Consider the following 57,215-nt stretch of genomic DNA (forward strand, 5'->3'; position numbering starts at 1 on the left):
AAGTCCCCCTCCTTTGAGGAGGGGGTTGGGGGAGGGTGCTAAGATCGGGTTCGTCCAGCAAAAAAGTCCCCTCCTTTGAGGAGGGGCCAGGGGAGGGTGCTAAGATCGGGTTCGTCCAGCAAAAAAGCCCCCTCCTTTGAGGAGGGGGTTGGGGGAGGGTGCTAAAAAGGTCCCTTCCAGAGGAAGGGACCTTTTTGTAAAAGCGGCGGACCGGGATCGAACCGGCAACCATTAGCTTGGAAGGCTAAAGCTCTACCATTGAGCTACCGCCGCAATTTGTGCTCAATTATACAAAAAAACACCCGATTTTAAAGGGGTAAATAAAAAAGTATTGTAATTTTTCAAAAAAAATGTTAAATTTACGCCACTTAAACAATTTACCTGAGGTAGCTTAACTTGGCTTTACAACCCCCCCGTGGCCGTCAGATGCCCAACCGTCAGAGCGACGGCACCCGCATCAACGAAGACATCCGTATTTCCCCCATCCGTCTTGTGAAGGAAGAAGGCGAAGCCATCATCATCGAAACCCACAAGGCTTTGCAGATGGCTAAGGACGCCGGTCTGGACCTGGTGGAAGTGTCTCCCAATGCTAAGCCCCCCGTATGCAAGATCATCAACTACGGTAAGTACAAGTTCGAGCAGGTCAAGAAGGCTAAGGCCGCCAAGGCCAAGCAGCATGTGGTGAAGCTGAAAGAAATCAAGATGCACCCCAAGACCGCCGAAAACGACTACCAGTACCGCATCAAGCAGGCAGGTGAATTCCTTCAGGATGGCATGAAGGTGAAGCTTATCATGCAGTTCCGCGGTCGCGAAATGGCCCATATGGATTATGGCAAGCGTCTCATGGAACGTGCAAAAGAAGACTTGGCCGCCTTTGGCGACCTTGAAATGGACTCTAGAGTCGAAGGCAATACCATGCTTTCTATCTATGGTCCTAAGCGTGGTGCCGCTGCCGCCAAAAAGCAGCAGGATGCACCGAAGCCCGTAACCGAGCCCATGGCAGCAGGTGAGGCTTAACTTAATAACCTAACGAGGTAAAAATGCCTAAGATGAAAACTCACAGCGGTTCCAAGAAGCGCTTCCGCCTGACCGGCTCCGGCCACGTCAAGTTCAAGCGCGCTGGTATGCGACACATTCAAACCAAGATGACCACTAAGCGTAAGCGTAACCTGCGTAAGGGCGCTCTCATTAAGAAGGTCGACATGTATCACGTCAAGCGTCTGCTTGTAGTAGCATAAGGAGTGTAAGAATGCCTCGCGCAAAATCCAGAGTTCCTTCCCGCGAACGCCGCAAAAATATCCTCAAAGCCGCTAAGGGCTTCTACGGTCGTCGCAAGTCCAACATTCGCCTTGCTATCGACGCAGTTGCTCACGCCGGTCAGTATGCCTACGCACACCGCCGCGACAAGAAGGGTGACTTCCGCTCTCTGTGGATCACTCGTCTGAACGCTGCAGTTCGTGAATACGGCATCAGCTATAGCCAGTTCATTTACAAGCTCTCCAAGGCTAACATCAAGATGAACCGTAAGGTTCTCGCTGATATGGCAGTTGCAGATCCTGCATCCTTCGCCAAGGTCGTGGACGCTGTTAAGGCTGCATAATTTAGACGCAAGTCTAAATTCGCTCTAGCATCATCTAGCGAGAAATTTACCCCGCTCTCCGGAGTGGGGTATTTTTTTTGTGTAGTCTGCCCCGGCCGGGCCGTACTTTGTCTGGCGTACACGGCGGACGTACTTTGAATGAACGTACTTTGTCTGGCGCACACGGCGGACGTACTTTGAATGAACGTACTTTGTCTGAAGTACCTGGCAGACGTTCTTTCTTAATGTACTATCTCAGTCTGCGGTCATTTTCTGAGTGAACCGCATAATAGGCCTTCTTGTTTTCGTACATCTCTCGGTCGATGGTGTTGATGAACTCGTCCATCGTTCCCTTTTTCAGATCGAGCAGTCCCTTTCCGATGGAGGTGGAGAGTTTGAAGGGGGCCTTGGAATTGTTGTTGAACTTTTCGATGCGGTAATGGATTTCGCGGATGAGGCCGTCTGCCTTTTCTTGGTCCGCCGTGTTCAACAGCACGATAAATTCGTCGCCGGCATAGCGGATGGCGACCCCTTCGTCGTGGATGGTCCTCTGGAGGATGTCGGCCATGGCGATCAGGGCGCGGTCGCCAACGGAATGGCCGAAGTCGTCGTTGATCTTCTTGAAGGAGTTCAGGTCCAGCATCAGACCGGTCATGACGGTTCTACGTTTTCGTGAGAAGACGTTCATGTGGCGGTCCAGGTACACGCGGTTGTATAGGCCCGTCAGTCGGTCGCGGAAGATGAGTTCGTTCTGCAGGCTAGAGAAGATGCCGGCAATAGAAACGGCCAAGCCTGCCGAAATGGTGGAAATGCCGTAGAACAGGGTCTGGGCAAAAGTGCCAATCATCAGCGGGAAGAAATACACCCAGATGGGGAAGTACTTCAGGATACCGTTACGCCTGCGGCTCCAGAAGTAGACCACGATGCTGTCCATGGTGATGCCGTAGTCGATAACGGTGTAAATCCAATAGCCCCACATTCTGTGGTAGTGGTTGTTGCCATCGATGGAAAAAATGAACGGGCAGAAAAAGTTGATGAGTACGCCCAACGTTCCAAGCCCCACGACGGTTTTCAGAATCTTGGCGTGAATCCTTGATACGCCTCCACAAATGTGTTGCGAAAGGAAGACGAACCACAGGGTAGAGCAATACATGTTGGATCCGTAGAGCCAACCGTTGCCATAGATGTTGATGAATTTTGCGAGGGCTCCGGGGCGACCTTCCGATGTGAAAACAATGGGGTCGATAAGGCAATTCAGGAATCCGAGGATCAGCATGACCAGGAGAGACGTGTTCTCCAGATTCTTGCGGGGAAGCTTCCAGACGTTACCTGCGGCAACAACGGCCAGAAGTACTGCACCGAAGATGTTAACCACATATATGCACGACAGGGTTGAATCCATACATTTTTAATATAGATTCTTGTGGGGCGTTTTGAGGGCCTAGAAAAAATCTGTTGTGATTTCTGACTTCTTCTTGCTCTTGGGTTCGACCACGGCGGCGGAGTATTTGGCGTTTGCGAACAGGTCGTTTGTGAGGCCCGTCACATCTTCGGCGGTCAAATCCCGGACGATCTTTTCGGAGTGTTCCATGGTGTGGAATTCGCCCAGGTGCAGAATCTGTTCCGCCATGCGGATGGCTCGCTTTTCGGGATTGTCTGCACCCAAGTGCATGCCGCCCAAAATGTTGGCTTTTGTCCGTTCCAGTTCGTCTTTCATGAAGCCTTGCTTTAGGAATTTTTTCGTTTCCTTGACGCTCAATTCCAGGGCCAATTTCAACTGCTTTGGTTCTGTTGCCAGGGCCACTCCCCAGTCCACGCAGTCGCGGTAGATGTCGGCGGTGGAATAGACGGAATAGGCAAGGCCCTTGTCTTCGCGGATCTTCTGGAAAAGTCTGCTGGCCATGCCTGCGCCCATGGCCACATTAAAAATGGAAAGGGCGCAGCGGCCCTTTTCGTCCATGCGGCTCTTGTCGAAACTCATGCCCCAGAAAAGATTGGACTGGGTGATGTCCTGCTTCTGCACCACCTTTACGCTCTGGTTGGATTTGTAGATGTTGGCGGGTGCGATCCCGCCGGATTTCTTGCGGGCGAATTTCTGCAGGCAGAGTTCCACTAATGCGTCGTGGTTCACCTTGCCTGCGGCGCAGACGTAAATGGGCAATTCATTAATGACTTGGTCGCGATAAGCCAGCATCTGCTTGTGGGTCAGTTCCTTGACTTCCTTGACGGTGCCGGTAATGGAGTGGGCGATACCGCAACCCTTAAAATGGATGGCGTTAAAAACGTCGCCTACAAGTTCTTCGGGAATGTCATCGTAGCTGTGGACTTCCTCGATGATGACTTTCCGTTCCTTTTCCATTTCCTTCTTTTCGAAGCGTGGATTCATGAGCATGTCGGCGATGACGTCGATGGCGAGAGCCAAGTCGCCACTTTCTACGTTGGCGTAAAAGCCGGTTTCCTGGCGAGTGGTGTAGGCTTCCAGATTTCCGCCGCGGTCTTCGATGGCACGGGCGATTTCAAGGGCGGTACGATTTTCGGTACCCTTAAAAACCAGATGTTCATAAAAATGACTCAAACCAAATTCGCCCTTGGCTTCGTGTCGGCTGCCCCGGGGGAACCAGGCGCCAACGGTTACGGAATAGGCATGGGGCATGTAGTCGGTCATGACCACAACGCCGTTAGAAAGCTTTGTCTCTTTAATAATCTGCTTCATATAAATTAGCGGTGTTTTGACTGGATGTAGGCCCTGTGTTCTGCCCTGGTCTTTTCGTTTGCCATGGCGCAGGGTTTCAGTTTCCAGTATAGGCTTTCAAGCTGTTCTGTTTCGAGAATTGTCTTTTGGTTCTTTATGATGTTAGACAGCTTTTTTTGCAATTGAAAAATATGGAGGATGATCCAGTTTACGTCTAGTGAAGAACCGCTAACCTTTGGGGAGGTTGGGATTCCCTTGAGAACGCAGCGGTCGCTGAAGACGATGGCTGAAAAGACGGGAAGCTCGTCAACGTTCAGATCGCTTTTGGAAAAGTTCTCTTTCAGAAAATGTCGGAGGGCGCGGATGTGTCCGGCGTTTTGCTGGATGGGGTTGTGGAAGGTGTGGGTGGTGCGGGCGTTCATGCGCTGGTGCCAACGTTCCTCTTCCAGAGTGCCGGTAATTTCACCGGAGATGTTCTTGGTTTCTAGCACGTAGATGCCGGACTGGTGCAAGAGCAGGGCGTCGATTTCGGTGGTACCGCCGTGGCTTGGAATGTACAGGTTTTTCATCAGCACGAATTTGCGTCCGTCGTCGTTGCAAATGCTGGTCAGTGTCTTGAAAGTGGCCGCTTCGCCGTAGACTCCGTCGGGATCATTTTCCAACTGTTCCTTCTGGAAGTCCTTGAAAGTCTTGCGACGACCGTCGTTATGGAACTGCCCTGCCTTAGGCTTGGCGGCCTTTGTCTTGAAAAAGGCGAATGCCAGCAGCAGGATTATGGCGAGCAATGTAACGATGGTGGAAGTCATGGCGAAAGTATAAGAAAAATGTTCCGCTAAAATTTTTACAGAATGGTTTATGCAAACGAAAACGGCTCGCATTTAGCGAGCCGTTTAAAATCGCGTTGGTTGATTGCGAACTTGCCGTATTAATGCCTGCCGAAGCGGCGGGTCTTGCGGAAGGGCTTGTCGCCGAAGTCGCGTTCGTCATGGTCCTTGCGGAAAGGCTTTTCGCCGAACTTTTCACGACGGCGTTCTTCGCGGTTGCCTGCAAACTTGCGGTCTCCGCGTTCGCCGTGATCGACACCGAAACCGCGACCTTCACGTTCCTTGCGGAATCCGCCACGGCGTTCTTCACGATTGCCTCGGCCAAAACCGCCGCGGCCTTCACGGTGGAAGCTGCGTCCTTCGCGGGGGCGAGTTCCCGGAGCGGGGCCGGTAGGAGGTTCGTCTGTCATCAGACGGAAGCGGGCGTCGTTTCCGCGGATGGTGATGCCTGCCAGAATGTCAAGAACTTCCTGGCTAGTGTCTTCGGGCAGTTCAACGGTGCTGAACTTGTCGAAGAGCTTGATGCGGCCGATGATGGAGCTGCTGATGTTTGCTTCGCCGGCGATGGCGCCTACGATGTCGCGGGGGGTAACGTGGTCGATGCGGCCCACGCCCATGTAGTAACGCAGGTAACCTTCTTCAACGCCGTTATTGCCTTCCTTACGTTCCTTGCGCAGGCGCTGCTTTTCTTCGCCGTTCATGCCTACGCCAAAGTCGTCACGTTCGCGGCGGGCCTTTTCACGGCGTGCTTCGCGGGGAGCGTCCAGGGGCTGCAATTCCGGGAACAGGGGCTGCTTCTTCTGGTACATCTTGATGATGGCGGCGGCTACGTCTTCGGCGGTGATTTCGGTAACGGATCCATCTTCGTTTTCAACGCCGTTGGTCTTATTGCAGCCGGCTGCTACCATTTCCTGGACCAAAGTCTTGAACTTGTCCAGTTCGCCGTAGCTCAAGACGCTGTTCACCTTTTCCTTGAAGGCGGCCACGCGCTTCTGGCTGATGATTTCGCCGGTGGGCATTTCCATCACGTCGATGGGCTGGCGGGTGGCCCGTTCGATAATCTTCAGCATGCGCTTTTCGCGGGGAGTGATGAAGAGGATGGCGTCGCCGCTACGGCCTGCTCGACCTGTACGTCCAATGCGGTGTACGTAGGATTCCGTGTCGAAAGGAATGTCGTAGTTCACCACCAGGGAAATGCGGTCCACGTCGATACCGCGGGCGGCCACGTCGGTAGCCACCACGATATCCAGCTTGCCCATCTTTAAACGGTTGATGGTGCGTTCGCGCATGGACTGGGCCAAGTCGCCATTCAGCGGGGCGACGGTAAAGCCGCGGCTTTCCAGCTTTTCGGCCACTTCGGTGGTGTTCTGCTTGGTGCGCACAAAGATCAGCACGCCGTCAAATTCTTCGCCTTCCAGGACGCGGGCCAAGGCTTCGACCTTGTGCTCGTTCTTTACCATCAGGTAACGCTGGCGGATGTTTTCAACGGTGGTGGTCTTGCTTTCGATGCAAGCCTCATCGTATTCGCCCAGGTACTTGTCGATAATGGCCTTCACCTTCTTGGGCATGGTGGCGCTAAAGAGGGCGCGCTGTGCGCTTGCGGGAATTTCCTTCAGGATGGTTTCGACATCTTCTTCGAAACCCATGTCCAGCATTTCGTCAGCTTCGTCCAGGACGATAGCCTTCACGCCGCCCAGGGTGATGGTGCCGCGCTTGATATGGTCAATAAGACGACCCGGAGTGGCAACGATGATGTTGGCCTGGCGCTTGAGGGCGCGGATCTGCACGGCGATATCCTGACCACCGTAAACGGGAACCACATGGACCTTGGGCAGGTTTACGGAATACTGCTGGATGGCTTCGGCGACCTGGATGGCCAATTCGCGGGTAGGAGTCAGCACCAGCATAGAGGTTTCGTGACCGTTGAATTCCAGGCGGGAAAGCAGGGGCAGGGAGAAGGCGGCTGTCTTACCGGTACCTGTCTGTGCCGTACCCAGGAGGTTTCCGCCCTGAAGCAGTGCGGGAATAGCCTTCACCTGAATGGGGGAGGGGGTCACATAGTTCATGGCCTTGATGGCGTCCAGAACGGCGGGAGCCAAGTCCAGGTCCTCGAAAGTGACCAGTGCTTCGTCACCTTCGGTTTCGTCGCTCAGTTCTTCGTCTTCGTCCTCTGTGGAATCGTTTTCGTCTGCGGAATCATTTTCGTCTGCGGATTCTTCGACGGTTTCGATGTTTTCTTCTTGCTCTTGTTCAGTAGTTTGCTGTTCTTCGTCGACGAATTCAATAGATTCACCAACATTTGCCTTGGCTTCTGCGCCAGCCTTTACGATGTTGCAATCATCATCGATGACGATTCCATCGGGATTCAATGCCAAAAAAGCGGCTTCGTCAGCTTCGTCTTCGTCGGCCCCACCAGCAATGGATGCCAAAAAGGCATCGGCTTCGCGGGCAATCTTGGATTTGGAGTCAATAGTTTCTTCGGGGATGCGATCTTCCGCACCCTGCTTTTCAGGATTCTTCATAAATCACCTTCGGGGACCCGTAAACTTCATCTGCGGCCCATGCCGCGTCATCTCGTCGCTGTAAAGCGTTTAAAATAAGCCCCGAAGTGCACTCGCACTCAAAAAACCTGAAGTTCGTTAGGTCACCTAACTCAAATGTGGGCACAAAGGTAGAAATGTGTATTGGAAAATCAAAGGTTATAAAAAGCACATATTCCAATATGGAATATATTCGGGTCTTGCTTTCTGCCCCTTTGTGTAATATTAAAATAAGTTAGAAACAAAACGTAAAAGGAAAGAAGGGACCAATTAATGAAGCGAAATGGAATTTTAAACAGTGAAATTTCCCGAGTTTTAGGGTATTTGGGCCATACGGACTGCATTTGCATTGGCGACTGTGGCCTGCCCATTCCCGACGAAACAGAGCGTATCGACCTGGCTCTGGCTTTTGGCGTACCCACCTTTATGCAGACCTTGACCGAAGTGGTGAAGGATATGAAGGTGGAAAAGATTGTCTTGGCCGAAGAAATCAAGACCCAGAATCCCCAGGTTGAGGGGCAGGTGCTGCAACTGTTAAAGGGTGTTGAAGTGGAATATGTACCTCATACGGAACTGAAGGCACGCACCCAGACTTGCAAGGCTGTAATTAGAACTGGGGAAACTACTCCTTATGCCAACATAATTTTGCAATCCGGGTGCATTTTCGCCTGATAGGAGGATCGTAATACTCTATGCATGTTGAAATGAAAGGCATTAACAAGTCTTTTGGAAGCAACCAGGTATTGAAGGATGCCGGCTTCTTCCTGAAAGACGGTGAAATCCACGCCTTGATGGGTGAAAACGGGGCCGGAAAGTCGACCTTGATGAAGATCCTGACGGGCGTGTATACCCGCGATTCCGGTACCGTGATTGTGGATGGCAAGGAAGTGACCTACCACAGTCCCAAGGAAGCCGAAGAGGCGGGTATCGTTTTTATTTATCAGGAATTGAACGTTCTGTTTGACCTGACGGTTGAAGAAAACCTGTTCATGGGTCGCGAAATTACCAAGCGCTTTGGTGTCTGCGACAAGAAGGCCATGCGCGCTAAGGCCCAGGAAATCATGGACCGCATGGGTGTCCATATTCCCGTGGATGCGGTCATGAGCGACTTGTCTGTGGGCCAGCAGCAGATGGTGGAAATCTGTAAGGCCCTTATGGTGGACGCCAAGGTCCTGATTATGGATGAACCTACGGCTGCCCTTACCCAGAGCGAAACTGAAGTCCTGTTTGAGGTCATCAATTCCCTGCGCAAGAAGGGCGTCTCTATCGTCTACGTTTCTCACCGCATGGAAGAAATCTTTGAATTGTGCGACCGTATCACCATCCTCCGCGATGGTACCTATATCGATACCAAGTACATCAAGGATATCACCATGGATGACGTGGTGAAGATGATGATCGGCCGTGAAATCGGTGAACGTTTCCCCAAGCGCGATAACGCCATCGGCGGTGAAGTGCTCCGCGTGGAAGGCCTTACTCATGAAAAGCTGTTCCGCGACGTAAGCTTTAATGTCCGTGCCGGCGAAGTGCTTGGCGTGTCGGGCCTTATGGGTGCTGGCCGTACCGAGATTATGCATGCCGTTTTCGGCAATATGCCTACGGTAGCAGGCAAGGTCTTTATCAACGGTAAGGAAGTATTCATTCGCAATCCGCGTCAGGCTATTGAAGCGGGTATCGGCTTTATTACTGAAGACCGTAAGACCGAAGGCCTGCTGCTGGAAAAGAGCATTGCTGAAAACATCGAACTGACCAACTTGGGAATCGTTTCCAAGAAGGGTGTTCTGGATGCTGCAAAGCAGTCCAGCCTTGTGAAGCGCGGTATCGAGGAATTCCGCATCCGCTGTTTCGGCCCTCAGCATGAGTGCGGTAACTTGAGTGGTGGTAACCAGCAGAAGGTGGTTCTTGCCAAGTGGATTTATACGGATCCCAAGATTCTCATTCTGGATGAACCCACTCGCGGCGTGGATATCGGCGCCAAGAAGGAAATTTACAACGTAATCAATGATATGGCCGCCAAGGGCGTCGCCGTTATCATGGTGTCTTCTGAATTGCCCGAAGTTCTGGGCATGAGTGACCGCATTATGGTGGTTCACGAAGGACATGTGACTGGCATTATTAATGGTGCCGACGCTGATCAGGAAAAAATTATGACTCTTGCTACAGGAGGATCCCTCTAATGAAAAAGGAAAACAAAAATATTGGTGCATTTTTGTCAGAATATGGCGTGTTTATTGCGCTAGCAATTCTGGTAGTTATTATCAGTGCCATCAGCCCTGAATTCCGCCAACCGGGCAACTTCCTGAACTTGTTGCGTCAGGCTTCCTTTAACGGCTTGATTGCCTTCGGTATGACCTGTGTCATTCTCAGTGGCGGTATCGACCTTTCTGTGGGTTCTACCTTTGCCTTGAGCGCCATTGTCTGTGCCGAAATGATTGGCCATGGCGTACCTGTCATTGTTGCGGTTCCCGTAGCATTGCTGGTGGGTGTGGCTCTCGGCTTGATTAGTGGTCTTTTGGTGACCAAGGGTCGTTTGCAACCGTTCATTGCAACCCTTATTACCATGACGGCTTATCGTGGCCTCGCCATGATCCTTACCGATGGTAAGCCCATTTCCCGCCTGGCAGAAAGTTCTGGTGATAGCCTTTTGTTCAAGGCTCTGGGTAAGGGTAATGTGGTCTGCGATTTCTTGCCGGCTATTAAAATTCCTATTCCTATCTTGATCCTGTTGGCCTCCTTTGGAATCTTCTATTTCTTGCTGAAGCATACCACTTTCGGTCGCCGCCTTTATGCCACCGGTTCTAACGCCAAGTGCGCTGCACTGTCTGGTGTGAACATCGATCGCGTGAAGATGAGTGTCTATGGTATTTCCGGTTTCCTCAGTGCATTGGCCGGTCTGATCATGATTAGCCGTGTGGACTCCGCACAGCCCATTATGGGTAGCGGTTATGAACTGGATGCCATCGCTGCTGTTGCCCTTGGCGGTACCAGTATGAATGGCGGCCGCGGAAGAATTACCGGTACAATTGCAGGTGTTCTGATCATTGCTGTTTTGAACAACGGTTTGAACATCTTGGGTGTCACTTCCTACTATCAGAACGTGATCAAGGCTGTAGTAATCTTGGTTGCTGTGCTTGCTGATCGTAAGAGATAAGGAGATTTGAATCATGAAAAGAATTTTTGCTTTACTTTTCGCTTCTTTTGTGTCTGTGATGATGGCCGCATGTTCTATTGTCATTGACGGTGAAGAAAAGACTACTGCCCAGAAGGTTGATTCCAAGGGCGCAATCGGCTTGTCTGTTTCTACTTTGAACAATCCTTTCTTCGTGACTCTTGTGGAGGGCGCCAAGAAGGCTGCCGTGGAACTGAATGCCAACATTACTGTGGTGGATGCTGGTGATAATGTTTCTAAGCAGGTGAGCGACATCGAAGACTTGGTCAGTAAGAATGTCAGCATCCTGATTGTGAACGCTGTAGACTCTGACGCCTTGACTGGTGCTGTAAAGGCAGCCAAGTCCAAGGGCGTGAAGGTCATTAGCGTGGACCGCGCCATCAACGGCGTGGAAGTGGATTGCCAGATTGCTTCTGATAACGTTGCCGGTGCAGAACTTGCAACCCAATATATCGTAGACAAGCTTGGCGAAGGTGTTGTGACTGCAGAGCTGCAGGGCACCATGGGTTCTTCTGCTGCTATTGATCGCGGTAAGGGTTTCCACAACATTGCCGATGCAAAGTTGAATGTGGTCGCATCCCAGACTGCAAACTTTAACCGTACCGAAGGCATGAGCGTTATGGAAAATATGCTCCAGGCCAACGGCAACATTGCCGCAGTCTTTGCTGCCAATGACGAAATGGCTCTGGGTGCTGTTGAAGCTAGCAGCGGTGCAGGCAAGAAGGTGATGGTGGTTGGCTTTGATGCAACCGACGATGCTGTAGAAGCTATCAAGGCTGGCCGCATGGCTGCAACCATCGCTCAGCAGCCTGGCCTGATTGGTGAAACTGCTGTTCGTGCTGCAGTGGATCTGAACAACGGCAAGTCCATCGAAAAGAACATTCCGGTGAAGGTCACCTTGGTCACTGCTGAAAATGCAGACAAGTTGAATGCCGATAAGCCCAGCTTCAGCGGTACCATCGGTCTGTCTGTTTCTACTCTGAACAATCCCTTCTTCGTTACTCTGGTTGAAGGTGCCAAGAAGACTGCTGCTGAATTGAAGCTTGCCCTCACTGTGGTTGACGCTGGTGACAATGTTTCCAAGCAGGTTAGCGACATTGAAGACTTGATCAGCAAGAACGTTAGCATCCTTATCGTGAACGCTGTGGATTCCGATGCTCTGACCGGTGCCGTAAAGGTGGCCAAGTCCAAGGGCGTAAAGGTCATTAGCGTGGACCGCGCCATCAACGGTGTGGAAGTGGATTGCCAGATTGCATCCGATAACGTTGCCGGTGCAGAATTGGCTACCCAGTACATCGTAGACAAGCTGGGTGAAGGCGTTATTACCGCTGAACTTCAGGGTACTCTGGGTTCCTCTGCCGCTATCGATCGCGGTAAGGGTTTCCACAACATTGCCGATAAGAAACTTAAAGTGGCTGCCTCTCAGACCGCAAACTTCAACCGTACCGAAGGCATGAGCGTCATGGAAAATATGCTCCAGGCTAATGGCAAGATTGCTGCAGTCTTTGCCGCTAACGACGAAATGGCTCTGGGTGCCGTAGAAGCTAGCAGCGGTGCAGGCAAGAAGGTGATGGTGGTTGGCTTTGATGCAACCGACGACGCTGTTGAAGCCATTAAGGCTGGCCGTATGGCTGCAACCATCGCTCAGCAGCCCGCACTGATTGGCGAAACTGCTGTCCGTACTGCCATGGACATCGCCAACGGCAAGGTTGTAGAAAAGAACATCCCGGTGAAGGTCACGTTGGTCACTGCTGAAAATGCAGGTAAGTAGGAAGGTATCATGAAAGTTCTAAATATCGGATCCATGAACCTTGACCACGTCTATAGCGTGGACCACATTATCCTGCCGGGCGAAACTGAAGCTACCGGAGCCGTCAAGCATTACCTGGGCGGCAAGGGTATGAATCAGTCTGTTGCTCTTGCTAAGGCTGGCGTTGAAGTTTATCAGGGCGGTATGATTGGTGAAGATGGTCAGCCCTTCCTGGACGCTTGTAAAGAGTATGGTGTTCACGGGGAATTCATTGCTAAAGTCGATGATCAAACTGGCCATACCATCATCCAGATTGACAAGAACGCCCAGAACAGTATCTTGCTGTATGGTGGTGCAAACCAGCGTCTGACTCAGGAATATGTGGATGGCGTTCTCGGCCACTTTGCTGCCGGCGACATTCTGTTGCTGCAGAACGAAGTGAACCTTTTGCCCTACATCGTGGACAAGGCTTACGAAAAGGGAATGCAGATCGCCTTGAATCCGTCCCCATTCAATGAAAAGCTGGATGCGGTGGATATGACCAAGATCAGCATCTTCTTGCTGAACGAGGTGGAAGGCAATCAGGTGACCGGCAAGACGGACCCGGATGAAATTCTGGCTGAAATGCGCAAGCGTTTCCCCAAGGCCCGCATTGTGCTGACCCTGGGCAAGGACGGTGCCGTGTATAGCGATGGTGACCAGAAGGTGTTCCAGCCTATCTTCCCCGTGAAGGCAGTGGATACCACTGCCGCCGGCGACACCTTCACCGGGTACTTCCTGGCAGGTCTCGCAGAAGGCATGCCCATTGCTCAGGCTCTCCGCATGAGCGCCCGCGCTTCCGCCATTGCGGTAAGCCGCCCCGGCGCCGTACCCTCGATCCCCTTGCGAAAGGAAGTGGAGGAAGCTCTGGCCAACGGCTGATGATGTAGCTAATTGGACCTGCACTAAGGGTTGAATGGACCGCCGCTAAAAACGGCCACCTGTAAAGGAACCTTAATAGACAAAGCAGAGAAATTATACTACATTGCGCCTTACGTCGGAGAGATGTCAGAGTGGTCGATTGAGCCGGCCTCGAAAACCGGAGTCTGTAACAGGACCGAGGGTTCGAATCCCTCTCTCTCCTTTGAATAAAAGAAGCGCACCCATTAGGGTGCGTTTCTTTTTTCATAAGATGGTCTTCGAGCTTTCGAATAAGAGGGGTCGATTGATTTCGCGAGAGCCGTAGGCGAACTGTTTTTTCTAAAAAAAACATTGTATATTGTTTCAGTAACGTTTTAACCTCAATTCAAGGAGACACGATGGCTAATAAGTACGCTGGTACCCAGACCGAAAAGAACCTCGAAGCTGCATTTGCAGGCGAATCCCAGGCTCGTAACAAGTACACTTACTTTGCATCCCGCGCAAAGAAGGATGGTTTCGAACAGATCGCAGCACTGTTCCTGAAGACTGCAGAAAACGAAAAGGAACATGCCAAGATGTGGTTCAAGGAATTGGGCGGCATCGGTGACACCGCAGAAAACCTGAAGGCTGCTGCCGACGGTGAAAACTACGAATGGACCGACATGTACGAAGAATTCGCAAAGACTGCCGAAGCTGAAGGTTTCGCCGCCCTTGCAAAGAAGTTCCGCCTGGTAGCAGCTATTGAAAAGCATCACGAAGAACGCTACCGCGCACTTCTCAAGAATGTGGAAACTTCCGCCGTGTTCGAAAAGAGCGAAGTCAAGGTTTGGGAATGCCGCAACTGCGGTCATATCGTCGTGGGTACCAAGGCTCCCGAAGTCTGCCCCACTTGCGCTCATCCCCAGTCCTACTTCGAAGTCAACGCTGAGAACTATTAAGAACCGAGCGTCGCAGAAAAAAAGAAAGAATCCGGTGGGGTTCTTTCTTTTTTTGTTGGGAAATTACGGTTGAAGAAGATGTCTTTCCTGAATTAGACCGTATGATTGTTGTTGTGGAGCTTGATTTTTGATTACTGGTACGGTTTATTTTTGAAAAAAATGAATTTCCAACCGTAGTTCCCGTGGAACGGGGAGGGGTATACAAAAAACACCACTCAAGTGAGCGGTGTTTTTGTATACCTCCAAGCGGTTTCGAACCGCTGTTGCGGGAATGAAAATCCCGAGTCCTGGGCCACTAGACGATGGAGGCGTTTAGGTGCGACCAAATATAGGAAAGTATCTGAATTAGTCAAGGGTGTTGCATAAAATTTTTTTTTCGTACAAATTTACCGTTTTGCCTCACATTGTATTATATTTGCGCTTCGTAAGATTTTCGTAGTATTTTTGGCCTTTTGTGAGGCTGATTAAGGCGGATGTGATTGATGTCTAGCTGTGTTGAATTGCTTGAATCTGTTTTGGACGGCTCTGATCGTCTGGTCCTGGTTTGCGATGCAGAATCGTTTTCTGTGGTTTATGCGAATAAGATGGCCCGAGATTATGCAAAACAGGGTGAAACTCCCTATAAGGGGGTGCCTTGTTTCAAGTATATGATGGGCCTGGATAGTCAGTGCCCTTTTTGCCCCCTCCGCAAGTCAGAAAAACGCGATTCCCTAAATGCCGATGTGAATCTTGGTGACCGAGTTTATAATACCAAGGTTGAATACAAGGAGCTGGATGGCCGGAAGGTTTTTGTTGAGTATGTTGCTGACGTAACCTCCATTCGCCGTACCGAAAAACAGTATGTAGATCAGCTTAAATTGCTGAAGGATTCCATTCCCAATACCGATGTGGTTTTTCATTTGGACCTTACCGGCAATGCGGTCCTGGGGGTAGATGGCGAGGACGGTTACATCGAGGGGCTTAAGTCCTGGATGGCTTCGCGTCAGGAACCCACGACAGTAGATTCCATTGTGGAAATACTTTCCTGTAATATCCCCAAGCAGGTTTCCCGTATAGCTTACCTCAAGGATTTTGCTTGTGCTTCCTTGATCCGGCATTATGAAGAGGGCAAGATGTCCTTCGAACGGGAGATGGAATGTTTTAGGGACGATGAAATTATTCCGTACCGTGCTTGCGTCCGCTATATGATGAACCCCATCAACGGTCATCTGGAAGCGGTTATCTATGGAGTCGATCTTTCTCAAGAGAAACTGGCTCAGGAACGTCAGCTGAACTTCGTTACTGCCTTAAGCCAGGATTTCCGTTATGTGTACCTTTGGAATCCTGACAAAGATGAGATCTCCATTGTCAAGCAGGACGGCTTCATGGTCCGTAGCGACCTTGGGGCTGAAAACAAGTTCCCGTATGATGCCATGTGGGCTCACTACATTGAAGACCGCGTCTTCTCGGAAGATCGCGAAATGATGTACAAGGCCATGGAAAAGGAGAAGGTCCTTGCCTATCTCAAGGATCATGAAAACTATGTGGGCACCTACCGCGTGGTTGAAAATGGAGATATTCATTACTTCCAGTACAAGTACGTAAAAATCGAGGGATCCTCCGAGATTATTGCGGGTTTCCAGAACGTGGACAAATTGTTGGATACCGAAATTTTCCGTAATTCCATTATCAGTACCTTGGCCAAGGTTTACTTCTGTGCCTATGATATTGACCTTTCTACGGGGCATTTCCGCGAACTGGGCGATTCTACCCGAGATTATATTTCCAACGTCATCGGTCAGATGGGTGAGTCCATGGAAAAGTTCAGGGCCATTTGCCAGACGACGGTGGCGCCGGAACAGGTCCAGGAATTTCTCGACTTTACGAACATTCATACCTTGGCTGGCCGCCTAGCTAACCGCGATTCCATTGGTATCCATTTTAAGGGTTTGAATGCGGGTTGGTGTGAAGGTCTATTTGTTGTCATCAGTCGAGACAAGAATGGTCGGTGCTCCCATGTTCTGTGGGTTGTTCGTTCCATTAACGAAGAAGTGGCTAGGGAAGAAGCTTACAAGGTTCAGCTGAAGGACGCCCTCCGAAAAGCGGAGCGGGGAAGTGAGGTCAAGTCCAAGTTCCTGGCCAGGATGTCTCATGATATCCGCACGCCTTTGAATGGAATTATCGGTCTGCTTGAAGTTGCTGACCGTAAGGAACAAAGTCCGGAAGAGCGGGCGGAAGGCCGCAGGAAGGCGAAGAACGCCGCCAATCATTTGCTGTCGTTGTTGAACGATGTGCTGGATATGTGCGAGTTCGATGACGCCGAAACTCAACTGTTGGAAGAACCTTTTGATCTTCAGCAGGTTCTTGGTGAAGTTCGTTCTATTGCCAATCTCCGTGCTGATGAAAATGATGTTGTCGTTAGATATGATGGTGCGTTGAGTGTAAAATGTCCCCATTTGCTGGGGAGCCCGCTCCATGTCCGTCAGGTATTCCTGAACATTTTGACCAATGCCATTAAGTTTAACAAGAAGGGCGGTTCCGTAGACTGTTATTCCGAAATCGTGAATGAGACGTCGGATGTTTTGACCTACTGTTTCCACGTGGTGGATTCGGGTATCGGTATGAGTAAGGAATTCCTTGAACGGATGTTTGAACCTTTTACCCAGGAACGTAATGATGCCCGAAGCACTTATCGGGGCTCCGGTATGGGCATGGCGATTGTAAAGGCCCTTGTGGAAAAGATGAATGGCCGGGTTACGGTCCGTAGTACAGAGGGCGTTGGAACTCACGTTGCTGTGACGATTCCCTTCAAGATTGATCAGAGTTCTCGTGTTTGCCTCACTGAAGGTGCGGAAAGCGAATCCCTGGATGGTATGAAGGTCTTGCTGGTGGAAGACAACGACTTGAATCTGGAAATTGCCCGCCGAATCCTGGAAGACATGGGCGTGGTGGTGACTAGCGCTAGAGATGGCGAAGAAGCGGTGCGGGTCTTTGAAAGCGCTGGCCAGAACGAACTGGACTTGATTCTGATGGACTTGATGATGCCTGTGCTGGATGGTTTTGGGGCTACCAGGAAAATCCGTCTTTCTGCTAAGAAGGAAGGTGCTGAAATTCCCATTGTGGCCTTGTCTGCCAATGCATTTGCAGAAGATGTGAAAAAGTCCAGGGACGCCGGCATGAACGGTCACTTGGCCAAACCCATCGATATTCCCTTGCTAAAGAAAACGCTGAATATGTACAAAAGGGCTTGATTTTCTTTTTGATAATTTATTTGGCGCTCCCCGTTCTTTTTTCAAAACTTTAGAGTAATTTCAATAGAAAAATGTTATCGTACTGATAACTTTTTTTCTGGTTGCTTTTGAAAAAGCGGAGGAATTATGGCTGTAATGATTATTCAGCTCTTGATTGTGCTGGCTGCTCTTTACGTGGGTTCACGTTATGGTAGCCTTGCCTTGGGTGCAATTTCTGGTATTGGCCTTGCCATCTTGGTGCTGGGCTTTGGTATGCAGCCGGGTAAGCCGCCTACCGATGTTATCTACATCATTATCGCGGCTGTGACCTGCGCCGGTATTATGCAGGCTGCGGGCGGTATGGATTGGTTAATCCAGTTAGCGGAAAGACTTCTGCGTAAACACCCTAACCAGATTATCTTCCTGGCTCCGCTTTGCACTTTCTTCCTCACGGTTCTCGTGGGTACCGGCCATGTGGTTTACACCCTCATGCCCATTATCTGCGATATTTCCCTGAAGAAGGGTATCCGTCCGGAACGTCCCTGCGCCGTGGCTTCTGTGGCATCCCAGGTGGGTATTACCTGTTCTCCCATTGCTGCCGCCGTGGCTTCCTTCGTGGTGATTTCCAACGCCAACGGTTTTGAAATCAACAACTTGCAGGTGATTGCGGTAACCATTCCTGCTTGCCTTTGCGGTTTGATGGCAGCCGCTGCCGTTAGCTACAAGCGCGGTCTCGATCTGGACAAGGATCCCGCTTTCCAGGCTAAGCTGAAAGACCCTCAGCAGCGTGAATACATGTACGGCAACACCGCTTCTGTGCTGGACAAGGCTGTTTCCAAGGAAGCAAAACGTTCCGTGTTTATCTTCCTGGCTGCTTTGGCTGTGATTGTGATGTTCTCTGTGTTCCAGATTGCGGGCCATGACATTCGTCCCGCTTTCCCCACTGGCAAGGTTGTGGATGGTGTGGCTCAGGTGAAGCCCATGGGCATGAACTTGATCATTCAGATTGTGATGATTTCTGCAGCCGCCTTCATGATTATCTTCTGTAAGGCTGAACCCAAGAAGGCTGTGGCTGGAGCCGTTTGGCAGTCTGGCATGGTGGCTGTGGTGGCTATCTACGGTATCGCCTGGCTGGCTGATACTTACTTCGCCAACTACATGGACGTGATGCAGGGCGGCCTGAAGGATATTGTTCAACATTATCCCTGGGCGATTGCCCTGGCCTTCTTTGCGGTGTCTGTGCTGATTAACTCTCAGGGCGCCGTGGTGGTGGCCATGCTTCCGCTGGCGTACAGTCTGGGTATCGAAGGTGCGGTGCTCTTGGGCGTGCTCCCCAGCGTTTACGGCTACTTCTTCATTCCCAACTATCCTTCCGACATTGCCACCGTGAACTTCGACCGTTCCGGCACTACGGTAATCGGTAAGTACCTGCTGAACCACAGTTTTATGCTGCCGGGCATGACCAGCGTTATCGTTTCCACTATTGTGGGTTCTTTGATTGTGAAGGTGTTCTTCTAATTATGGGAGGTGTCGCGCGAATTTTTCGCGGGAAAGATCTTCGTGTACTCTGGGCTCGCCGTAAGGCGGGCCCTTTTTTGCGGTTATAAAACTAAGGGCGGTTGTAAAATAAGAAAAGCCCAACCTTTCGGTTGAGCTTCTCTTATACCTCCAAGCGGTTTCGAACCGCTGTTGCGGGAATGAAAATCCCGAGTCCTGGGCCACTAGACGATGGAGGCGTTTAGGTAGGCCAAATATAGGTTAGATTTTTAATCTTGTAAAGGGTGTAAGGCAAAAAAAGTTAATTTTTCTCTGTGTTTTTGAAAAAATGGTTAAAAAAGTCTCTTTTTAGGGGTATTTTGAAGTTTTTTCCGGTGGCCTTGCTTGCCAGCGGTGCCGACGCTGCCGTCCTCTGGGGGATCCGTGCCTTTATGGATATCCTCTCGGGGGAGGGCCCCATGCCCCTTTATGGATGGGTGGGCCTGATGTTGGGCCTGACTTTTTTACGCCTGATATTCCTGACCTTGAAAATCCGAGTTTCCGAGAGCTGGGTTTTTGCGGCGGGCGCTCGTATCATGGGCTGGTTCCTTCACCGTTTGCGCTTGCTCCATCCGCGGAATTTCCATACCCCTGCCGGAAACCTCTTGGTGGAATCCGCTTATGAGTCGGCGCTGGTTCTTCAGAATAATGGGGCGGTTCTTTTTCAGGGGGCTCAGGCGGTGTTGCAGCTGGCGGTGTTCTTGCCGGTGTTGCTGTACATTTCCTGGCCGCTGACCTTGTTCCTTTTCGCGGTGGTGGTTCCGGTGGTGGGCGCCCTTCAGCGGAAACTTCATAAGCTTGGGCCTGTGGAGGAAAATCTGCTTCGCGACCGTTCGCGGTTCCGGGGCGACCTGACTCTTGCCCGCCGCCTCTTTTTGCAGTGGAGTTCCCGCCGGGAGCGTACGCTTTTGTCTGACGAACTTTTGCAGCAGAACCGCCATTTGCGAAATGACGGACTGGCTGCGGGCCTGCGGAAAAATGGACTTTCGCTGGTGGCGGAATCGGTGTCGGTGGTGGCCATGGTCCTGGTCCTGGGTTTTTGCGCGGTGCTGATTCGCTGCGGGTGGATGAATGGCTCCGGTTTGGTGCTGTTCTGCTCGGCGGTCTTGCTCAGTTACAAGCCTGTAAAGGAATGCGCCCGGGTGCTGCCCCAATTCCGGTCTGCGGTAAGCGCCTTGAAAATCCTGGAAGAATTTGAAAAGGCCGAAATCAGGAGTTCTGATTTTGGTGGACGTGGGGCGGGTTCCGCAAATGGTTATAGCCCTGACGGGCTGTTCGTGAAGAATGGTTCGTTTAAGTACGCTGGTTCGGAACGTCCGGTTTTTGCGGGCTTGAATCTGGAATGGTCCCGTTCGAAGCCGGTTCTTGTCCGTGGAAAAAATGGGATAGGGAAGTCGACGCTCTTGCGGTTGCTTGCGGGCCTGGAAAGCTGGGATGCTGAGGGTGCCGCAGACGGGGTTTGTTCGTCGTTGCCGGTTGCCGCAAATGCCGTATTTTTTGTGGCTCAGGATTTGGAGTTGCCTCCCCGACGCTTGCTCCGCGGAATTTTGGAAAGTTTGAAGCAGGGGGCCGCGGGCTCTGTTGGGGTCGCCGCTGCGGAAGGTTCGTCTGCAACCGCTGCGGGTTGTGGGTTTAGCGTTGCGGGCTGCCGCGAACTTTTCGCTTTCGCGGAAAATTTCGGGATCCTTCCGCTGGTAGAAAAGCAGGGGCTTTCAGGCGGCGAGCGTTCCCGCGTGGCCTTGCTGTGGGCTCTCGCTTCGGACTGCGATACGGTCCTTCTGGATGAACCTTTTGCGTCCATCGCCTTGGCGGATCGGGAGCCGTTGTTGGCTGCGTTCCTGCAGGCGGCTGCCGCTCTTGACAAGTGGGTAGTGATCGTAAGTCACGACGTACTTTCTCCCGAAATGGAAGGCCGCTTCAGTATCGTGAACTTTGATGGCGCGGGGGAACGATGAAAATTCTTTATGCCTATCGCGGCTGGATTCTTGGGGCCATGGCGGGAACCATGCTGGCCTTGCCGGGAATGCCCATATCGGACGATTGGTTTGATATGTTGCCGCTGCCAACCCTTTGCTTGATTGCCTTCGTGCTCTTGCGTGTGCAGGCCCGCCGCATCATCGGGGAACATACCCGCGGATTTTCTCACGATGCGGACCGACTTGTAACGGAAGGCGTGTACTCCCGCATTCGCCACCCGCTGTACTTGTCTAACGCCGGGGTCGGTTACGCTTTCGTGGTGTTGCATTTTGGATTCGCCCTGGTGGCCTTGGTTTTTGTGGTGGCACTTTTTGCTTTTGAATATTTGTTATCGCGGATGGAAGACCGCTACCTGGAAAATCGGTTCGGCGAAGAATGGCGAACCTGGGCCGCAGAGACGCCTGCCTTTTTCCCGCGGTTAAGTGGTTCGGGTGTGGGCCCTTCAGTTGGTGGACGGCCTGCGACTGCTCGCGAAGGTTCCGCAACGGGTTCGGCTGAACGTTCCGCGAAGTCCCCTGCCCGTCGTTCTTTTGCGGCGGCCTTTAAGGCGGACACGTCTACGTGGCTCTGGCTGCTGGTGATGATTGCGGTCGTTGTTGGACGCAAGTTCCTGGGATAGTCGGATGAAGTTTTCCTTGACGGCCCGAATTGCTTTGTGGTTTGCCCGAGTTTGTCTGCGCCTGGTTGCCCGCGGGGGCACCTGTGTTCCTGCGTTAGACCGCAAGTACAAATTGCGGGAGCGGTTGGACGGCCCCTGGTGCGAAAGTCCGAAGAACCTGGCTTCGCCAACGAGCGGCTCGCAGTACGAACGTCCGAAAATTTCAAAACGTCTTTGGCTTCACGGAGCGAGTCTCGGAGAGTGCAAGATGTTGCTTTCTGTGGCTCGGGCCCTGAAGGCGGACTGGCCTTCCTGTGACGGTGAATGCCCTGAGATTTTGCTGACGACTCAAAAGGCGGAGGCGCTAGAAACTTTGCGGAATAAGGCTGCGGGTGTTTGTCGTGTCGCCATGTCGCCTGCAGATTTGCCCGATACCCTGGAGCGATTCTTGAAGGAAGTGAATCCTGCGGCTCTTGTGCTTGGCGAAAACGAACTGTGGCCTGGCTATGTGGAGGCGATGAACCGCCATTGCAAAAAGCCGGCGGTGGCTCTTGTTTCTGGGCGGGTCCGTAAGCTGGCGCCCGGTGTGAGCCTCGATGACCTTGGCTTTGTGACTCTGCAATCTGACGGTGGAAACTGGAAATTGCTGGACTGGACCCGCGACGTAACCGCCCCGAAATCGTCTGCTGGTGAATTTGCGGCTCCAAAAGACAATCCCTTAATTGACGTCGCCTTGGTTTCTTTTCATAAGGAAGAACTTGCCGCTTTCGGTGCGCTGGTTTCTGCTGCGGCGTCTACAGGTAAGTCTGTTGTTCTCGCTCCCCGACGTCTCGAAGAAGCGGAACTTTTCCGCGAATTCCTCTTTTCCCAAAAAAAGATAGCGCTTGATTGGCCTGCGGTCCAGAAAGGTTCCGTCACCATCGTGAACCGATTCGGCCTAGTTCCTGAAATCCTCCGGTCATGTGGGGTGGCCGTGGTGGGCGGCTCGTTCGTGGCGAATCCTGGTATTCATGATTTTTGGGAACCGCTGAGAGAGGGTGTCAAAACTTTTGTAGGTCCGTTTTCAAAAGGCGCGGAAGAGGCTGTTTCTGATTTGGTGTCCCGTGGCGTGGTGGCCCGGATTTCTTGTGCGGGGGATGTGGGCTCGGATTGGTGGAATGTGGCTCTTGACCCCGCAGTTGCTCAGGCCTGTCTTCAAGAGGAACGGGAAAAAATTCTAAATTCTTATGAACGGTTGCTGAAGTTCCTTTTGGCGACCGTATAAGGAACCTGCATCATGAAAAAAGTGATTCTCGCAACTCCCAGAGGCTTCTGCGCCGGCGTTGACCGCGCCATCCATGTGGTGGAAAAGGCTATTGAAAAATTTGGTACGCCTATCTATGTGCGTCACGAAATCGTGCACAACAAGTTCGTGGTGGATACCCTCAAGTCCAAGGGTGTTGTTTTTGTAGATGAGCTGGATGAAGTGCCGGCAGGTTCCGTGGTGATCTTTTCTGCCCATGGTGTTGCCGAAGAAATTTACGCCGATGCCGAAAAGCGTGGACTTCAGGTGCTGGATGCCACGTGCCCTCTGGTTCTCAAGGTCCACCTGAGTGCCAAGCGTCATTTCTCTGCAGGCCGTCATATTATCATGATCGGTCATGCGGGTCATGCCGAAGTGATCGGTACTTTGGGGCAGCTGCCGGAAGGTGCCATTACGCTGGTCCGTAACGAGGCTGACGTGGCGACGGTGGATGTTCCCGAAAATAAGGAATTGGCCTACATTACCCAGACGACCCTGTCTGTTGCCGAAACCCGCGAAATTATCAAGGCCCTCAAGACCCGTTTCCCGGAAATTATCGGCCCGGACGCTGGTGACCTCTGCTATGCGACCGGCAATCGTCAGGCCGCCGTGCTTGACCTGTGCCAGAAAGTAGATATGCTTTTGGTGGTTGGCGCCAAGAATTCCTCCAATTCCAGCCGTCTGATGGAACTGGGTTTGGAACAGGGAATCAAGAGCCATCTGATTGCCTCTGTAAACGACCTGGAGCTGGAATGGTTCGATGGTGTTGAATCCGTGGGTATTTCCAGCGGTGCCAGCGCTCCCGAAGTGCTGGTTCAGGAAGTGGTGGACTGGATTAAGGAAAAATTTAGTGGCGTCGAAATCGAGAATTTCGTGAAATTGGTGGAATCTACCAAATTCAACTTGCCTAAGGCGCTACAAGATTAACGAAGATGATAAAATTAACCTTGACGGAATCCCAATTATTTTCTACAATTGGCTTCTGTTATAAACAACGGAGTTTTTTATGAGCCGCATTTGTGAAGTTACCGGCAAAGCCGGTCTCGTGGGCAACATGGTTTCCCACTCTAACCGCAAGAAGTTGATGAAGCAGCTGCCGAACCTTCAGACCAAGCGTTTCTACATTGCTGAAGAAGACCGCTGGGTTTCTCTCCGCGTTTCCAACGCTGGTCTCCGCACTATCAATAAGCGCGGTATCCTGGCTGTTGCTCGCGAACTCGGCATCTAATTCTATTTCTTGTAGAGTTTAGACTTTTAAGTCCGCCTAATGGATGAATAATCTGTTAGGTGGTCTTTTCTGTATTTAGACGATTGTTAGCAATCTGTTGATAGAATTGAATGTCGGACCTGGTGCCGGCGTTCATCCCTTATAGATCAAGGGCTCCGCAGGGTTGTTGTTTTCGAGCCTGCTTGTGGATATTGTGAAAAAGAAGCTGGATAGTTCGACTATCCAGCTTCTTTTTTAAAGTCAGCCTAGTTGCCCGTAAGGCGGACTGCTTTGCTAGTTCCCTACTTGTTCAGGAACTGGGGTACGCCCTTGTACTTTTCGATGTTCTTCAGGATGGTGGCCATTTCCCAGTCCTTTTCCTTGAAACGGCGGCGGAGCAGGGCCACGAAGACTTCCATGAGCATCAGGCAGTCGTAAACGGCGCGGTGCATCTTGTCGGACTCGATCTTCATGTTGATTTCGTCGCGGCGCTGGAAACCGGCGGCCAGAATGCCCAACTTGTGGGAGGGGCTTTCGGGGAGGATTGCCTTGGAGATGGCCAAGCTATCGACGATGGGGTTGCCCGGAATAATCTGGGGGTTCTTCTGGTAAGCCACGCGGAGGAAACTGGCATCGAAGTTTGCGTTATGGGCGATAAGGATGGAAGACTGTCCGCAGAAGGCGGTGAACTTCTTGATGGCTTCGCCGACGGCCGGGGCGTCCTGGACGTCCTTGTCGTAAATGTGGTTCACGTTGGAAGCTTCGGCGGGGATCAGCATGTTGGGCTTGACGAAAGTCTCGAATTCCTTTTCCAGCTTGGGGACGACGCGTCCCTTTTCTACCGTGACCGTGAACTTTACGGCACCGATTTCGATAATTTCATCTTTCTGGTTGTTAAGGCCAGTTGTTTCCAAGTCAAACGCAACAAATTTAGGCGGCATTAAAATCACTTTTTTTACCTATTTTCCTTTAAAAATTACTTGGTCGGATTATTTTCGGTACAAAGATACTTAATTTCGATGTCAATTGATGACAACGGCAGCGGGAGGATGAAATTATCCCATGTTTTTAACTTAAAATGAGCCCCGTAATGGGGTTGAATATGCCAAAGAGGGGTGCCGCTAACCTTAGAGAGCCAGATGGAGCCGGACTTGACCTTGTGGGCGGGGCCTTTGGGGCCGTCCAATGCCATGCCGGTGAAGCCGCCCTGTTTCATGGAATCCAATAGGTGCCGCACGTTGGTGGCGCCTCGGGTGTCGGAGCCTCGGGTGACTTTGTAGCCGAGACGTCGTGCGGTTTCGGCGAAGAAAGCCCCGTCGTCGGATTGGGAGACCAAGACGTGAACGCCCCGATCCTTGAAAGCGGCGGTGCTGGCGAGCAAATCCTGGTGCCAGAGTCCCAGAACGCCAGGGCCGAAATCTGCTGGGGTTCGCAGACGGATGCGGAGGCTGCGGATCCACAGGGCGGCTAGCCATGACGCGGCGCGGACTTTCAGGGTGGCTTTGTTCATGGCGCAAAAAATAAAAAAATCAAAAAAATTAGAGAATACCCCTTGAAAGGTTTTGTTTTTTTATCTATATTGCGGTTCACTTTGGCGACGTACCCAAGTTGGTAAGGGGCGAGTCTGCAAAACTCTTATTCATCAGTTCGAGTCTGATCGTTGCCTCTAAAAGTAAAGAAAGATCTCTCGGAAGAGAGGTCTTTTTTTATATAAAAACTATTGATATAAAAATATAGGGATGGACGTCAGGTGTGGAACCGCAGACTTTAAAAAGGAATGCATAAAAAAGACCGCGGCTCGTATGAGTGGCGGTCTTTGATTGTCTAGGCCTCAGGCAGGGGATTTTTGCGGGGTCGCCCTCTGGGGCGTTTGACCGGTTGACCCTCCGGTTGGGCGGCGGGTCCGTCTGTCTGAATTGCAGAAGCGGTTGTGCGCTTGGCGAAAAGGGCCTCGCGGATTTTCTTTGCCCGTTCTTCGGCTTTCTGGAGTGCCAGTTCAGCTGCGGAGACGATGACGGCCTTGGGCTTTTCTCCGACCTTTGCTCCGAAGGATGCCTTCAGCACGCGGCCGGAACTGGGAGTCTGGCCCAAGAAGGTTTTGGTCGTGGCGGATTTTTCGTTCCCGGAGGGGAAAGTTTTCTTGGCCGTCATAAGAAAGTTCGTTGTGCCGGGGTGTCGCTGTTCCGGTTCGATCTTTGTACAGCTGGGGCTTTTTTCGGTAAATGCGTTGCGGAAAATTTCGCTTTTTTGCGGAGGGAGCGTTTCGACCGAACTTCTAAAAAGGGCTGCAGCCTCTTCGTGGGATTTTCTCTCCTTGGCGGCGATTCGTTCTCGCTTGCCGGGGCGACGTTCCCCTTTTTTGCGTTTTCCGGAAACTTCGCGCAGTTCCTTTTCGGAACGCTTGATTATTTCTTCGTCGGAGAGTCCCCTGAGTTCCGGCGGAACTTCGATGATGGGGAGCATTTCTTCCTTGACGTCTGCTATTTCACTCATATACTTCTTAATGTTTTAATTTTACAATATGATGTTCTTTTTTGGGCTGTCCAACCAAATCTGGTGTTGAAATGTTTTTTTTTGCCCCTGCGAACTTTATCTGTATTTTTGTAGGTGTTTTATGTACGTTTGCGGGTTCAAAAATAGGTCTTTGGAAACTTTTTGATTTGTCAAGAGTATTTTTAAACTTTTTTGATGTAAAAATTCTGTTAAAATTTAAAAAAAATTGAAAAAAGTGTTTGTCAAGGTCTAGAAATTTATTTTTTTTGGGACTATTTTTGGCCTACAATGCTTCGTTTTACACAAGATATCTTACTTGCTCTCCGCGCTATCTCTAATGAAGAAGAAGCGCATGAAATGTCTAAGAAGGCTCGCGAACAGTTCGACTTCCTCGGAATTCGTCTGGTTCCCCGCCGTGAAGTGACTTATCCCCTTTTTGACAAGAATCCGCCGAAAGATGGCGATGAACTTGTTGCTAGAGTCGAAGACATGTGGACGCAGCCTTATCGTGAAATTCAGTACGCCGCTTGCGACTACCTGTTCCGTCATCGCGGACTTCTGGGTGGCCAGCATTTGTCGTTCCTGAAGAAGCTGATCAAGACTCGTGCCTGGCGTGATACCGTGGACACCTTGGCCGCATGCGTGCTGGGTGACCTGGCTCTCCGTCTGCCGGCTCTCCGTACCAAGATCGCTTCCTGGATCCGTGATCCCAATGTGTGGGTTCGCCGTAGTGCAATCATTTTCCAGATTCAGTACAAAGACCGCACTGATTGGCCTTTGCTCCGTAAGTTCTGCCTGACCTGCGCTAAGGACGACGACTATTATATCCGTAATGGAATCGGTCGCGCATTGTCTGAATATGCCCGCATCAATCCTCAGGAAGTTCGTCGCTTTGTTCAGGACAATACTTTTGCTGAACAGACCACCCAGGAAATCTTGAGAATGATCTAATCCCTAATCGGGTTAGCAAAAACAAAAAGTTAGTTTGTTTAAATTAAAAGTCCCCGTTTCGCAGACGAGGGCTTCTTTTATTTTTTCTCGTATTCCTTTTCTAGAAATAGGCGCTGTTCCTTGTTGGCGGGTTGGGCGCTGCCTCTGCCCTGTGCGGATTCGCTAAAGGGGAAAACGAAACGTCCTCGCAAGACGCAACCCGGTGCCCCGGGATCGCATTCCTTGTTCCGCTTGACGCAAAATGTTCCTCTAAGATTTCGGCATTCATAACTCATACTGTAAATATAGTTATGAGATATGAGTTGTGAGATATGAATTATGAGTTGTAAAGTATGGAGGTATCGTCGCGATTATTTAGCTCAAAGGGCAGTCCTCATGCCTCGAACCTCATACCTAATTATCCTTTTACCTTTAAACTTCTGCCTTTTGTTTTTAAATTTTAACTCATGAGATATGGTGACCTTTCTTATTTCCAGAGCGGCGTGGCCGTTCCCCTCTTCAGCCTTTATAGCAAGCAGAGCATCGGTATCGGCGAATACCTGGATCTGATTCCCTTTGCTCGCTGGGCTCAGGTCTGTGACTTCAACATTATTCAGCTTCTGCCGGTGAACGATACTGGTGCTGAATCCAGCCCCTATAGCGCCCGCAGTGCCTTTGCCCTGAACCCGGTGTTCATCAATGTGCAGGCCGTGGACGGATCCTCTGAATACGAAGAGGAAATTCATGAGGCCAAGGCCAAGTTCGATGCTGAAGGTAAGATTGACTACTACAAGATTTCTACCTGGAAACGTTCCATCCTCAGAAAGATTTTTGACAATCGTTACGATTACCTGAAGAAGGACAAGGTTCTGACTCGCTGGATTGATTCCAACAGCTGGGCTAAGCCTTACTGCGTGTATGCTACCCTGAAGGCCCAGAATGGCGAATCCAGCTGGAAGGATTGGGCGGAATATCGCAATCCTACCGATAAGGATATTGAAAAGCTTTGGAAGAAGTTCATTAAGGACTGCCTGTTCCAGGCCTGGATGCAGTGTGTCGCCGAAATGCAGTTTAACGCTGCCGTTACCGAAGTTTCCAATATGGGTCTTCGCCTGAAGGGCGACATTCCTATCTTGATTAACGAAGACAGTGCAGACGTCTGGTCTGAACGCCGTTTCTTCTCACTGGATGATCGTGCCGGTGCTCCTCCTGACATGTTCAGCTACAGTGGCCAGAACTGGGGATTCCCCACTTACCGTTGGGACGTAATCGAACAGGATAACTTTGACTGGTGGCGTCGTCGTCTGGCCCAGGCTAGCAAGTTCTATCATGCCTACCGCATCGACCACGTTCTGGGCTTCTTCCGTATTTGGTCTATTCCCCAGTGCGAAGTGACTGGCATCATGGGTCGTTTCAACCCCTGTATCCCGCTGACCTTGAACGAACTTCAGAGTGCCGGTTTCTGCCAGGCTACGCTGGAATACCTGCGCCGTCCTAACTACTCCATTGACCAGCTTCGCGGTTTCCTGGGCGATGATACGGATCGCCTTGCTCCGGTCTGCTTCCAGCCGTTGGAAGGGGAATTCGACCGTCTGGTGCTGAAGCCGGAATTCTCTTCCGAAAAGGCAATCCTTTCTATGGGTGAACCTCAGGAAGTGAAGGACAAACTGTTGAAGGTTTACTGGAATAGAGTGTTCATTCCCTCTGGCGACGAGAATACCTTCTACCCCTACTGGTACTGGTACAATCAGCCGGTTTTATTTACCTTGCCCGAAAACGAACAGCAGAAGCTTCGCGAAATTCTTAAGCGCAACGAAGATTCCCAGAACGGCTTGTGGGAACAGAATGCTACCAAGCTGCTCTCTGTGCTTGCCAAGGAAACCGACATGCTGGTCTGCGCCGAAGACCTTGGTGCAGTCCCGTCTTGCGTGCCGACTGTTTTGAACAAGTTAAACATCCTTTCTCTGCGTATCGAACGCTGGGCCCGTAATTGGAATGTGCCTTATTCTCCCTACTACGATATGGATGAATATCCCCGCCTTTCCGTTTGCACCACCAGCTGCCACGATACCTCCAGCCTTCGCGGCCTGTGGAAGGAACCGGATTTCGACCGCGGTCTTTACTGGTCTCATGCTCATTTGCCGGGCAGCGCGCCCCAGGAAATTACTCCTACGGTCGCACGTACCATTCTGACCCATGTGTTCAGCTCCAATAGCTTGTTCTGCATTCTCCCTGCTCAGGATTACTTCGCCCTTTCTGCAAGCCTTTCTCAGGTGGATCCTGAAAAGGAACGCGTCAATGTGCCGGGTACCGTGGGTGGTGCAAACTGGTGCTACCGTCTGCCTTGTTCCGTTGACGAACTGATGGACTATTCGTCCCTTAGTTCCGATATCCGCAAGCTGGTGGATGTACGCAAACGTCGCCCGTTGTGGAAATTTTAGGTGATTTGAAATCAGCGCGGCTTGTCCGCGCTTTTTTTTGGCTGAAAATGGACTCCAAACGGGGGCTTTGCCTTAAATGGAGTCCATTTTTTTTTGTTGTTTGTAATCGTTGCTGTACGCTTGTTTTGAAAATGGACTCCAAATGGCGTTGAATCCGACTTTTGGAGTGGATGAAATGTGCGAAAATAATCGTTTTTGGCTATGTTTAAGTTAATTTATTTGAAATGTTGGGTTCCAAAACATCTTGATATTGTAAAATGGAGCCTATTTTTTGCGAAAAAGAGACTTCGCAGATATATATTTATTGACAAACAGCCACCTTATTCCAACTATTGCCTATTATGAATTCATTTGCTCCCGCTTGGGTGAAAGATTCGATATTTTACCAGATTTTCCCGGATCGATTCTGTCGTTCCGAACGCTACAAGGCTGCCGGCAAGTTCGTAGATTGGAACGCCAGGCCTACCCGCGAAAATATGTTCGGTGGCAATCTGGCCGGTATTGAAGACCGCCTGAAGTATATCGCCGACATGGGCTTTAACGCCATCTACCTTTGCCCTATTTTCAAGAGCAATTCCAACCACCGTTATCATACGATGGATTACTATGAAATTGACCCTGTCCTTGGGACCATGGCGGATTTTGACAGGCTCGTAAAAAAGGCTCATAAACTTGGGCTGCGCATCATTCTGGATGGCGTGTTCAATCACTGTTCCCGCGGTTTTTTCCAGTTTAACAGTCTGCTGGAACTGGGGCGCAATTCCCCTTATGTGGACTGGTTCCATATAAAGAAATGGCCCCTGAAGGCTTACTCAAAAAAAGCCAATTACGAATGCTGGTGGAATTTTCCGGCCCTGCCGAAGTTCAATACCGACAATCCCGAGGTCCGCGAATACCTGATGAGCGTAGGCGAGTTCTGGATGAAACGAGGAATCGACGGGTGGCGCCTGGATGTGCCTAACGAAATCAATGACGACAGTTTCTGGCAGGAATTCCGTCGCCGCATCAAGGCAATCAATCCCGAGGCCTATATCGTAGGCGAAATCTGGGATGAGCCTTCCCGCTGGCTGATGGGCGACCAGTTTGACGGCGTCATGAACTATATGTTCCGTAAGGCGGTGCTGGCTTACCTCTTTGACGAAAATCCCATCAGTACCGAGGAGTTCTGCCGACGTCTGGAAGAGGCCTTCCCCAAAACCCGATGGTACGGGAGCGATGAGGGGGAGACTCCTACCGGCGACATTCCCATGAACCTGCTGGGCAGTCACGATACGATCCGTTTGCAGTCCCTGCCTTGTTCCGACAGGGCACGGGTGCGCTTGGCCCTGACCCTGCTATTCTTTATGCCGGGAGCCCCCTGTATATATTATGGTGAGGAATTGGGGCTTAAGGGCGGTAAGGACCCCGACAATAGGCGGACCATCCCCTGGGATTCCCTTGAAAGTTTGCGGAAACATCCTGCTTACCCATATATAAAAGAGCTGATCGAACTCCGAAAATCGAACGTTGCCCTCAGAAAAGGCGATTTTTCTATAAAAATAGGGGAAAATGCATTCGAGATCCGCAGATTTTATGAAGAAAATGGGAAAAAGAACGTTTTGGAGCTGAAAGTCTACGGAGCCCAGGACGGTTCTTCCCCGAGTTTTGCTATCTTTGCGCCCAACTAAGCGTTTAGTACCTTATTAAGGGATTACAAATGAACAAGAACAAATTCGGCATGCGAGAATTCATCATTCTCCTCGTCATTATTCTTTCGGCCTACACTGTATGGCCTTCTATTCAGGTTCACTCCAAGTCGGGTGATGAGAAAAAGACCTTCCTTAAGGAAAATCCGAAGCTGGGTGCAAAGTCCATCAACTTCGGTTTGGACCTCGCTGGTGGTACCGCCATTACTCTCGAAATCGAGAAGTCCGGTATCAAGAACGAAGATATCAAGGACGTTCAGGAACAGTCCCTGGAAATCATTCGTAACCGCGTTGACCAATACGGTCTTTCTGAACCTCAGATTTCTCCCAGCGGCGACGACCGTATCGTGGTTGAACTGGCAGGTGTGGATGACTCCACCGCTAAGGCTCTCGTGGGTTCCACCGCAAAGCTGGAATTCAAGATTCTGGCCGAAGCTGAAAAGTTCCAGCAGGTCGTTCTGCTCATCGACCAGTACCTGACCCGTCAGACTACTGACATCGCTGCAGACTCTGCCGCAACCGTCGACACTACCGCCGCCGCAGCCAAGGATTCCGCTAAGGACACCACCAAGGCTCTCTCCGATGACGAACTTCTCGGTAACACTCAGGTTGCTGAAGCCGCTCCCGCAGCAGAAACTGCAGAAACTGCCAAGGCTGAACCGGCAAGCGAAGTCGGCACTGCTCTTTCCGCTTACTACATGAACTTCGGCAACGGTGGTTTCATCGCCGAAGAAAGTGTTGAAAAGGTCAAGAAGCTTCTCGCTACTGAAGGCGTTCAGAAGCTGATTCCCCGTGACGTGAACTTTGCCTTCGGTAGCGGTCTGGAACCTGTCCAGCGCGGCTCCCAGATCAAGGCCAAGCGTCTTTACCTCCTGAAGCGTCGCGCCGAAATGTCCGGTGACGATGTTGTTGACGCTCAGCCGCACCGCGTTAGCGATGGTGTCAGCGCCGGCGAAGTTGCCGTTAGCCTCAAGTTCGGTGGCATCGGCCCCAAGAAGTTCTCCGCTGTAACTGCTGCAAACATCGGCAAGCAGATGGCTATCGTTCTCGACAACCAGGTGATTTCCGCTCCGGTGATCCGCGACCGTATCCCCAATGGCGAAGCTCAGATTACTGGCCTCGACGACATGGCTGAAGCAAACCGTCTGTCTGTCGTGCTCCGTGCCGGTGCTCTCAAGGCTCCCATGAACATCATCGAGTCTCGTAGCGTCGGTGCTACCCTCGGTGAAGAAAACATCGTTCAGGGCTTCGGTTCTGGCGCTGTCGGCCTTATCCTCTGCCTCGTGTTCATGATCGGCTACTACCGCCTCGGTGGTTTCATCGCTAGCCTGGGTATGATCATCAATACTTTGGTTACCGCAGCCGTTATGTCTGTGTTTAACGCTACCCTGACTCTCCCGGGCATCGCTGGCTTCATCCTGGTGCTTGGTATGTCTCTCGACGCAAACGTCATTATTTACGAACGTATCCGCGAAGAAATCAAGGGCGGCCTCACTGCCCGCGCCGCTGTCGCCAAGGGTTACGAACGTGCTTTCAGCGCCATTTTCGACTCCAACCTGACCACCGTGCTTACCGCCTTGATCCTTTACAAGATCGGTACCGGTTCCGTGAAGGGTTTCGGTCTTACCTTGATGATCGGTATTATTACTTCTCTCTTCTGCGCTCTTACTGTTACCCGCGCCGTGTTCGACTGGAAGCTTGCTAAGCAGGACGCAACCACCCTCTCTATCGGTGGCGGCTTCAAGTTCCTCAACAACGCTAACCTGCCTGTTGTTCCCAACCGCGGTAAGTTCAAGCTGGTCTCCATCATCATGATCGTGGTCAGTATCGCCTCTATCGCTGTTAAGGGCTTCGACTTCAGCATCGACTTCACTGGTGGTCAGGTTTATACCGTCCAGTATCAGGATGCCGATAAGCATGAAGGCGACCTGAACAAGGCTCTCGCCGATGCTGGTATCAAGGGTGCAAAGGTTCGCTCTCTGGGTGGTACCTCCGCTAACTCCTACCAGATCAGCATGCGCGCTTCTGAAGACGCTCAGTTTGAAGTCAAGATGGCTCAGGCCTTCGAAGCTGCAAACCAGAAGGTTGAAATTGTGGCTAAGGACAACGTTGGTCCTACCATCGGTAAGGAACTTCGTAACGACGCTATCATGGCCATCATCCTCGCATGGATCGCCATCGGTCTCTATGTGTGGTTCCGCTTCGGTAAGCTGGGTCTTGGCTTCGGTATCGGTGCTGTGGTCGGCCTCGTCCACGACTCCCTCATTACCTTGGGCTTCATCTCCCTCTTCGGCCTTTCCTTCGACGGTGCTCTCATCGCATCTCTCCTCACCATGATCGGTTACTCCGTTAACGATACCATCGTGGTGTTCGACCGTGTTCGTGAAAACGCCGCCATCCATGGCCTCACTGGCTTCGACAAGACTCTCAACAGCTCTATCAACCAGTGCTTCAGCCGTACCGTGATTACCTCTCTCACCACCCTCTTCGTCTGCTTGGTTCTCGCTATCATGGGCGGTTCCTCCATCCGCGACTTCGGTATGGTGATGGTCTTCGGTATCTTCATCGGTACCTACTCCTCTGTCTGCATTTGCTCTCCCTTCGTGCTCTGGTACTCCAAGCGCTTCAAGACCGGTGTGTAATAGCAGCTTAGGCTTTGTAAAGGCCTGGTAAAAAAATCAGATTTTTTAGGCTCGGACTTGCTCCGGGCCTTTTTGCTTTTACATATTTTTCTATTTTTGGGTCCGTTCGATCAAGGGGGCGCTATGCTCAAGAAGTACTATAAAATCGAATCAGGGCGCCTCGCTAGTGCCCCGAACGAAGAAGTGGCAGACATCGTCATGATGGGTTCTCTTAGCCAGGAACAGCGAAGCGTGCTGGTTAAGGAATACGAAATCACGGAACATACCATTGCGTCTGCATTCGACTCCGACGAACTTTCCCGTATAGAATACGATGATGACTTTACCACCATCGTGTTTAAGAAGCCCAAGAACTATTCTGCGGCCGATAATTTCCAGTTCCGCGTAGAATCTTTCGGTATCTTCATTTTCAAGGACTGGGTGTTGCTCCTGACGGACTCCGACATTCCCATTACCGACGAAAAGCGTTTTTCCAAGATCGACAGCCTGAACACTTTCGTGCTTAAGGTTCTTAGCTATGCGATTTACCACTTCAACGAACACTTGAAGATCATCAATCGCATCAACGACGAACTGGAACAGAAGCTCCGTACCGCCATGGAAAACAAGTACCTGCTTTCCATGTTCAGCCTGAACAAGGGCTTGATCTACTACGTCAGCGCCCTGAACAGTAACGATACCCTGCTCCGCAAGCTCCAGATGGGCCGCAGCCTCAACTGGACCGAAGCCGAACGTGAATTGCTGGAAGACATCCAGATTGAAAACGGCCAGAGCCTGCAGCAGGCAAACATCTACGCCAACATTTTGACGTCCATGATGGATGCCCGCGCTAGCGTCATCAGCAACAACGTGAACACGCTGATGAAGAACCTGACCATCGTGACCATTTCTATTTCCCTCCCGACGTTCTTCGCCAGCTTGTTCGGCATGAACGTGCGCCTGCCCTTCGGCATGAACGGCGATGCCACCGGAGGTAGCGACCTGGCATTCTGGATTATCATTGCCATGTGCTTCCTGTCTGTGCTTGTGTTCATGGCCATCTGGACAAGAAAAAAATAGGGAACCGCATAATCCCAAGCGCTAGCTGGGAAATAAAAAAACGTCCGCTACAGCGGTCGTTTTTTTTGCTTGATAGAGAATTGCCTTGCCGCAGAGTCAGTTTCCGCGATCGCTCATGGAGGCGAACATGGCAACGATTTCGTCGGTGAAATTGCTTGCCGGAAGCTGGTTTGCAATTTCAAGAGCCTTTTCCAGGTGGTCCTGAGCGCAGGCCTTGGCCTTCTTGAATGCTTCCTTTTCGTTCAGCTTGGCGATAATCTTTTCGGGAACGCCAGCCTCGGAAGCCTTGGCGATGAGACTTTCCATCTCGTTGCGGTCGGCTGCGGAGCATCCGTCAAAGTAGTACAGCAGGGGCAGGGTAATCAGGCCGTTGCCAAGGTCGGTGAACTTGGCCTTGTCCAGGTTCTGGCTGCCAAAGCCGTAGTCCAGCAAGTCATCCACGATCTGGAAGGCGATGCCGAAATGGCTACCCATCTGGGCGCACTTGTCTGCGTTTTCTGCATCGAAGCCGGCCAGGATGCCGCCAATACGGGCTGCTGCGTCAATCAGGGCTGCGGTCTTGCCATCGATGATTTCGTCATACTTTTCAAAGGACAGGTGGGTATTGCCGGAATAGTCCAGCTCGAGAATTTCACCTGCAATTAGCTTGTCGGCTGCGTTAGAAAGAATCACGGGCACGTCTCGGGATTCTTCGTTGATGACGCAACGCATGGCCTGGGAAAGAACGTAGTCGCCAATGAGAACGGCAACCTGAGTTCCCCATTCCTTGTGGGCTGTCTTCTGACCGCGGCGGATGTCTGTTCCGTCGATAATATCGTCGTGGACCAGGCTTGCCAGGTGCAGCAATTCAATGCCTGCGCAAGCGTGTGCAACGCGGTCGGCGTTGGGCTTTACGCTGCCGCTCTGGGCAATCAGGCAAAGCAGGGTAGAACGAATGCGTTTGCCCTTGCGCTGGAACAGAGATACCAAACGTTCAGAAATGCCTGCGGGGGCTTTCCTTGCCACGTCCATGATGACCTCTTCCGTCAGCTGGAGCTGGTCCTTTACGAGGTCACGGGCTTGGTTTAGAACGGTCTGAAAATCAGCTTTACTTTGAAGGGAATCCTTGGAATTCATGATTAAACATCCAGTTCGTCAAGAACCTTGTAGGCATTATTTTCAATAAACTTACGGCGGGGTTCCACGTCTTCGCCCATGAGCATGCTAAAGATCTGGTCGGCCACAACGGCGTCTTCCACATAGCACTGCTTCAGCAGGCGCTTTTCGGGATCCATGGTGGTTTCGAAAAGCTGTTCAGCAGACATTTCGCCAAGACCTTTGAATCGGGTGATGGTGACATTCTTCTTGTCTTCCAGCTTGGCCATGGCTTCTTCCTTGGCGTTTTCGTCGAACAGGTACTGCTCCTTGAGGCCCACCTTCAGCTTGTACAGAGGAGGCATGGCCAGGAACACGTGGCCGTTGTCGATAAGGGGACGCATATAGCGGAAGAAGAAAGTCAGCAGCAAAGTCTGAATATGGGAGCCGTCCACATCAGCATCGGTCATGATCACGATCTTGTGGTAGCGGAGCTTTTCCAGCTTGCATTCAGAACCGAGGCCGCAACCGATGGCGTTCACCAGGTTCTGGATTTCTTCGGTGTCCAGCACGCGGTGGAGGCTTGCCTTTTCTACGTTCAGGATCTTACCGCGGAGGGGGAGGATGGCCTGGAATTCGCGCTTGCGGCCCTGCTTTGCAGAACCACCTGCAGAGTCACCTTCCACAATGAACATTTCGCATTCCTTGGGATCGCGGCTACTGCAGTCGGCCAGCTTACCCGGAAGTCCGCCACTTTCAAGAACGTTCTTGCGGCGGGCCAGGTTACGAGCCTTATGGGCGGCTTCGCGTGCCTGGGCTGCGTTGTAGACCTTGTCCAGAATGACTCTCACGGCAGCCGGATTTTCCTGGAAGTATTCTTCCAGCTTGGCACCGAATGCACTTGCCACATAGCTGGTGATTTCGGAGTTGCCCAGCTTACGCTTGGTCTGGCCTTCGAACTGAGGCTGAGAAACCTTGATGGCGATAACGGCGGTAAGACCTTCGCGGATATCGTCAGAGGTAATCTGGATGTCCTTCTTGCCCTTGGGCATTTCGGCGGCAAACTTGTTGATGACGCGGGTCAGCGCGGTCTTGAAACCGGTAACGTGGGTACCGCCATCGTAGGTGTTCACGTTGTTCACGAAGCTAAAGAAATTTTCCTGATAGCCGTCGTTGTACCACATGGCCACTTCCAGAGGATACTGGCCATCGGGGAGCACCAGGTGAATCGGGGCCTGGAACAGCGGAGTGCGGTGTTCATCCACATAGCGCACGAATTCAGAAACGCCACCCGGATAGCAGAAGGTTTCGCTCACCTTTTCTTCGGTACGTTCGTCGGTCAAGGTCAGGCGCAGGCCGCTCATCAAGAATGCCAGTTCGCGGAAGCGGGTAGCCAGGGTGTCGTAAACGTAAACGGTTTCGCTGAAAATGGTATCGTCCGGATAGAACTCGATGGTGGTTCCGGTTTCGTTTTCGGCGCAGGTTCCGATTTCCTGCTGGGGTCCGCAAGGAATACCCTTGCTAAAGGTCTGGGTCACTACCTTGCCCTTACGGCGAACGGTAGCCACAAGCTTGGTAGAAAGGGCGTTAACGCAGCTGACACCCACGCCATGGAGACCTGCAGAAACCTTATAGGAATTGCTGTCGAACTTACCACCGGCATGGAGCTTGGTCATCACCACTTCCAGTGTACCCACCTTTTCCTTGGGGTGGATGTCGGTGGGAATGCCACGGCCGTTGTCGGTCACGCGGATTCCGTTACCCGGAAGGATTGCAATTTCGATATGGTTACAGAATCCGGCCAGGGATTCGTCCACGGAGTTGTCCACCACTTCCCACACCAGGTGATGCAAACCGCGAATATCGGTAGAACCGATGTACATTGCCGGGCGCACGCGCACCGCTTCGAGACCTTCCAACACGGTAATGTTGGAGCCGCTATAATCTTCTTCGGCCTTCTTCAGGTCTTCGGTAGAAACGTTCTGATTGACTGTTTCAATGGAATCGACCTTAACGTCGTTCTCTGTATTTTCCAAATTTTCTGCCATCTTTTTCTCGTTTGCAGATGGCATTTCAGCCACCTGGCTAAATCAGTCGGACATCCCGCACTGCAGGCTTGCCCAACAGTAAATTACACTTGTCAATAATAGCTTTTTTTTGCAGGAACAGCTCGTGTTTCCAGGCTGAGTTGGCGCATTTTAGCACCAAAATTCCCTTGTTAAAACGGTCAATTTTTACGTGGGGTAAAAGCAATGTTCCGACCACTTTCTCGAACCCTTCCGACAGTGTCTTGAAGGTCATATCTTCGGTGATATTGCTCTTGTCCAGAACCATTTTCAGAAGAACGCTAATGTCTGCAGGACCATTCTTGCAGACTCCATTCTTCCGTCGTCTTTGTTCAAATGCGGCCATTGATTTTTACAGGAGCAACAGCTGTGAAAGCACGTAACCACCAATAAGAATACTGGTCATGCCTGCCACCACGGTGGCCTTTGTTGCCTTGCCTACGCCTTCGGCGCCGCTATGGGTGGTAAAGCCGAAATAGCATGCGTAACTGGATATAAAGAATCCGTAGAGAGTGGCCTTGATCAAGCCCACGATCAGGTCCCAATCCTGGTAGAACATTCTAACACCGTAGAAGAATACGGAAAAAGAAACTTCCTTGTACAGGTGAGCGACTTCGTATCCGCCGATAATGCCGATAAAAATACTCAACACCGTCAGGGTGGGTAACATGATGACTGTTGCAATCAGGCGGGGGGCCAGCAAGAACTTATAGGGACTGAGACCTAATACTTTGTATGCATCAAGCTGTTCCGTGACCGCCATAGTGCCAAGCTCAGAACACATGGAGGCTCCGATTCGGCCTGCCAGCACCATGGCTGTAAGAATGGGACACAACTCGACCATCACGGATTTTCCCACGGCCATGCCCACAAACATCAGGGGAATCATATCGGCGAACTGGTAAGCCAGCTGCCAAGACATGATGGCTCCTGTCGCAAGGGAGGCTGCCACCACCACAGGGATACTGGTGACACCCACATGCTGCATCTGTTCTACGGTTGTGTGCAAGTTGCTGAAGGCTCCAGGCACACTCTTAAACATCTGCCACACGAAGTGCAGATAACCGATGGCGGTGTACAGAAATTTCCGGATGAATTTGCCCAGACTTTCTGCGGCTCTGTCCATTGTCTTTATCAAGGTCAGTCCTTATTTCTTCTTGGAGTCCTTGGCCTTTTCGGCGGTGGGCTTCTTGGCGGGCTGTTTCTTTGCCGGAGCGATAGCCTTGTTGTAAAGGCTCATGTCGCTCAGATACTTGATGGCTTCGTTCAGCTGCTTGTCGCGCTTCAGGGAGAATGCGGTACTTACAGAATCGTTAATGAAGGAAGTCAGAAGTTCACGCTTGATGCCGTCCTTGATATAATCCTTGTTTTCGTCGAACTGGGCATTCCTGTTGTTTTCCAGGGCGGTGCGCATTTCTGCCAGACGGGCTGCCAAGACGGAATCGGTTACGGTCTTGGAGGAATCGCCCATGTAGTTCTGTTCACGGATAATGCTCTTTTCCAACTGGTCGACGCCAACAAGTGCGTTAGACTTGATTTTCGTGAAGTTGGTATCCTTCATGCAGTAGTCCTTGAACTGCAGGTACAGGCTGTCGGGTACTTCCCATTCTGCACTGATCTTTGCGCCAGACTTTTCCAGGTCCGGGCGAGCCTTTACAGCAAACTTGAAGTACATAGACATTCTTTCCTGAACCTGAACAACCCAGGGCATGGGGTCCAGTTCAACTTCAACGTCAGGAGTGATGCCGCCGCTGCCGAACATCATACGGCCGTTGTTGGTGTAGAAGGTATCCTGGGCTACGGTATCCTTTTTCAGGGAATCAACCTTTGCCTCGTCGCCGGATTCCTCGGCGTCGTATTCGGCTTCCTGCAACTTCAGACCCTTGATCCCGTTTTCGGGCTTGTTGATGCAACGTCCGAAAGGCAGGTAGTAGAATGCGGTGGTCAGCTTCAGGGCGTTGCCCTGGTTATCCAGCGGGAAGATGGTCTGTACGGAACCCTTACCGAAGGAGGTCTTACCGATAATGAGAGCGCGGTCCCAGTCCTGCAGTGCGCCAGAAACAATTTCTGCTGCGCTGGCGGAACCCTGGTTTACCAGGACCACCATGGGAATGTCCTGCTTTATGATACCGTCTTTGCGGGCACGGCTTTCGGTACGCTGGGTACGGCCGCGGGTACTTACGATGACATTGCCCTGCTTTAGGAACAGTTCGCTAATTTCGATAGCCTGGTTCAAAAGTCCACCGGGGTTGTAGCGCATGTCGAGAATCACCTTCTTCATGCCCTGTTTCTGCAGGCTGCGGAGGGCGTTTTCCACGTCGCTGGTGGTCTTGTCGCTAAAGGTTGCCAACTTGATATAGCCGATATCCTTGGTCACCATGCCGTAATGGGGCACTGCGTGCACAATGATTTCTGCACGGGTAATGGTGAAATCCATCAGGTCGGGAACGCCTTCACGTTCAATAGAGACGGTCACATCGGTACCGATCTTGCCGCGGAGCTTGCTGACGGCGTCATCCAGGGTCAGACCCTTGGTGTCCTTGCCGTCAATTTTGCGGATGCGGTCGCCTGCGCGGATGCCCAGACGGAATGCCGGGGTGCCAGACAGCGGAGAAATCACGGTCAGAATGTTGTCGCGGAGGCTGATAGTAATACCTACGCCGCCGAACTTGCCTTCCATGGATACCTTGAGGCTTTCGTAGTCCTTGGGGCTGAATACCGTGGTATGGGGGTCCAGGATGTTGCGGATGCCACCCAGGGCGGCGTCCGTCAGTTCCGTGGGGTTCACGTCTTCGACATACTTGCGGTTGACTTCAGAAAGAACCTTGTTCAGTCGGGAAACTTCGTCATAGAAATCACCCGGGGGTGTCTGCTTGTCACCTGCTGCGTTGGCAAGAGCAAGTGCAGAAAGGGAAGCTACGAAAAAATTGCGAAAGTTCGGCATATAGAATTTCATACCGAAAAAATACAATTTCATAGGAAAGTCGTTGTATGAAAAACGGAAAAACCGGCCCCGTAAGGCCGGTTTTTAATTTAAGGAGAGAGAGATGAAAAAACTTCAGTAAGAAAAGTGGCGTTTCACTAGGCTGCGCCGTGAAGGTCGTGAGTCCTGTAATCTCCGCGGAGCTTGTCCAGGGCGGCCTTCTTGATCTGGCGAACTCTTTCTTTAGAAAGACCAACCATGGGACCGATATCCTTGAGGGTGTATTCGATGTCCCGATCGAAGCCGAAGCAGAGCTTGATCACTCGCATTTCTTCTTCGGAAAGGTTGTCCTTCATGGCCTTGTCCATATGCTTCTTGACAAAGCTATATGCGGCCAGGTTGTCAGCCTTGTTTTCAGAATCAGACAAGGTGTCGCCTAAGGTGAGTTCCTGATTGGTGCTCAAGGGGGCGTCGAGAGAGGAGGAACGCTGAGCCATCATCAAGATCTTTTCAATAGAGTCTGCCTTGTACTTGGAAACACCTTCAAGACTCTTGGGGTCAATGGATAGTGTTCCACCGATATTCTGACGGAGGGTGCCTCCGTGCTTTGAAAACTTACGAATTACCAGTTCCTTTTCAGCGCTGATGCGAACGATGCGGCCGTTTTCTGCGATGTGGCGCACAATGTTCTGACGAACCCACCATACGGCATAACTGATAAACTTAAGATTGGTGCTAAGGTCAAAACGCTTGGCGGCGTGCATCAAACCCATATTACCTTCGTTAATCAGTTCGATTACGTCAACGCCCTGACCCTTATACAGATTGGCGATGTTTACAACGAATCGGAGATTGGAATTGACCAGCATTTCCATTGCAGAACGGCTACCCTGCTGCTGGATCTTACGGAGTAAAATGTATTCCTGTTCCTTGGTAAGCAGCGGATATTTGGAAATCTCGTCGAGATAACGGAAGTATGCGTCCTTCTCGCTTCTTGTACGTGTATTTGTATTCATATCAGCCTCTTGTTTGTTGTATTGTTTCTTACGTTTACAAAGATACCTCTATGTTCTAGTTGAAGTGTCATAGATTGGTGTAGGGTTTGCAAAAGTTTTTCACAGATTTTGTCATTTTTTCCGTAGTTTTGTCATACTTTTGTCATGAAGTGCCCAAATTACGCTTAAAATGACCTATTTTTGTTGTTCTAAAGAGGACAAAATGTCAATTGAAAGCACAAAAAAACGTTTAAAAGACTTCTGGCAGGTTATTCACGAGCGTCTTTCCTCCTTACAGGAAGATCAGTTTGACCGCGGCGAACGGGAATTGATTGCCATATTGGGAGATGATGAATCGAAAAGCTTTTTTCCTGTGCCGGCAACGCTGTTGATGGTTCTTGTTTGGAGCTTTATTCTTTTTTTCCCTTTGATTATCCTGTTGGATCCTAGCGGATCTGTTGGGGATGACGTTACCATGGGTGCGTTGGGCCGTTATTATCTGCCCTTGTTGTCTACGATGCTGATCTTTTTCCTGAATCAGAGAATCCTTGTTCCCAAATTCTTTTTCAAGAAAAAATATGTTCGCTATTTTGTCTGTGATTCAATTCTTTTTGTCATTGTGCTGTTTTGTCGTGAACTATATTCGTTCCTGACAATGTCGGAATCTAGTGGTGGCATTGCTGAATTTTTCGGGTCTTATTGTTTCAGAACGGTTAGAGATCATTTTTCTGTCTGGACTCTTGTTTCGTTCATGATTATCTTAAGCACCATTAGCTTCCTGTGTATCATTATCTCTGTATTTAGTCGTCAGCTTATACGAGCCTTTATTATTCGCGAAAAGAAGAAAGTGGCGCTGGAGTATGAACTTGATTTTTTGAAGAGCCAACTGAGTCCCCATTTTCTGTTTAACACGCTGAACAATATTACTAGCCTAATCAGGATTGAACCGAAATTGGCAGAAAGCAGCATGGAAAAGCTGAGTAAACTTTTACGCGTAATGCTTTATCAGACGTCTGACAAGTTTATCGATATCAAGGATGATGTTGATTTGCTACAGAAGTACGGAGAACTTGAAAAACTTCGTCTTCCTAAAAGTTTTGAGTATGTCTTTGAGACGGATCTGGAGAACCCTCATTGTCAGATTCCTCCTCTTTTGATGATGCCTCTTGTTGAAAATGCAATGAAGCATTGTGTAAACCCTGATGGGAAAAGCTTTGCTCATATTCGCATCAGTCAGAAAGATGGCAAGATTCATTTCAAATCGGTAAACAGCAACTTCCCCCGTAAGCCGAAACCTGGTGCAAGTGGACTCGGTCTGGCAACGTTTGAAAAACGCCTTGAGCTGTTGTTCTCTGGTAAATACTCCTACGGAACTTGGATCGAAGGGAATACTTACGTTTGCGATTTAACTCTGACGGTAAAATAAGAGCCTCGCCCGGGGGCGAGACTTGAAACTTATTTCAGGGCTTCCAACGTTTTACGGGCCTGCTTTGCCAGGATATCGTTTTCATTCATTTCAATGACTTTCTGAAGGTAGCCGATGCCTTCCTGAACTTCAATTTTATTGGTGACGCAGGTCTCGCCCAGAGTGAACAGCGAACGTCTTGCAAAATTCGGATCCTTTTCCTTGCTGAGACATTTTTTCAGAAGGAGGATGGCGGCGTCCGGTGCATTTTTAGCCTTGGCGATTTCGCCCCATTCCATCCATTGGTTGCTTGAAAAATCAAGGTATTGGTCGGGGGCGGTCATTCGGATGACGGTCTGTTTTACGAGGGCTGCATCCACGGGGTGTTCCTGAAGAAGTTGTGTCAATGCAAGACGTAGCTGCTGATGGGCTTGTTCCGGTCTGCAGTTCTTGGCGCTTGTAAATCCATCTTCGATAAGGGTTCTAGTCTTGGCCTTTCTTTCGGCCATCGGATTCTGGGAGGCTTTTTCCAGAAGGCGTTCCCTTAAAAGGTCTGCGTTGATTTCGGCTTGGCTCCTAAGGCGAGTTTCGATTCGGACGCCAGCGAAGGCGCCGATTCCAAAACATACGGGAGAAAGGGCGGCCACCGCACCAAAGATCCCCGGATTGAGGAACCAGTTGATGGCCATGTCCAGTATTACGCCCGAGAAACAGATGTTCCTTGTTAGAGGGGTGACCTGGTTCTTGCGGTTTCCGAAGGCGGTCGCTCCCAACAGGAATGCCACGGTGAGACTCATGCCCATGTAGCGTTCTGTGGAGTAGTGGTCGAAGAAACTCGTGGTTGTCAGTACACTTACCAATATGGGGCCGGCGAGTGTCACTGCCGCTGTCGTCAGACAGATGATCCATAGGCTCCAACGTCTAGCCAGTCGCACGATAGCGAACATGAACAGCCCGGCAAACGAAAGGAAACTGCATACTCCAGGAATCAAAATCCAGCTGGTAAGAACTCTTTCGTATTGTTCGTATTTCGGGGCGAAGGCGAGGCTGTAACGAAGGTATCTATCGGTAAAGCTGTTAATCCATTCCTCTAGACTTGCTCGATAGTCGCTTTCGTTAGGATAGTGACCGTGGTCTTGGATGTAGGCTTCGCGGCCTCCGTTGTTTTCCCACCATTCGCGATATTCCTTCTTCATTCCAGCAACGCGTTCTTCTACAATGTAGGACGGGTTCTGCTGAAGGTATTTTTCGCGATAGCGCTGGAATTCTTCGGCTTTTAATTCTTTTGTGGGTTCGAGGCCCACGGATCTAAATTCACGGGCGCCTGCGTTATGCCACCAGGTATCAAAGGTCTTGACGATATTGCCTTCCCTTTGGTGCTGCTTGATGTATGGGTATGCACCGGTGATTCCATTGAATACACCTAGCGAAACAACCAGGATGAGCGCTACATAGTGTAACGGTTTCATCTGCTGTAAAATATCCTTGGCAAATTTCAAAATTATCCTTAGCCGTCGCTTGATTTGGGCTAGGGGTGTTTTGTTTTGCAGAAATACAGATCTTTCACGATTTGGGAAACTTGCCATATAAGCAAAATATAATCTAACGATTGTATTCGCGCAATTGATTCCACAAAAAGTCTGTGTTTACGTCTCGGTATCCCTGAGCATTTACCCTTTCACGGAGTTTATGCGCAATATCGAACAGGTTCGGACAATTCTGCATGCGTTCAAAGCTGTCGAATATGGTGAGGTTTTCGATCCATTGAGACAGTTCTGGGAATCGTGGGTCGTTAAAACTGTTTTCGCGGCCTGTTTTCAGGTGCTCCAGGTAACGGTCTGTGACTCGGTACCCATCTTCCACGAAGATGTCCATGGACTTGGGGAAGAGTTTGCGGCCTGTCAGGTATTCGTGGACAATGATGCCGAAGCTGAAATAGTCTACGGATGCCGAAAGATTTTCTCCCATGATTGCCTGTTCCGGTGCGCTGTAACAGGGGGTCATCTGTCCACCATATTCGGTGACGGTTTCCCGCATTTTGGCCTGGGCGTAACCGAAGTCGCATACAAGAATCTTGTGGTTGTTCTTGTGTTGCGGGTTTTGGCACAGGAGAAGGTTCTTGGGCTTGAGATCCTTATGGACCACTTGATAGTAGTGGAGCTGGCTGATGGTGTTGGCCAGGTAGGCTAACTGGGATACCCGGTGGAGAACTTCATCATCGGTAAGGTCTGTGCGGAACGTGCGGTCCAGGGAGCACCCCTTGATGAATTCCATCTTGAGATAGGGATGGCGGCCAGCGATGCCACCGCCCATGCTCTGAACGACGCCTTCGATATTGGTGGCGTGGATCAAGTTGTTGATTCTGATTTCGTCCTGGAATGCGCTCAGCAGCATGTTGAGGCGGTGCAGGCGGTTCTTTCCGGGAGGAGCCCAGAATTTGCAAATCTTGACAACGATTTCCTTTTCGGCGTAGTGGGTGGAATCTCCCGGGTGTTCTATCCAGAAGTTCGCCCTGTACAGGTTGTTGGTACCTTCTAGAGTCAGAGGTTCAATGAGCTTGATCCTCTGGGCGGCACCGTTGTGCAGAAATTCAGGATTCTGGTCAAACCACCGCTGGTATTCGTCCATGGTATAATTTGGACGCAGCGCAAGGTTTCTTGAAACACGGTCTAACGTTTCTGCAATGATGTTCCGAAGCATGCTACAATTATAGCTTTTTTGAGTCGGGTAAAAACAAAGAGACCCCGCATTTGCGGAGTCCTTTGTTCATAAAAATTTGGTTTGAAATTATTTCTTTTCGGTGGCCCTTTTTTCCAAGGTTTCGGTAATGATTTTGTAGGCTTCGTCTACGGAGTCGCAGAAGTGGAACAGGTTGAGGTCTTCCTTGTTGATCATACCTGTTTCTGCCAGGTATTCCCAGTTAAGGACCTTTTTCCAGAACTTGGCGCCGTATACGATAACGGGCATTCTCTGAGCGTACTTGTGAGTCTGGATGAGAGTGAGCATTTCGAACATCTCGTCAAGCGTACCAAAGCCGCCGGGGAATACCACCAGTGCCTGGGCCATGCAGAGGAACCAGTACTTTCTAATGAAGAAGTAGCGGAACTGGAAGTTCAGTTCGTCGTCGATGTAGACGTTGGGATGTTGTTCGAAGGGCAGCTTGATGTTGAGGCCGACGGAGGGGGTTCCCACATCGTTTGCTCCACGGTTTCCTGCTTCCATAATGCCGGGGCCGCCACCGGTCATGATGGCGTATCCTTCGTTGCGCTTGTTTGCCCACTTGCCAAGCTTTGCACCTAGCTCACGGGCGGCATCGTAGTACTCGGCGACGAGTTCCAGACATTTAAGACGGGCCAGTTCTGCCTTGTTCTTGCAGTTCTTGCGGCGCTTCTTGATTTCTGACATGGGGAGGGTTCGTGCGGAACCGAAGAAGACGATGGTTTTCTGGATGCCTTCCTGATCAAAAATCTGCTGCGGACACATGAATTCCGACAGGATTCTGATGGGGCGGCCCATGTTGCTATCCATAAAAGCCTTGTTGTAGTACATCATCTGTCCGGGGACGAGCTGGAGTTGCTTTTTCTTAGTTGCCATGGTACACACTCCTTTTGAAATCATGCGGATTTCCGTTTAAAATTCAAATTAAATCCCCGAAATGAGGGGGTGACACGATTTAAAATACTTTCAAAAAGTAAAACGGCACTAATTTGCTCCGAAAAAATGCTTTTAATCTTCTTCCAATGTGGAAAAACTTTATATTTGATATATGCTCGTTAAGATTTGGACCGATAGTTTTATCATTACTGGCGAAATCGACACTCTTCGTGACGAACGCCTTACAGATTATATTCGCGAAAACAAGGACTTTATCGCCGTTACCCAGGTAAAGGTCAGCGACAGAACTGAAAAGGACTTGTTCCGTACTCACTTTTTGAATGTGAGTACCAGTCATATTGAAATTATCCTGCCCGCAGAATAATTTCTTAATGCAGACTAGGTGAAGTTCCGCAAAATAAGATGCCGCCCCGAATGGAGCGGCTAAATTTCGTGGAGGTTTCCCTAGAATTCCATGGCGATTTTCTTGATGAGGAACCTGCGAGTGTCATCGTCAAGTTTCTTGGGATCGTAGGTTTTTCCAAGCAGACCTGCGTAGATGTTATAGGGGCTGGCGGTGCCGCCCATCTCATTACACTTGATCTTGGTCATGATGTTGCCGCCCTGAATCTGGATGCCGAGAATATGTTCGTTCAGGTTGATTTCCTGACCGCGGTGGTTGGTGACCACTGGCAGGGACTTCTCGTCGAAGGACTTCATGATTTTTGCTGCCGTTTCCGGATCCAGGTTGTCCGGAGTGAAGCTGTAAATCATGGCCTTGGGCATGTTCTTGCTCAGCTTACCCTGTAGCGGTTCGATGTTCACGATTTCCATGCCGCGGGGGAAGGGGGCGGAAAGCTGCTTCATGGTTGTTTCCAGGCCTTCCTTGCTGATGTCCAGCGGTTGTAGCAGTTCCACGCTGATGATTTCGCAGTAGGTTTCAAGGCCGAGGGGGAGGGCGCCCATGTTACTGATACGGGGCTTGGGGCTGAAACCTTCACTGAACTTGATGGGGATTCCTGCGCAAAGGAAGGTTCGCTCGAAGAAGCTGAGCATGTTCTGGTGAGGCAGGAAGCGGCTGATGCCAGTCTTCTTGAAGGTAATCTTGTAGCTATAGCAGACCTTCTGGCTGGGACGGCGTTCTGCCACCAGCTTCTTGATTTCTTCGGGTGTGCGGCTGGGAGCCTTATGGCGTACCGGATCGTTGGCCAGATGGATTTCTGCACCGAAGCCAGGAATGCCGCACTTCTGGCAGTCGCCCCACTTGCAGTTGGGAACGGGAGCGGAATCTTCCTTGAAAGCCTTTTCCCATTCGCGGCGGAGGTACTGCTTGGTGGTTCCTGCATGGATGACGTCCCAGGGGAAGACTTCTTCCTTTTCGCGGGTGCGGTAGACCCAGCTGGTGTCGTAGCCGCATTCTTCCCAGACCTGGAGCCAAGTGTCGTAGTTGAAACGATAGGCGTCGCTTTCAAAGGTTAGACCTTTCTTGTAGGCGGCATAAATCACGGGGCCAAGACGACGGTCACCGCGGCTGTATACGGCTTCCAGGTGGCTCATTTCCCAGCCAGCCCAGTTCACCTTCACGTTGGGGTGTCTAAAGAATCTTTCGCGAACGAAACGGATATGCTTTAGGGCGGTTTCCTTGTCCATAAACGGAGCCCACTGGAGGCCGGTGAAGGACTTGGGAATCAAGATGCCCATGGAAACGGCAATCTGGCATCCGCGGAGATACTTGCGGCCAATCTTTACCAGGTTCTCGATCAGGCCACAGAAGGCTTCCATGTCTTCCAGGTTTTCGGTGGGAAAGCCGATCATGGTGTAGAGCTTGATCTTGTTGAATCCGCTGCTGAAGGCGTGTTCGGCGGCGTTGTACATGTCCTGGTCGCTGATGGTCTTGTTGATCATCTTGCGGATTCGTTCAGAACCAGTTTCAGGGGCGAAGGTGGCGCTACGGCCGCCCTTCAATGCGGAAATTTTCTGAGCCAATGTTTCGCCGAAGGCGTTGACGCGGATGGAGGGGAGGCTTACGTCTACGGTATCGAAGAACGGATCGTCGATGATAGAGTCGGTAAGGCCTTCCACCGGCTTGTAGTCGGCGGTAGAAAGGGAGAGCAGGCCCAGTTCGCGTTCGCCTGTGGCCTTGATGCCTTCCTTGGCGATTTCAAGAACGTCGTCTGGATCCAGCTCGCGGCAGGGGCGGTACCAGATGCCTGCCTGGCAGAAACGGCAACCCTGGGCGCAACCGCGCATGACTTCTACGCTGAAGCGGTTGTGGACCAGCTGCATGTTGGCGATGAGGTTCTTGATGGGGTAGTTCTTGCGGTCCATTACGGGAATGAACTGGCGGCGAACGCCGGTGGTCTTTTCGTAGGGGCCGGTGGCGGGTTCTGCAGGAACGATGTCGCCAAATTCGTTGGTAACGGTGGGACGGAGGCTGGGGACGTATACGCCGTCCAGTTTTGATAAATTCTCGAGAATCTGCTTGCGGGAAAGGCCAGCCTTTCTGCCATCGCCGACGCAACGGAGGAACTTGACCATCAGTTCTTCACCGTCGCCAATCTGGAAGGCGTCAAAGAAATCCGCTACGGGTTCCGGGTTGGCCATGGCGGGGCCGCCGGCGATAACAATGGGATCCTCTTCTCGACGATCCTTGCTCCATACGGGGACTCGGGAGAGTTCCAGCACGTAGGGCACGTTTGTGAAGTTCAGTTCCGTCTGCAAGGTCATGGCCAGGACTTCGAAATCCTTTACGGGTGTGTAGCTGGCGTAGCTGTACAGGGGAATGTCGTACTTTTCCATTTCTCGAGCCATGTCTTCCCAGGGGGCAAAGCTCACTTCACATAGCAGGTCCGGTTCCTTGTTGATTATATGGTATAGGATGCGGATGCCGTTATTGCTCATGCCGATTTCGTACTTGTCGGGGAACACGAAGGCCATGCGGCAGTGCATTTTGCTGTGGTCTTTGACAACGCTGTTGGCTTCGCCACCCATATAACGGGCCGGGGATTCGACAGCGGGGAGAGCTAGGGCGATTTTTTCGAGAATGGTCATAGGCCTAAATTTAGAATATTAGTGCTTTATAACGGAATAGGGGTGCCATGTAGAAATTAAATAAGTAAATTTTTCGTATGACTATGGTATCTTACATTGTTTGGCTCATAGCTTTTGTAGCTGGGGTGGGCGTATCGTTTTTCGTTCCCGAAGCGACTATTTCGCTGGGCGGAAAGTTTGCCTTTATCGGCGCCTGGGGTGCCGTTCTCGGATTTGTTCTTTACACTCTCTGCAAGCGTAGGGTGGAAACTGCCGAGGCCGAGTTTAACGAAAATCTGGAATCTCTGAAGGCCTCTCAGCTAGATCTGGTCGCTGGAATCCAGGCCAATAAGCCTGCAGAACCGGTAGAAAAACCTGCGGTAAAGGCTCCTGAGCCGCCGCCTGTAACGGCAAAAAATGAAATTCCCCTTCCCAAGGGCGCTATTTCCGCCAGGGAGGCTCTTGAAAAGATTGCTGGGGCTCCTCTGAGGGCGAATTTCCCCCTGGATGTCTGGAAGCGTTATGCCAAGAGTATTCTGAAGGATAGACCTTTCGGTGAAGTTCTGGCGAATCTTGAAAAGTTGTTGCCTGCCATGTTCCCCAAGGCTTCTGGTATCTTATATATGTATGCAGGTACCCAGACTGACCTTCGCAAGCTGTATTCCTTTGGTCCTTCTGTCATCAGTGATGCTTCCATTCGTCCTGGTGAATGTGCTAGCTATAACTCTGGTGAAATTGTTGTTTGTGATTATTCCAAGCATGACTTGTCTGGTGGTTGTACCCATCTTCACCACCGTCCCCAGGGAATTTCTTTCTGCGCTCCTATTGAAGGATTGGAAGAACATTTCGGCATTTTCTCTCTGCAGGTAGATGCCTTGCCCGACAATGAATCCCTGGATGATTGGCATGCCAAGGTTAGCTTTGTGGCGACGACTTTTGGTCTTTATGTGTCTAACCAGAATTTGAATGTCCGCTATAAGGAACATAGTATCAGGGATAATCTGACTGGCTTGTTTAACAGACGTTATATGGAAGAATCCCTGGCTCGGGAAATTGCTGCTGCAACTCGACACAAGACTCCCATTGGCCTGATTATGCTGTATCCCGATTCTATTGCCGAGATTCAGAAGACTAAGGGTCGCCATGCTGTTGAACAGCTCCTTTGGGAACTTGGACAGCGCTTGCCTGGTTATATCCGTACAGAAGATATTCCCTGCCGTTATGACGGAGAGATGTTCTGCATCATCCTGCCGGGAGCTGACTTGAAAATTACACGTCAGCGTGCGGAAAAGATCAGACACGAGATTTCCCAGTTGCAGATTGCCTATGGTGCTGGTGTGCTTGCCACTCCGTTGAGCCTGGGTGTTGCGGTGATGCCCGCCCATGCGGCTGATGGTGGATCCCTGCTTTACATGGCCGAGGCTTCCTTGAGACACGCCATGCAGGCTGGCGGAAACCGCGTGACTATTGCGGACGCATTGATTAACCGCTAACGTTTCTAAGGCGTTTTGGTAGGCTGGCCTCTGGCCAGCCTTTTTTCGTTCCCATTTAAAGTATGAGGTTCTTCGTTTGACGTTACCCCTGGTTCGTTTTTATAAAAACCCAAAGGCATCCCAGCTGACGCCGAGATGCCTTTTTTGGGGGTTAGGAGGAGAACAAAGAGTTCTTGAACCTAAAGTTATAAAGTTTTTTTGAGGCGTGCAATATGTTTTTTATTCTAGGTTGAAACAAGTGTTGCGAAATTCTCAATGAGGTTTTTTCTAAATTTGGCCCCATGAAGAAGTTTGCTGCACCTATTGCATTGCTGGTCCTGGTCTGTTGCCTGGCCGCATATCTAGTTGTTGACTTTTCGGGTCCTAGGTCGTCTTTTGATTCCGACGCCTATTTGAAGGCCCGCGCAAGGATTGATTCTCTTGAAATTGCTCTCTGGGACGCCCAGAATTCTCCGGCTGACCAGATGACGATCCGTACCCAGCTGGAAACTGCCTGGACCGAACTGGCCGCCATGCGTGAAACTCCCGCAGAACCTGTTGCCGAGGGTGGCGAAGGTGAGGCCGTTGCAGAACCTGCCGATGATGGCAAGATTGCCGGTATGTCTTCCGATGTGATCGGCTGGATCATTGGAGGCGTCCTGGCTGTAATCGCCTGCGCCGTGATTCTTGTGTTTGTACTTCGCCGTCGCCAGGAAATTATTACTCGCCGTATGGAGGCTATCAAGGCTGAACGTTTCAAGGAAGTCAAGGCTGATCTGGATGATGCCACTACTTTGGCTCCCCGTCCCCGCCCCAAGAAGCGTTCCATTATTGCCGATGCCGAGGAATACGCAGCTCACAAGCGTGAGACCTTGGCCCAGCAGCAGTTGAATGCTTCTGCTCCCAGCCCTTCTGGCGAAGAACCGAAGATAGCCTTCGAAGACGAAAATGGAGTTCCCGAAAACAAGATTATGACCGGACTCCCGGGTTCCAAGCCCACCCTTCGCCCGACGGCCAAGGAACGTATTACTTCTGCCATGCAGAATCTTTCTGACGTGCTGCGTACTCCTCGTGGGCTTTCTCGTGAACGCACCATGAAGTTGCGTGCCCAGAGCCGCAATGCTACAGGCGATCCCAACTTGCAGGGGAGCAACCCCCTGGAAACTTCCCGCTTTGATCGCGAGGCTACTGAAAAGTTGAAAATCCTTCAGCTGTCTCGCCGTGGATTCCCCGCCTCTGCAATCGCTTCTCAGTTGAAGATTCCTCAGGAAAAGGTCGAAGCTGTCATTAAGGACGCCCAGGCCTAATGCGTTATCGCTTCAGGTGTGAATACCTGGGTAGCGCCTTTCATGGCTGGCAGGCCCAGAATGAAGGTGGCAAGACCAAATTTGTAACGGTGCAGTCTGCGCTGGAAGAGGCTTTTTCCATTGCGCTTCGTTCTCCTATCCGCATTACCGGTTCCGGTCGTACGGATACTGGCGTTCATGCCCGCGGTCAGTGTGTTCATTTTGATTATGACGGTGAACTGGATTTGGTGCGTACGGTGAATTCCATCAACGGCTTGACGAAACGTCTTGTCCGTATTCGCGACTTGCAACCTTGCGATCCGGAATTCCATGCCCGTTTCGACGCGACGTGCCGGTATTACCAGTATACCATGTACACCCGACCTGTGGCCCTGCTCCGGGACTTCGGGTGGGAGTGCGGCTCTCAAAATCTGGATCTCGATGCCATGGCAGAAGAGGCGAAGTCTTTCCTCGGTCATCACGACTTTATCGATTTTTGCATTCCCCGCAATGATGGAAAACCGACGGACTGCATCCTGACGGAATTCCGCCTGGAGCGGTTGAACGACTGGAACTGCATGTTCCATATCCGAGGGAACCGTTTCTTGCACAGGCAGGTCCGCGCCATGGTGGGGACCTTGTACGATGTAGGTCGCGGTAAGCTCCCTATGGGTACGGTGAACCAGATCTTCGATAAAAATTTTAAGGGAGAGCGCACATGGGCTCCCCCTCAGGGTTTGGTCCTTGAGAACGTAGAATACAAGGACTATTGATTTCAGAATTTTATTTTGGACGTCAAAAGGGAATGCTTCCTGTTATTTGGAAGCGTCCTTGATTAAGTCCAGCATGTCCTTGATGGCACGGTCCATACCTACCATAACGGCCTTGCTGACGATGCTGTGGCCAATGACCACTTCGTCAATGCCTTCGATGGCGGCGATGGCGGAAATGTTGCGGTAGTTCAGACCGCGGCCGGCCTTTACCCTGAGGCCGTACTTGCGGGCGAGGACGGCCATGTCTTCGAGGGCGGAAATTTCACGTTCAATTTCTTCGCGGCTTCCCAGAGTGCAGGAGGTTGCGTACTTGCCGGTATTGAATTCGACAAAGTCTGCGCCAATCTTCTTGGCGGCCTTCACTTGTTCGGTTTCGGGATCGATGAACACGCCTACGGCAATATCGTTGCTCTTGAGTGTCATGGCAGGCTTTGCCAATTCTGCAGCCTTGGCGGCAACATTCAGACCATCTTCTGTGGCGTAGTCGGTGTGGACCTCAGGAACGAATGTAACAGTGTCCGGCTGATTGTTGATAGCCACCTGGATCATTTCCTGGGTGGGGGCCATTTCCAAGTTCATCTTGGTGGTGACGGTGCCACGGAGCATGCGGACGTCGCGATCCTGAATGTGGCGCTTGTCTTCGCGGAGGTGGGCGGTGATGCCGCTGACGCCTGCCAGTTCGGCAATAACTGCGGCCGCTACCGGATCAGGTTCGCAGATCTTGCGGGCTTCGCGGATTGTTGCAATATGGTCTACGTTAAAACCGAGCTTTACTGTCATACGTGATTCCTTATCAATACTTCATAAATGTAGATAAATTGACCAAGGTGGTGCCCTGATTTTTTGCCCTGGAAGAAAGGTCGCTCAACTTATTCACGTTATCCAATGTTAACGGGAGGATCATGACCGCCAGGCCTTTCTTTGTGGATTCCCGCATCTTGCTTCGCATATAGTCTGCCAGAGCGCTGTTGTCGGGATTGTAGGGGCTGGATGCCTTGCAGGAAATAGACAGGTCCTTGCAGGCTTCAGAAACCTTGGATAAGTTGTTCATGGTCGCGTCGAGGAACCACAGGTTGTTTTTATCTGCCGGCTTAAGAATCGCCTGGAGAAGTTGCTTGTGTTCAACAGCCTGTTCTCCATAACGTGAGACGATACCTACTGCGTTAGGCATTAATTTTTTCGCATCGTCAATCACCATCTCGATTTGTTCCTCGGTATGATGAATACGTAGGGGGCGCAGCTTGTTATGGACCTTGTTCAACTTGGTTGATTCCATAGTCAGCCATAATACAAGTTCCTTTCTTTTTACTTTGTCTAAATCAGGATAGAAACCGTCTTTCATACCGAAAGGCGGAATCAGTAAGTCGAATGGATAATCCAGCTTGTTCAGAGCCACAATCAACTCGGGGGTGAGGCTTGTAACCTGGAATGCCACAGCCAGCATGGAAGCGTCGTCCCTAAAGATGCTTTCGGAAACCTGCAGTTCCAGCAGAAGTGTGTCGCCGGTGGGTTTGATGAGGTCGATTTGGGCGGTCTGGAATGCGGAACTTCTGTCGTCATGGATTTCTTCCATGCGAAGAATCTGGCCGCCAGTCTTGTTGATGAAACGCTGGGCCTGGAGCAGGTAGACGATAATGGTCTTGCCTCGGCCCAGAGTCCAGATGTTTCTCTTTCGACGCTTGCTGTACTCCGCCTTTAAGGTTTGCAGTTCCTGCTGCATTTTTTCCTCAAAGGAGAGAGGCTCTTCTTCGGGAACATTTGAAGCGGAAACTTCGGTGGCGGTAGAATCGGTGTTCTGGGTTGCCGTTTCCTTTGTTCCGTTTTGCAGTTCCGCAATTTTGGGGAGTGCGAATTTGATGCCCACGATCAGTACGGCAAGAACAATGATAATGGCAATAATGTGTTTGTACTTTCTCATTCTACCGTAAAATATAACTACATTGAACCCATGCCTATTCTATTTGCCTTGGTTGGAGCCACGGGAATTGGTAAATCCAATTTTTCTCTGGAACTTGCAGAACATTACAACGCTGAAATTATCGGTGTGGATTCCCGTCAAATTTATAAGGGGTTTTCCATTGGGACTGCTCAGCCTGACATCCAAAGTTTAAATCGCGTGCGACATCACCTGGTTGATTTCGTGCCCCCTACAGATAACTTCTCTGCGGGCGCGTTTTGTAGCCTGGTAAAAAATCTGGTGGCTGAGAATCCCGAGAAGAACTTCATCCTTGTGGGTGGTACCGGACTTTATTTGCAAAGTCTGATGCTAGGCTTGCCTAAGATTCCTGAAATTGAACCGGCCCTGCGCCAGAAAATTGAAGAATTGGTTGTGCGCGATGGGGTAGATGTTGTCTATAAGCGTGCCTGTGAAGTTGATCCCGAAGCCATGGAAAAGGTGGTGCCCGGAAATGTCCAGCGAATTACCCGCGTGCTGGAGGTTTTTGAATCGACGGGTCGTAAATTGTCTGAATTCCAGAAGGAACGTGAAGGCGGGGTCGGCAAGTTATCCGTTTTTTCTTTGCAGCGTGACCGAGATGAACTGTATCGTCGAATAAATAGCCGCGTAGACCAGATGATTGAAGGTGGTTGGGTGGATGAAGCCCGAGAACTGGCGAAAACGGTGCCTTTGGATGCTCCGGCGTGGCAAAGTTTGGGATATAGGGAACTTCTAGAGGCTAAAAGTCATACTGATTTGGCAAGAATCGTAGAAAATGTGAAGCAGAAAACCAGAAATTATGCCAAAAGGCAGCTTACTTGGTTCCGCTGGCAGCTGGATTGCGTGCCGATCGACATGGAAAATTCGGAAAAAATGATGACTTTGCAAAGTATCTTTCAAAATAGTTGTGAATAGTTTGTGAAATCGTCGGGAATTGTCGGAGTAAGACTCGTGTTTTTTCCGTTTTTTGGAAAAAACAGCAAAAAAACAGCGGTTTTTTGTAAAACAGCCCTTGCAAAGTTTCTGCAAAATTCTATAATTGGCGTCGTTCCTGAGAGGGACGGCTGAGAAAGCCGAAACGAAACAAGAACAAAACAAAAGCCCGAGAGGTTTTTGAGAAGATTGAAGGAATCGGAGATGTGCTTAGTGACGGCCCAAGAAATTTCTTGGAATTAGTCGAATACGAACGTGATTACGGGACCAAGACTTT

The 57,215-nt window shown here is 50.8% G+C and carries 47 protein-coding genes, 5 tRNA genes and 1 pseudogene; 30 read left to right on the forward strand and 23 right to left on the reverse strand.

From position 1 onward, the window contains the following. Positions 1-201 precede the first annotated feature (201 nt). Positions 202-273 (reverse strand) — tRNA-Gly (locus BUB94_RS04290). 123 nt (positions 274-396) lie between these two features. On the opposite strand from BUB94_RS04290, the gene infC reads away from it, so the two are divergent. Genes infC through rplT form a run of 3 tightly spaced genes read left to right on the forward strand, consistent with a single transcriptional unit; the run spans position 397 to position 1,600 of the window. After that, a complete protein-coding gene (gene infC, locus BUB94_RS04295; protein ID WP_249269383.1) occupies positions 397-1,017 on the forward strand; it encodes a translation initiation factor IF-3 in 621 nt (206 codons plus the stop codon). Between the two features lie 23 nt (positions 1,018-1,040). Next, entirely contained in the window at positions 1,041-1,238 is a 198-nt protein-coding gene (rpmI, locus tag BUB94_RS04300; RefSeq protein ID WP_073158842.1) for a 50S ribosomal protein L35, read from the forward strand. 11 nt (positions 1,239-1,249) lie between these two features. Then, positions 1,250-1,600 (forward strand): 50S ribosomal protein L20, encoded by a 351-nt coding sequence (gene rplT / locus BUB94_RS04305; protein ID WP_073158843.1) that lies wholly within the window; start codon positions 1,250-1,252, stop codon positions 1,598-1,600. 229 nt (positions 1,601-1,829) lie between these two features. Here the strand turns inward: rplT and BUB94_RS04310 are convergent, their stop codons facing one another. The 4 genes from BUB94_RS04310 to BUB94_RS04325 form a co-directional block, all read right to left on the reverse strand. Beyond that, positions 1,830-2,981: a GGDEF domain-containing protein gene (locus tag BUB94_RS04310; protein ID WP_073234503.1), complete on the reverse strand. Its 1,152-nt coding sequence runs from the start codon at positions 2,979-2,981 to the stop codon at positions 1,830-1,832. 39 nt (positions 2,982-3,020) lie between these two features. Continuing rightward, positions 3,021-4,292 (reverse strand): M16 family metallopeptidase, encoded by a 1,272-nt coding sequence (locus tag BUB94_RS04315; protein WP_073234506.1) that lies wholly within the window; start codon positions 4,290-4,292, stop codon positions 3,021-3,023. A 5-nt stretch (positions 4,293-4,297) separates the two neighbouring features. Next, on the reverse strand, positions 4,298-5,077 hold the full coding sequence (locus BUB94_RS04320) for a nuclease-related domain-containing protein (protein ID WP_073234509.1): 780 nt from the start codon (positions 5,075-5,077) through the stop codon (positions 4,298-4,300). A 119-nt stretch (positions 5,078-5,196) separates the two neighbouring features. Then, positions 5,197-7,617: a DEAD/DEAH box helicase gene (locus tag BUB94_RS04325; protein ID WP_083538102.1), complete on the reverse strand. Its 2,421-nt coding sequence runs from the start codon at positions 7,615-7,617 to the stop codon at positions 5,197-5,199. A gap of 291 nt (positions 7,618-7,908) precedes the next feature. Here BUB94_RS04325 and rbsD point away from each other — a divergent pair, with 291 nt between their 5' ends. The 8 genes and pseudogenes from rbsD (at position 7,909) to rbr (ending at position 14,392) form a co-directional block, all read left to right on the forward strand. Next, the gene (gene rbsD, locus BUB94_RS04335) at positions 7,909-8,307 is read left to right on the forward strand and encodes a D-ribose pyranase (protein ID WP_073234514.1); all 399 of its coding nucleotides are present in this window, start codon (positions 7,909-7,911) and stop codon (positions 8,305-8,307) included. A gap of 20 nt (positions 8,308-8,327) precedes the next feature. Continuing rightward, complete coding sequence (locus BUB94_RS04340; protein ID WP_073234517.1) at positions 8,328-9,812, forward strand: sugar ABC transporter ATP-binding protein; 1,485 nt, start codon at positions 8,328-8,330, stop codon at positions 9,810-9,812. Then, positions 9,812-10,786, forward strand: a complete 975-nt coding sequence (locus tag BUB94_RS04345) for an ABC transporter permease (protein WP_073234520.1) — start codon at positions 9,812-9,814, stop codon at positions 10,784-10,786. The genes BUB94_RS04340 and BUB94_RS04345 overlap by 1 nt, the downstream gene beginning before the upstream one ends. A gap of 13 nt (positions 10,787-10,799) precedes the next feature. Beyond that, positions 10,800-11,708: pseudogene (locus BUB94_RS17445) on the forward strand (substrate-binding domain-containing protein); the annotation flags it as partial. Next, positions 11,703-12,575, forward strand: coding sequence for a substrate-binding domain-containing protein (locus BUB94_RS17450; RefSeq protein ID WP_346348710.1), 873 nt, complete (start codon positions 11,703-11,705; stop codon positions 12,573-12,575). The pseudogene BUB94_RS17445 and the gene BUB94_RS17450, both read left to right, overlap by 6 nt. A 9-nt stretch (positions 12,576-12,584) precedes the next feature. Then, entirely contained in the window at positions 12,585-13,475 is an 891-nt protein-coding gene (locus BUB94_RS04360) for a ribokinase (RefSeq protein WP_073234523.1), read from the forward strand. A 117-nt stretch (positions 13,476-13,592) separates the two neighbouring features. Beyond that, positions 13,593-13,677 (forward strand) — tRNA-Ser (locus tag BUB94_RS04365). A gap of 175 nt (positions 13,678-13,852) precedes the next feature. Then, positions 13,853-14,392 carry a rubrerythrin gene (gene rbr / locus BUB94_RS04370; RefSeq protein WP_073158858.1) on the forward strand — a complete coding sequence of 180 codons (540 nt, stop codon included), beginning with the start codon at positions 13,853-13,855 and terminating at the stop codon, positions 14,390-14,392. A 237-nt stretch (positions 14,393-14,629) separates the two neighbouring features. Here rbr and BUB94_RS04375 read toward each other — a convergent pair. After that, positions 14,630-14,702, reverse strand: a tRNA-Glu gene (locus BUB94_RS04375). Positions 14,703-14,874: 172 nt separating this feature from the next. On the opposite strand from BUB94_RS04375, the gene BUB94_RS04380 reads away from it, so the two are divergent. Together BUB94_RS04380 and BUB94_RS04385 are read left to right on the forward strand one after the other, a co-directional pair. Next, positions 14,875-17,622, forward strand: a complete 2,748-nt coding sequence (locus BUB94_RS04380) for an ATP-binding protein (RefSeq protein ID WP_073234526.1) — start codon at positions 14,875-14,877, stop codon at positions 17,620-17,622. A 126-nt stretch (positions 17,623-17,748) separates the two neighbouring features. Continuing rightward, positions 17,749-19,119 (forward strand): anaerobic C4-dicarboxylate transporter, encoded by a 1,371-nt coding sequence (locus BUB94_RS04385; protein ID WP_073158862.1) that lies wholly within the window; start codon positions 17,749-17,751, stop codon positions 19,117-19,119. 145 nt (positions 19,120-19,264) lie between these two features. Here BUB94_RS04385 and BUB94_RS04390 read toward each other — a convergent pair. Further along, positions 19,265-19,337: transfer RNA gene (locus BUB94_RS04390), tRNA-Glu, on the reverse strand. A gap of 120 nt (positions 19,338-19,457) precedes the next feature. Here BUB94_RS04390 and BUB94_RS04395 point away from each other — a divergent pair. The 5 genes from BUB94_RS04395 to rpmB all read left to right on the forward strand — a co-directional run bounded on the left by BUB94_RS04395 (position 19,458) and on the right by rpmB (position 24,222). Further along, a complete protein-coding gene (locus BUB94_RS04395; protein ID WP_254793666.1) occupies positions 19,458-21,092 on the forward strand; it encodes an ATP-binding cassette domain-containing protein in 1,635 nt (544 codons plus the stop codon). Then, complete coding sequence (locus BUB94_RS04400; protein ID WP_073234531.1) at positions 21,089-21,733, forward strand: methyltransferase family protein; 645 nt, start codon at positions 21,089-21,091, stop codon at positions 21,731-21,733. Before BUB94_RS04395 ends, BUB94_RS04400 begins: the two co-directional genes overlap by 4 nt. Before the next feature lie 4 nt (positions 21,734-21,737). Continuing rightward, entirely contained in the window at positions 21,738-22,976 is a 1,239-nt protein-coding gene (locus BUB94_RS04405; protein ID WP_073234534.1) for a 3-deoxy-D-manno-octulosonic acid transferase, read from the forward strand. A 12-nt stretch (positions 22,977-22,988) separates the two neighbouring features. After that, entirely contained in the window at positions 22,989-23,921 is a 933-nt protein-coding gene (gene ispH, locus BUB94_RS04410; protein WP_073158870.1) for a 4-hydroxy-3-methylbut-2-enyl diphosphate reductase, read from the forward strand. Positions 23,922-24,000: 79 nt separating this feature from the next. After that, positions 24,001-24,222, forward strand: coding sequence for a 50S ribosomal protein L28 (gene rpmB, locus BUB94_RS04415; protein WP_073158872.1), 222 nt, complete (start codon positions 24,001-24,003; stop codon positions 24,220-24,222). Positions 24,223-24,503: 281 nt separating this feature from the next. Here rpmB and BUB94_RS04420 read toward each other — a convergent pair whose 3' ends face one another. Both BUB94_RS04420 and BUB94_RS04425 read right to left on the reverse strand, forming a co-directional pair. Beyond that, positions 24,504-25,142 (reverse strand): 3'-5' exonuclease, encoded by a 639-nt coding sequence (locus BUB94_RS04420; protein WP_249269459.1) that lies wholly within the window; start codon positions 25,140-25,142, stop codon positions 24,504-24,506. A 35-nt stretch (positions 25,143-25,177) separates the two neighbouring features. After that, positions 25,178-25,711, reverse strand: coding sequence for a lysophospholipid acyltransferase family protein (locus tag BUB94_RS04425; protein WP_073234537.1), 534 nt, complete (start codon positions 25,709-25,711; stop codon positions 25,178-25,180). Positions 25,712-25,794: 83 nt separating this feature from the next. On the opposite strand from BUB94_RS04425, the gene BUB94_RS04430 reads away from it, so the two are divergent. Continuing rightward, positions 25,795-25,867 (forward strand) — tRNA-Cys (locus BUB94_RS04430). 158 nt (positions 25,868-26,025) lie between these two features. Here the strand turns inward: BUB94_RS04430 and BUB94_RS04435 are convergent. Continuing rightward, positions 26,026-26,694 carry a hypothetical protein gene (locus BUB94_RS04435; protein WP_073158878.1) on the reverse strand — a complete coding sequence of 223 codons (669 nt, stop codon included), beginning with the start codon at positions 26,692-26,694 and terminating at the stop codon, positions 26,026-26,028. Positions 26,695-26,982: 288 nt separating this feature from the next. Between BUB94_RS04435 and BUB94_RS04440 the strand changes: the two genes are divergently transcribed. After that, on the forward strand, positions 26,983-27,645 hold the full coding sequence (locus BUB94_RS04440) for a DNA alkylation repair protein (protein WP_073158880.1): 663 nt from the start codon (positions 26,983-26,985) through the stop codon (positions 27,643-27,645). 77 nt (positions 27,646-27,722) lie between these two features. Here the strand turns inward: BUB94_RS04440 and BUB94_RS16165 are convergent, their stop codons facing one another. Next, on the reverse strand, positions 27,723-27,920 hold the full coding sequence (locus BUB94_RS16165) for a hypothetical protein (protein ID WP_083538104.1): 198 nt from the start codon (positions 27,918-27,920) through the stop codon (positions 27,723-27,725). 171 nt (positions 27,921-28,091) lie between these two features. Between BUB94_RS16165 and BUB94_RS04445 the strand changes: the two genes are divergently transcribed. The 4 genes from BUB94_RS04445 (at position 28,092) to BUB94_RS04460 (ending at position 35,451) form a co-directional block, all read left to right on the forward strand. Continuing rightward, positions 28,092-30,065 carry a 4-alpha-glucanotransferase gene (locus tag BUB94_RS04445; RefSeq protein WP_073234540.1) on the forward strand — a complete coding sequence of 658 codons (1,974 nt, stop codon included), beginning with the start codon at positions 28,092-28,094 and terminating at the stop codon, positions 30,063-30,065. A 341-nt stretch (positions 30,066-30,406) separates the two neighbouring features. Beyond that, positions 30,407-31,732, forward strand: coding sequence for a glycoside hydrolase family 13 protein (locus tag BUB94_RS04450; protein ID WP_083538105.1), 1,326 nt, complete (start codon positions 30,407-30,409; stop codon positions 31,730-31,732). A gap of 29 nt (positions 31,733-31,761) precedes the next feature. Continuing rightward, positions 31,762-34,392, forward strand: coding sequence for a protein translocase subunit SecDF (locus BUB94_RS04455; RefSeq protein WP_073158884.1), 2,631 nt, complete (start codon positions 31,762-31,764; stop codon positions 34,390-34,392). Positions 34,393-34,515: 123 nt separating this feature from the next. Continuing rightward, positions 34,516-35,451: a magnesium transporter CorA family protein gene (locus BUB94_RS04460; protein ID WP_073234543.1), complete on the forward strand. Its 936-nt coding sequence runs from the start codon at positions 34,516-34,518 to the stop codon at positions 35,449-35,451. A gap of 96 nt (positions 35,452-35,547) precedes the next feature. On the opposite strand, the gene BUB94_RS04465 is transcribed toward BUB94_RS04460, so the two are convergent. From BUB94_RS04465 to BUB94_RS04490, 6 genes are all read right to left on the reverse strand, one after another. Beyond that, positions 35,548-36,567 (reverse strand): polyprenyl synthetase family protein, encoded by a 1,020-nt coding sequence (locus BUB94_RS04465; protein WP_073158888.1) that lies wholly within the window; start codon positions 36,565-36,567, stop codon positions 35,548-35,550. A 2-nt stretch (positions 36,568-36,569) separates the two neighbouring features. Continuing rightward, positions 36,570-38,573 carry a DNA topoisomerase (ATP-hydrolyzing) subunit B gene (gyrB, locus tag BUB94_RS04470; RefSeq protein WP_083538106.1) on the reverse strand — a complete coding sequence of 668 codons (2,004 nt, stop codon included), beginning with the start codon at positions 38,571-38,573 and terminating at the stop codon, positions 36,570-36,572. 37 nt (positions 38,574-38,610) lie between these two features. Next, positions 38,611-38,937 carry a DciA family protein gene (locus BUB94_RS04475; RefSeq protein WP_073158890.1) on the reverse strand — a complete coding sequence of 109 codons (327 nt, stop codon included), beginning with the start codon at positions 38,935-38,937 and terminating at the stop codon, positions 38,611-38,613. Between the two features lie 6 nt (positions 38,938-38,943). Continuing rightward, a complete protein-coding gene (locus BUB94_RS04480) occupies positions 38,944-39,717 on the reverse strand; it encodes an MlaE family ABC transporter permease (RefSeq protein WP_249506132.1) in 774 nt (257 codons plus the stop codon). 21 nt (positions 39,718-39,738) lie between these two features. Beyond that, positions 39,739-41,547, reverse strand: a complete 1,809-nt coding sequence (locus tag BUB94_RS04485) for a S41 family peptidase (protein WP_073158894.1) — start codon at positions 41,545-41,547, stop codon at positions 39,739-39,741. A 125-nt stretch (positions 41,548-41,672) separates the two neighbouring features. Next, positions 41,673-42,530 (reverse strand): sigma-70 family RNA polymerase sigma factor, encoded by an 858-nt coding sequence (locus BUB94_RS04490; RefSeq protein WP_073158896.1) that lies wholly within the window; start codon positions 42,528-42,530, stop codon positions 41,673-41,675. A 202-nt stretch (positions 42,531-42,732) separates the two neighbouring features. Between BUB94_RS04490 and BUB94_RS04495 the strand changes: the two genes are divergently transcribed. After that, positions 42,733-43,935: a sensor histidine kinase gene (locus tag BUB94_RS04495; RefSeq protein ID WP_073158898.1), complete on the forward strand. Its 1,203-nt coding sequence runs from the start codon at positions 42,733-42,735 to the stop codon at positions 43,933-43,935. 29 nt (positions 43,936-43,964) lie between these two features. Here the strand turns inward: BUB94_RS04495 and BUB94_RS04500 are convergent, their stop codons facing one another. From BUB94_RS04500 to BUB94_RS04510, 3 genes are all read right to left on the reverse strand, one after another. After that, on the reverse strand, positions 43,965-45,383 hold the full coding sequence (locus tag BUB94_RS04500) for a tetratricopeptide repeat protein (protein ID WP_139260119.1): 1,419 nt from the start codon (positions 45,381-45,383) through the stop codon (positions 43,965-43,967). 133 nt (positions 45,384-45,516) lie between these two features. Beyond that, positions 45,517-46,614, reverse strand: coding sequence for a protein kinase domain-containing protein (locus tag BUB94_RS04505; protein WP_073158902.1), 1,098 nt, complete (start codon positions 46,612-46,614; stop codon positions 45,517-45,519). A gap of 87 nt (positions 46,615-46,701) precedes the next feature. Next, positions 46,702-47,508: an LOG family protein gene (locus tag BUB94_RS04510; protein WP_073158904.1), complete on the reverse strand. Its 807-nt coding sequence runs from the start codon at positions 47,506-47,508 to the stop codon at positions 46,702-46,704. A gap of 172 nt (positions 47,509-47,680) precedes the next feature. On the opposite strand from BUB94_RS04510, the gene BUB94_RS04515 reads away from it, so the two are divergent. Further along, the gene (locus BUB94_RS04515; RefSeq protein ID WP_073158906.1) at positions 47,681-47,893 is read left to right on the forward strand and encodes a DUF6812 domain-containing protein; all 213 of its coding nucleotides are present in this window, start codon (positions 47,681-47,683) and stop codon (positions 47,891-47,893) included. Positions 47,894-47,973: 80 nt separating this feature from the next. On the opposite strand, the gene BUB94_RS04520 is transcribed toward BUB94_RS04515, so the two are convergent. After that, a complete protein-coding gene (locus BUB94_RS04520) occupies positions 47,974-50,559 on the reverse strand; it encodes a TIGR03960 family B12-binding radical SAM protein (protein WP_073234549.1) in 2,586 nt (861 codons plus the stop codon). Positions 50,560-50,636: 77 nt separating this feature from the next. Between BUB94_RS04520 and BUB94_RS04525 the strand changes: the two genes are divergently transcribed. The 3 genes from BUB94_RS04525 (at position 50,637) to truA (ending at position 54,069) form a co-directional block, all read left to right on the forward strand. After that, positions 50,637-52,031, forward strand: a complete 1,395-nt coding sequence (locus BUB94_RS04525) for a GGDEF domain-containing protein (RefSeq protein ID WP_073234552.1) — start codon at positions 50,637-50,639, stop codon at positions 52,029-52,031. 281 nt (positions 52,032-52,312) lie between these two features. After that, the gene (locus BUB94_RS04530; RefSeq protein WP_073158912.1) at positions 52,313-53,317 is read left to right on the forward strand and encodes a hypothetical protein; all 1,005 of its coding nucleotides are present in this window, start codon (positions 52,313-52,315) and stop codon (positions 53,315-53,317) included. Then, on the forward strand, positions 53,317-54,069 hold the full coding sequence (gene truA, locus BUB94_RS04535; RefSeq protein WP_073234555.1) for a tRNA pseudouridine(38-40) synthase TruA: 753 nt from the start codon (positions 53,317-53,319) through the stop codon (positions 54,067-54,069). Before BUB94_RS04530 ends, truA begins: the two co-directional genes overlap by 1 nt. Before the next feature lie 42 nt (positions 54,070-54,111). Here truA and BUB94_RS04540 read toward each other — a convergent pair whose 3' ends face one another. Continuing rightward, a complete protein-coding gene (locus tag BUB94_RS04540; protein WP_073234558.1) occupies positions 54,112-54,849 on the reverse strand; it encodes a pyridoxine 5'-phosphate synthase in 738 nt (245 codons plus the stop codon). A gap of 13 nt (positions 54,850-54,862) precedes the next feature. Further along, positions 54,863-55,987, reverse strand: a complete 1,125-nt coding sequence (locus BUB94_RS04545; protein WP_073158918.1) for a divergent polysaccharide deacetylase family protein — start codon at positions 55,985-55,987, stop codon at positions 54,863-54,865. Positions 55,988-56,017: 30 nt separating this feature from the next. Between BUB94_RS04545 and miaA the strand changes: the two genes are divergently transcribed. Next, entirely contained in the window at positions 56,018-56,920 is a 903-nt protein-coding gene (gene miaA, locus BUB94_RS04550; RefSeq protein WP_073158919.1) for a tRNA (adenosine(37)-N6)-dimethylallyltransferase MiaA, read from the forward strand. The last annotated feature ends 295 nt before the right edge of the window (positions 56,921-57,215 follow it).

Source organism: Fibrobacter sp. UWH9 (assembly GCF_900129715.1).
GTDB lineage: Bacteria > Fibrobacterota > Fibrobacteria > Fibrobacterales > Fibrobacteraceae > Fibrobacter.

Coding starts and splice junctions, on each gene's coding strand:
- rpmI (WP_073158842.1), top strand. CDS start 1,041: ATGCCTAAGATGAAAACTCACAGCGGTTCCAAGAAGCGCTTCCGCCTG.
- rplT (WP_073158843.1), top strand. CDS start 1,250: ATGCCTCGCGCAAAATCCAGAGTTCCTTCCCGCGAACGCCGCAAAAAT.
- BUB94_RS04310 (WP_073234503.1), bottom strand. CDS start 2,981: ATGGATTCAACCCTGTCGTGCATATATGTGGTTAACATCTTCGGTGCA.
- BUB94_RS04315 (WP_073234506.1), bottom strand. CDS start 4,292: ATGAAGCAGATTATTAAAGAGACAAAGCTTTCTAACGGCGTTGTGGTC.
- BUB94_RS04320 (WP_073234509.1), bottom strand. CDS start 5,077: ATGACTTCCACCATCGTTACATTGCTCGCCATAATCCTGCTGCTGGCA.
- BUB94_RS04325 (WP_083538102.1), bottom strand. CDS start 7,617: ATGAAGAATCCTGAAAAGCAGGGTGCGGAAGATCGCATCCCCGAAGAA.
- rbsD (WP_073234514.1), top strand. CDS start 7,909: ATGAAGCGAAATGGAATTTTAAACAGTGAAATTTCCCGAGTTTTAGGG.
- BUB94_RS04340 (WP_073234517.1), top strand. CDS start 8,328: ATGCATGTTGAAATGAAAGGCATTAACAAGTCTTTTGGAAGCAACCAG.
- BUB94_RS04345 (WP_073234520.1), top strand. CDS start 9,812: ATGAAAAAGGAAAACAAAAATATTGGTGCATTTTTGTCAGAATATGGC.
- BUB94_RS04360 (WP_073234523.1), top strand. CDS start 12,585: ATGAAAGTTCTAAATATCGGATCCATGAACCTTGACCACGTCTATAGC.
- rbr (WP_073158858.1), top strand. CDS start 13,853: ATGGCTAATAAGTACGCTGGTACCCAGACCGAAAAGAACCTCGAAGCT.
- BUB94_RS04380 (WP_073234526.1), top strand. CDS start 14,875: ATGTCTAGCTGTGTTGAATTGCTTGAATCTGTTTTGGACGGCTCTGAT.
- BUB94_RS04385 (WP_073158862.1), top strand. CDS start 17,749: ATGGCTGTAATGATTATTCAGCTCTTGATTGTGCTGGCTGCTCTTTAC.
- BUB94_RS04400 (WP_073234531.1), top strand. CDS start 21,089: ATGAAAATTCTTTATGCCTATCGCGGCTGGATTCTTGGGGCCATGGCG.
- BUB94_RS04405 (WP_073234534.1), top strand. CDS start 21,738: ATGAAGTTTTCCTTGACGGCCCGAATTGCTTTGTGGTTTGCCCGAGTT.
- ispH (WP_073158870.1), top strand. CDS start 22,989: ATGAAAAAAGTGATTCTCGCAACTCCCAGAGGCTTCTGCGCCGGCGTT.
- rpmB (WP_073158872.1), top strand. CDS start 24,001: ATGAGCCGCATTTGTGAAGTTACCGGCAAAGCCGGTCTCGTGGGCAAC.
- BUB94_RS04420 (WP_249269459.1), bottom strand. CDS start 25,142: ATGCCGCCTAAATTTGTTGCGTTTGACTTGGAAACAACTGGCCTTAAC.
- BUB94_RS04425 (WP_073234537.1), bottom strand. CDS start 25,711: ATGAACAAAGCCACCCTGAAAGTCCGCGCCGCGTCATGGCTAGCCGCC.
- BUB94_RS04435 (WP_073158878.1), bottom strand. CDS start 26,694: ATGAGTGAAATAGCAGACGTCAAGGAAGAAATGCTCCCCATCATCGAA.
- BUB94_RS04440 (WP_073158880.1), top strand. CDS start 26,983: ATGCTTCGTTTTACACAAGATATCTTACTTGCTCTCCGCGCTATCTCT.
- BUB94_RS16165 (WP_083538104.1), bottom strand. CDS start 27,920: ATGAGTTATGAATGCCGAAATCTTAGAGGAACATTTTGCGTCAAGCGG.
- BUB94_RS04445 (WP_073234540.1), top strand. CDS start 28,092: ATGAGATATGGTGACCTTTCTTATTTCCAGAGCGGCGTGGCCGTTCCC.
- BUB94_RS04450 (WP_083538105.1), top strand. CDS start 30,407: ATGAATTCATTTGCTCCCGCTTGGGTGAAAGATTCGATATTTTACCAG.
- BUB94_RS04455 (WP_073158884.1), top strand. CDS start 31,762: ATGAACAAGAACAAATTCGGCATGCGAGAATTCATCATTCTCCTCGTC.
- BUB94_RS04460 (WP_073234543.1), top strand. CDS start 34,516: ATGCTCAAGAAGTACTATAAAATCGAATCAGGGCGCCTCGCTAGTGCC.
- BUB94_RS04465 (WP_073158888.1), bottom strand. CDS start 36,567: ATGAATTCCAAGGATTCCCTTCAAAGTAAAGCTGATTTTCAGACCGTT.
- gyrB (WP_083538106.1), bottom strand. CDS start 38,573: ATGGCAGAAAATTTGGAAAATACAGAGAACGACGTTAAGGTCGATTCC.
- BUB94_RS04475 (WP_073158890.1), bottom strand. CDS start 38,937: ATGGCCGCATTTGAACAAAGACGACGGAAGAATGGAGTCTGCAAGAAT.
- BUB94_RS04480 (WP_249506132.1), bottom strand. CDS start 39,717: ATGGACAGAGCCGCAGAAAGTCTGGGCAAATTCATCCGGAAATTTCTG.
- BUB94_RS04485 (WP_073158894.1), bottom strand. CDS start 41,547: ATGAAATTCTATATGCCGAACTTTCGCAATTTTTTCGTAGCTTCCCTT.
- BUB94_RS04490 (WP_073158896.1), bottom strand. CDS start 42,530: ATGAATACAAATACACGTACAAGAAGCGAGAAGGACGCATACTTCCGT.
- BUB94_RS04495 (WP_073158898.1), top strand. CDS start 42,733: ATGTCAATTGAAAGCACAAAAAAACGTTTAAAAGACTTCTGGCAGGTT.
- BUB94_RS04500 (WP_139260119.1), bottom strand. CDS start 45,383: ATGAAACCGTTACACTATGTAGCGCTCATCCTGGTTGTTTCGCTAGGT.
- BUB94_RS04505 (WP_073158902.1), bottom strand. CDS start 46,614: ATGCTTCGGAACATCATTGCAGAAACGTTAGACCGTGTTTCAAGAAAC.
- BUB94_RS04510 (WP_073158904.1), bottom strand. CDS start 47,508: ATGGCAACTAAGAAAAAGCAACTCCAGCTCGTCCCCGGACAGATGATG.
- BUB94_RS04515 (WP_073158906.1), top strand. CDS start 47,681: ATGCTCGTTAAGATTTGGACCGATAGTTTTATCATTACTGGCGAAATC.
- BUB94_RS04520 (WP_073234549.1), bottom strand. CDS start 50,559: ATGACCATTCTCGAAAAAATCGCCCTAGCTCTCCCCGCTGTCGAATCC.
- BUB94_RS04525 (WP_073234552.1), top strand. CDS start 50,637: ATGACTATGGTATCTTACATTGTTTGGCTCATAGCTTTTGTAGCTGGG.
- BUB94_RS04530 (WP_073158912.1), top strand. CDS start 52,313: ATGAAGAAGTTTGCTGCACCTATTGCATTGCTGGTCCTGGTCTGTTGC.
- truA (WP_073234555.1), top strand. CDS start 53,317: ATGCGTTATCGCTTCAGGTGTGAATACCTGGGTAGCGCCTTTCATGGC.
- BUB94_RS04540 (WP_073234558.1), bottom strand. CDS start 54,849: ATGACAGTAAAGCTCGGTTTTAACGTAGACCATATTGCAACAATCCGC.
- BUB94_RS04545 (WP_073158918.1), bottom strand. CDS start 55,987: ATGAGAAAGTACAAACACATTATTGCCATTATCATTGTTCTTGCCGTA.
- miaA (WP_073158919.1), top strand. CDS start 56,018: ATGCCTATTCTATTTGCCTTGGTTGGAGCCACGGGAATTGGTAAATCC.